We start from the raw sequence: 57,671 nt of genomic DNA, 5'->3' as shown, positions 1-57,671 counted from the left end.
AAAGCAAAAATACAGCGGCGTATTTATACGCCTTCAGTGAAGCAATGGCGTTTGCGTCGCCCGATGAAATCAATGCTTTTTTGAAAGTAACTGCCCACTTAGAAGTACAAAAAACAGACCTACTTCAACGTTTGCCTTGGCCCGACCAAGAAGAACTGTTGTTACATCATTCCCAACTTTCGTTTGCGTTGGTAAAAGCCATCACAACGGAAGGTCCGCCGCAAAATTGGTCATCTCAATTTTCAAAAAAGGCGTTGTCCGCGTTGGTAAAAGAGCTTGATGGTTCAAACTATTACTACGTTTTTTCCGACCGAAATTTTTTAAATCAGTTGGGGCGGAAATTGCACGTCAGTTCCAAAGACCTGCTTTACTCACTTCAAAATGAATTATCCCAAGATTGGCAACGAAACTATTGGAACACCCACGTTGCCGACATTCTCTTTAAACACCTAGAAATAAAAGAAGAAATAGAACAAATAACAGCACTATGAACGTACTAAGACAACATGCCGAACAACAGTTTGCGCTTGAATTGGAAGAAATTGGCAAACAAGATGCCCACAAACGCCCTACCAACTGGAAATTGTCGCCCCAAGCCGTGGTGCAATACTTAATGGGCGGAAAATTGAAAAACGGGTTTGAAATTTCCCCCAAGTATATCGGAAGCCGACGATTGATGGAAATTGCCGTGGCTACCCTTACGACCGACCGCGCGTTGTTGCTTTATGGGCTTCCTGGCACGGCCAAGTCGTGGGTGGCAGAACACTTAGCGGCGGCCGTTTCAGGAAATTCGACCTTACTTATTCAAGGGACGGCAGGAACGAGCGAAGAAGCCATAAGATACGGTTGGAACTATGCTCGCCTATTGGCCGAAGGCCCCACCGAAAACGCCCTCGTAACCACTCCCATGATGTATGCGATGCGGACGGGGCAAATTGCCCGCATCGAGGAGTTGACGCGTATCACCGCCGACGTCCAAGACACGCTCATCACGATTTTGTCCGAGAAAACCTTACCCATTCCTGAACTCAACATGGAAGTGCAGGCTGTTTCGGGTTTCAACGTCATTGCGACGGCCAACAACCGCGACAAAGGAGTAAATGAGCTTTCGGGGGCGTTGAAACGACGTTTTAATACCGTCATTCTTCCCGTACCTGATTCAATGGAAGAAGAAATTTCGATCGTACAGCACCGTGTTTCTAGTTTACAAAAAGCCCTTGAACTTCCCGCAGAAGCACCTTCTTTGAAAGAAATTCAACGCATTGTGACCATTTTCCGCGAATTACGCGCGGGAGTGACAGCCGACGGGAAAACCAAAATCAAAGTACCCACCAGTACCATGAGCACCGCCGAAGCCATATCAGTCGTCAACAATGGACTTGCCCTGGCTGCTCATTTTGGCGACGGTCGCCTAAATGCCCAAGACGTTGCCGCAGGTTTGGTAGGTGCGGTTGTCAAAGACCCTGTTCAGGACAAAGTAGTCTGGAACGAATACCTCGAAACCGTCGTCAAACCTCGCGCCGAATGGAAAGACGTGTATCGGGCTTGTAAGGAAATCACTTTGTAACTACCGACAATCAACTAGTGTTTTGTTAGTCATAGAAATTAACAAAACACTAATATTAAAACACAAAAACCTTAATAAAGACATGGATTCAAGAACAAATATTTTAATTAATGCTGCTCAAGGGCGAATTGAAAATGTAGAAAAACGTGAACCAAATTACGCCCTTAGGTATAGCCAACAAATCAGCTTAGTCCTAGATTTTTTATTACAAAAAAATGACATTTCTATTCTTGAATCGGTCGAATATAGAGGTGTAGATTTTTTAGACTGGGCCATTATTAAAAAAAATGAGCTTTGGACAATAGAGGATATTGTGATTCATCAACTCATCAGACCTGTCTCTGACAATTCTATTTATAAGAGGATTATATGGAATTTTATAAGGTCTAAATTGACAAGTTACAGTGAACTAATTGAAGAAGAGTTCAACAAATATCTCAACTTTTTTAAGAAACAAGGATTTAAAGATACTGATATATGTCAAATTTTATTCTCTAACGGTAATCACTCAGTTTTATTTTATTTTCAAGATAGAATAAAACAACTTTCTTTATACGGAAAATACCTTCTCGAACAATTAAAAACGACAAAAACAGAAGAATCACAACAACTTTTAGAGATTGTCTTTCAAAATGCTTTTGGAGGTTACCGTAATTTAAAATCTCATATTTTAGATTTTTTGTTCACCTATCATCAAGAAGCACTTGAAAATCAATACGTTAAATTTATGTATAGAATGGATAGTGTTTATGACAATTCAATTTCTGCATATCTACCTTGTAAAAAATTAGATATAGAAAATATCTTGTATCTCATTGATAAAAATGCAGTTAATTTTGAGCAAGATGTAGTAGAGGTTATGAAAGATATACACACGGAGCCATATAACCGATTTAGTGTGTATATTAAAATGGACGAATATATACCTAATAAATACAATGATAAAATTGAGCAGTTTATAAATGAATATTATACTCAACAATGCATTGCAGAAGGGCAAGTTTATTCCAGTTATTTAATTGAATCCTATGCAAATGGACAACCTTCCAGTGTGGCTATCGCGAAATGGCTGTTAAAAAAAGACGAAAATACAGCTAAAGAACGGATACGAAATTACCTCGAAGTCAGTGACTTTTTTTACCCAGAATTCCCTCGATTTTTAAGTGAACATTTTGGAAGTGATTCGCTTGAATTTCTTGTTATTGCTTTAACCAAAAATCCAAAATACCTCAAAAAAAACTTCCACGACGTCGTTTTTTCATTAATTGATCAATATAATTTTTCGTCGATTGCCCCTAAAATTTGGGAGTATGCAATTCATAATGCAACCAAAAACACCCGAAACTTAGCGGCGAGTACCCTTGCAAAATTGGGTGACGAATCGTTTGAAACAGCCAAAAACTTTTTACAAGCTAAAACCGCCGATACAAGAATTGTAGCAGCGCTTGTACTGTCAAAATTAAAGACAGAAGATGCTGAGCGAGTTTTAAATGCGGTATTAGAAGTTGAGAAAAATGATGATACTCGTGATGTTATCCTTGAGGCACTAGAAGAAACTCTTTTCGCGAATCCACTTTCTCTAACTCAAGCAAAAACCATTATTCAAAATGCTTCAAAACGGGGCAAACTTTCCAAATTTTCCGAAAAATGGATCGATGAGTCTCAGCTCCCGCCTATTTATTGGAAAAACAATCAGGGGACATTTTCCAAAGAAGAGGTAAGGTTTTTATTCTATCGAATGCCCCGAGGTAAGGGTTTAAATTCTGACATCGAACTTAGACAATTATTACCTTTAATTGACCGAAATCAATCAGGAGGGTTTGCCAAAGCGCTACTCAAAGCGTTTGCTGACTCTGGTTCCAATTCAAAATTCAAGTACTACTTAACAACTGGAGGAATGTTGGGCGGTGATGAAGCCTTGACAACCTTAAAAGGTATTTTCAAATATAACATGGATGAAAAAAGGTATAAAATGGCCGAATACGCCATTGATGCCATGATGCAAGTCGGAACCAACAAGGCTCTTCGGAGTATTGAGGTAATTTCAAGAAAATATGTAAGTAAAAGACCCACAGTTAGTGACCGCGCCATTAAAGCCTTGGACGCTGCTGCTCTTGAATTAAACATAACAACCGACGAACTAGCGGACCGAATCATTCCAAATTTTGAATTTGAAGGGCTCTTTAAATCGTTTGAGGTTGATGGAGATGAATACAGAGCATTTGTCAATTCAGACTTTACACTTTGCTATTTTGATGAAGACAATAAAATGCGAAAATCTCTTCCAAAATCAGCTTCGTCAGACCTCAAAAAGGAATTTAAAGAAATTGAAAAAGAAATTAGAGACGTCATAAAAACCCAAAGTGGCCGTCTTGAAAAATACATGATTGAAGAACGTCAATGGTCTATTGGTCAATGGCAAGCTGCTTTTTTGGAAAGCCCTATCATGTTTGTTTATGCGATGAAGCTACTTTGGGGCATTTTTAACAAAGAGAAAGAATTTAAAGAGGTGTTTTACTGCCAAGAAGACACTTCATTATTGAACCTTGATGACGACGAAATAGAATTTGAAGAGGGTGATTATATTTCTATTTTACACCCTATCTATCTAACTCAAGAACAAATCAAAGCTTGGCAGAGCAAAGTTTACGAGCTCAGTATTCTACCAGTTTTTAGTCAATTAGAAAGAAAAACTTTTACTCCATCTACGGACGAACTCGAACTGAGCTATACGCGTATTTTCCAGAATCAGGATATTCCCAAAGGAGCTGATTATGCAAGCAGTACCATTGAAAAATATGGATGGATTAAAAGTACGGGTGATGGTGGACATCTTGAACTCATTAAAAAACATCAAACCGCTTCAATTCAGGCAAATGCCGAAATAGAAGGTGTCTATGCTTGGTATCAAGGTGGGAATGCCAAAGCCACTGTGAATAATATTTCATTTAGAGGAAAATCGTGGAATGATACGTTATCATTGAAAGATATACCCCCAGTTTTCTTTTCAGAAGTGTTATTTGATATTTACCGATTAATAAATGCCGTTTAGAAATTACCTTTTAACTACTCAAAACGGGAAATTAATAAACTTACGAAATGCCGCTTCATATTTTAGGAATACGTCATCACGGGGTGGGTTCGGCCAAGAATGTCGTTGAGCGATTGGCGCAGATACAGCCTGATATTATTTTGGTGGAAGGCCCGCCCGAACTCGACTCCATCGTTCAGTGGGTGGGAAAAAGTGGTTTAAAACCGCCCGTGGCCGTGCTGGGGTATAATCTCGACGACCTTCAGCAAGCTACGTTTTATCCTTTTGCCGAATTTTCTCCCGAATGGCAAGCTATTTCGTACGCCCATGCCCAACAGCTTCCCGTTCGCATGGCAGACTTGCCTATGGCCATCTCTTTTCAAGAACAAATCAACCTACGAGAGGTCAAAAAAGAGCAACCAGTTGAGGAGCAAGCTGAAGAACAGGAGTTTCTGCTTCCCTTCAAAGACCCCATTTCTTACTTTGCCGACGTGGCAGGTTACGAAAATTCGGAACTTTGGTGGGAACATCACTTTGAGCAAAAATACATCCCTAACAACGCGCAAGAACATTTTGAAGCGGTGTTGTTGATGATGAGCGAACTTCGTGCCGCCCAGGTAAAATCTGCATTAGACCAAGAAAACGTGGCCCGCGAAGCGTACATGCGAGAACTAATTCGTAAAGCACAAAACGAACTCTATACCAACATTGTCGTGGTGTGTGGTGCTTGGCACGCCCCTGCCCTCCTCGATGTCGAAACCACGGCGAAGCAGGACGCCAAACTGTTGAAAGCCTTGCCCAAAACAAAAATTAAAGTGGGCTGTACGTGGATTCCTTGGACCAACGACCGCCTTTCGATGTTTTCGGGCTACGGTGCGGGAATTACCTCGCCAGGCTGGTACGAACACCTTTGGAAATACGGCCAAAACGACGATGGCTCGCGCTGGCTCACCAAAGTAGCTCGGCTGTTTAGGCAGAAAAAAATGGACATTTCTACCGCACACGTCATCGAAGCCTTTCGGTTGGCGGAGACGCTGGCGAGTCTGCGGGCGCTGTCGCGGGTGGGACTTCACGAACTCAACGAAGCCACCCAAACTGTCATGTGCATGGGCGACGGAATCTTACTCGAATTGGTCAAAAAAGAGTTGATTGTTGCCCAACGAATTGGAAAAGTCCCCGACGAACTACCCAAATTACCCCTGCAAGAAAATTTTGAAAAGTTAGCCAAAAGCTACCGATTGCCCATCACGGCTGAAAAGAAAGACTATGAACTTGACCTGCGCAAAGAAACTGACTTAAATCGGAGTAAGCTCATCTACCGACTTGCCATTTTGGACATCAAATGGGGCACGCAGTTGGCCGCTCGCACCAAAGGAACATTCAAGGAGGCTTGGACGCTTCGTTGGCAGCCCGAAATGTTTATCCACCTAATCGAAAAAGGAATATGGGGAAATACGGTGGAAGACGCCTGTACCAAGTTTTTGGTGGACAAAAGTCAAAAGACCAACGATATCAAAGACCTTGCCGACCTGATTCAGCAGGCCATTCCCGCCGAATTGTTTGGAGCCATAGAGCAACTATTGCGTAAAATCAGCGAGGTTGCCACGGTTTCATCCGACATTATTGAACTGATGACGGCGCTTCCTCCTTTGGTCGAAGTGAGTCGCTACGGGAACGTTCGGAAAACGGATTTGTCGGCTATCAATCAATTGGTAGAAGGTCTTCTCACCCGAATTTGTATCGGATTGCCCAATGCTTGCTACGGCCTCGACGACGAAAATTCAAGAAAGGTTTTTGATTACATCAAAAGCGTCAATGAAGCCACACGTCTCATTGAAAATGAAACACTTACCCAACAATGGCGGAGTACATTACACCTTTTACTCGACAAAGAGGGTGTCAATTCGCTCATTTTGGGTTGTACCTGCCGACTCTTGTTTGATGCCAGCGAATTGAACGAAGCACAAACTGCCCAACGGTTTGAACTGGCCTTGTCCAAGGGAAATGACCCTATTTACTCCGCAGGATGGGTTGAAGGTTTTCTCAAAGGAAGTGGCATGATTCTGCTGTACGATAACGTGCTTTGGAACCTGCTCTACCGTTGGGTTTTTGAACTTTCAGAAGACTATTTTATTGAATTACTTCCAATCCTCCGCCGAACCTTTTCCAAATTTGAACACTCGGAGCGCAAACAACTGGGTGAAAAAGCCAAAAAAGGAGCTAATGTAGAACAAACAATAGTTCTTGAACCCACCGATACAGCCGATTTCGATCACCAACGCGCCGAGGAAGTTTTGCCCATGTTGCAGTTATTATTGGGATTAAATTAAAACAAACAGCTATGAATCAAGACGTTCAGCTTCAAAACTACATCAACTCTGTCAAAGAAGGCTATTCCTATAGCTATAACCAAGCGACCTTTGACCAGGTTTTTGCCTACCTAAACGGCGAAACCGACCGAAAACCCCACTTAGGCAGTACCAGTTATTGGTATTTTTCTGAGTTACTTACCCTTCTTCCTTCCAAACTAACCGATTGGAACGAGTTACATGACCGCGTGATGGATATTGCGACCCATCCAACCATCTGGGAGGCTCCAAAATCTATTAAAGACTACCATTATGGTTGTTACTATTATTTTGTACGCTGGATGGTTCGTCAACTTGAAGGCGATAATCAATTATATTTAGTAAAACAACTCGAAACCCACGCCCAAAAATACCAAATCACCTTGCCTTTCTTCATCAATGGACTCGTGTTTGGGTACGCTAAGCTATTAGATACTTCGGCCAAGCCCACTGGTTTAGGTCAATTTATTTTAGAAAATTTAACGGAGAAAAAACAAGTTTACTTTCAAGCTTTTCAACCTGACTTTCTGCCGTTTCTAACATTACTTTTAGCGACCCAACCCGACTTTGTCCACGGGCACGTTAGTACATTTCTACAATTCGAGAACCAAATTCCTGTTTTTGAAAAATTACTTGCATTCAATGCTGAACTCTACGAACCTTTCATCGAAAAACGGGTAGAAACGGTCAAAAAGTCGGAAAATTTAATCGCCATTAATAACCTACTGCTGGCTCATTTTCCCGAAAAATACCAACCTCGCACAACTGAATTGATGTTCAACGTATTGTCTAAAGAGCATCATATCATGCAATCGGCAGGCCTCCATTACAATCCAAGCAGCACCTACCATCAATCACTTGGACGACATGTCACTTTTCTTGAAACGAGCATTGACTACCTTCTCAAAAACAACATTGAGGGTGCCGAAGCGATTATTCACAACGTTCTCAAAAAATGTTATCGGATACCCATTGAAGTCACCAAGGTAATTGCCTTGCATTTAGGCCAAAACGGCCTAGACCTCATCATGGAAGGGTTAAGAATGAATATTCAAAACCTAAATTGGGAAAACACGCATTCTTTTAAAGAATATTTTAAGCTTCTAGGCACCCTCGATTTTAGCAAATACGAAGAGGAAGTATGGGCACTTAGCGCGCATAAAACCAAGAAAATACGCGAATTGGCCGCAGTAACCCTCAGCAAACTAGGTAACAGCTCCATTTCCAAAGCGACGGTTTTACTTCAACACAAAAAAGCCGATGTTCGACAAGTGGGGGCTTTGATTTTATCACTTATTAAAACCGATGAAGCTATCGCCATTCTCAATAATGCGCTCGAAACCGAAAAAAATGACGATGCCCGCGACCTAATGCTCGAAGGCTTAAAAGGGTTATTATCGGCCCCTCCCACTAAAAAGCAGATTCAGGAAAAAATCCAAAAAGCCAAGGAGAGAGGTAAAATCGACAGCCCCTTGGAAACGTGGCTTGATGATGCCCAACTTCCTGCCCTAAGCTACCTCGATGGCACGTTGCTGGAGCAAGACGCGAAGCGGTTTTTGCTTTATCGCATGAGTCGAGCCAAAGAAATTCGTATCGACCTCGAAGCCAAGGCACTTTTGGACTTCCTTGATAAAACCCAAGCCCAGCCTTTTGCCAAAGCAATTCTTCATAACTATTTCTCCCTTGGGGGTGCCGACTCCAAACAAAAGTTTTGCCTAACCATCGGCAGTATCTTAGGCGGCGATCATGAAATAGACCTCCTCAAACGAAAAGTAAACGAATGGGCCGAAGCAGGTCGGGGAAAAATGGCCGAATATGCCGTCAAAGCCCTTGCCCTCAACGGTAGTACCAAAGCCCTCCGAGGCGTGGAGTTTTTCTCCCGAAAGTACAAAAACAAGAACAAAAACATCGGAGCGGCGGCCAACGAATCCTTTGGTCTGGTGGCCGAAGAACTTGGCGTATCGCCTTATGACCTTGCCGATGCCATCATCCCTGATTTTGGCTTTGACGGACTTTTCAAAACGTTTGACGTACAGGGAGATACTTTTCGGGCTTTCATCGGCAACGATTTCAAACTTGCTTTTTTAAACGAAGACAACAAAGTTTTCAAATCACTCCCCAAAGGCACCACTAAAGAAGTGCAAGACGAATTCAAAGAAATTGGGAAAGAGATTCGGGACATTGTCAAATCCCAATCGAGCCGTCTTGAACAGTATTTGGTTATTCAACGAAAATGGGCTTCTGAAAAATGGCAGGCGTTTTTTATGACCAACCCCGTCATGTTTGTCTATGCGATTCGGTTGATTTGGGGAGCGTACGACGAAAACCAGCAATTGCTTTTTACCTTCAAAGTCGATGAAGACCAAACCCTTATCAACGAAGAAGGCGACGAAATTGACCTAGCCGAAGACCTTTTTATTGGCATGGTTCATCCCCTTCAGTTGCGCCCAGACCAACTAGCGTACTGGACGGAAGCCCTCTATGACGCTGACTTATCACCGATTTTCCCTCAACTTCAACGAGCTATCATCCCATTTGACGAAAAAGATATGGGGATTACCCTCTCGCTACAATTTCAGGGCATCCAAATGGGAGGCTACGCTTTTGTAGCAAGACTCGAAAAATCGGGTTGGTTTAGAGGATCCGTTGTGGACGGCGGCGGCATTTCAAGTTATTACAAAGACTTTTCAGAACTTGGAATTACGGCCATTCTGATGCAGGAAGGAAGTATTGGGGTCGGTTATTTAGACGACAATGCCGAAATTGGTGGACTTATGTTTGTGAGCAAAAAAAGCGTACAGTTTGGTAGCTACGTTTACGATGAGCCTTCCAACAAAAACGATACACGACTTATCTCGTTTGAAAAAGTTCCCCCTATCGTTTATTCAGAAGTAATGTCTGATATGCAATTTTTTAAAGAAAATGACGCACGCCAATCCAACGAAAAAGCCAATGTCAAACACTGATTCTCAAAACTTACGCCGTTGGCGGCTTATTTTAGGCGGTGACGAGGCCGACGGAACCGACTGTCAACTCAGCGGGATGGATGCACAAATTGATGCTTCCCTTTCGGCACTCTATGAATTTGAACGAAAGCAACGGTTTGAATACATTGAAAAGGATAATTCAAAAGTAGGGCGTGGACAATCGCAACCCGATATTGCTCGTTGGCTGGGCGACATCCGCAATTATTTCCCGCAGTCGGTGGTCCAAGTAATGCAAGGAGATGCCCTCAAGCAGCCCGTTCTACAACAAAAACTGATGCTCGAACCCGAAATTTTAGAACAAGCTACTCCAAACGTGGCGCTCGTGGCGAGTTTAATGGAATTGGGCAAACTTATTCCCTCAAAAACCAAAGATACCGCCCGTCGGGTAGTTCAGAAAGTCGTAGAGGAGCTTATTCAAAAGTTGGAACAAAAAACGGTTCAGGCCATCACGGGGGCGTTGAATCGCAGCAGCCGTAACAAAAGGCCACGTTATAACGAAATCGACTGGAACACGACCATTCGTAAAAATTTAAAACATTATCTACCCGAGTACCGAACGATTATCCCCGAAACCCGCATTGGGTATGGGCGCAAAAGCAAACGCTCACTCAAAGACGTGGTTCTTTGCCTCGACCAAAGTGGTTCGATGGGAACTTCTGTTGTTTATACAGGGATTTTTGGCGCGGTAATGGCTTCTTTGCCCCAGATAAAAACCCAATTAGTAGCCTACGACACGCAAGTGGTTGATTTAACCGAGGATTTGAAAGATCCCATAGACTTACTTTTTGGAGTCCAATTGGGAGGCGGTAATGACACAAATAAAGCATTAACCTATTGCAAAAAAATAATTACCAAACCCGACGAAACCATCCTCGTTTTGATAAGTGATTTGTACGAAGGGGGTGGAGAGCCCGAAAAGCAAATGCGAATGCGGATGACAGAATTGGTGGCCGATGGCGTTCAGTTAATCGTTTTGCTTGCTTTAGACGACAATGGAACACCTTCCTATGAAAAAGGAAACGCCAAATTTTTAGCTTCGCTGGGTGTTCCCGTATTTGCCTGTACCCCCGACCTTTTTCCAGACATGATGGCCGCCGCCATCAGTAAACAAGACATGGCTCAGTGGGCGGGCGACCACGAAATTGTACTTAAAGGCCATAAAACCTAGGGGCACGCGGAGACAATAAAGTAAAAGCAGGCTGGGGTTCACTTTTAGAATCAACCTTTTATTTACAAACCCTTACCCTCTCTAAAAACATGATTTTCAGGGCTTTTATACTGTTTCTTTTCATCGTCAGTTTTGGTAGTTGGGCACAACAACCCGTCACCACCATGCTGCCTTCGGGTTTTAAGAAGACCACCCTCACCCGCGAATTTATTTCGGAGGGGGCGACCGTCGCCGACTTAAACCGCGACGGTAAAATGGACATTGTGGCGGGGTATTATTGGTTTGAAGCTCCCACTTGGAAAGTCCACCAAATGCACCCCGCCGACGCGAAACAAACTGAGTCGCCCGCCGTGGGCTTCGGGATGTTTTCCAATGTGTTTAACCCCCGAAAAGAATACAGCAATTCGTTTCTGAATTTAGGAATGGACGTTAATCTGGACGGCTGGGATGATGTGGTCATCATTGACTTTCCAGGAAAACCCGCTTTTTGGTTTGAAAACCCTAAGAACAAGGCTGTAAAAGCTTGGACGAAACACATCATCGCCGATTCGATGGGTGTATCCAACGAATCGCCCGCGTTTGTGGACATCGATAAAGACGGACGGCTTGATATTTTGTGCGGCGACCCCGCCAAAAAACAAATTGTTTGGCTTAAAGCCCCCACCAAAAAAGGCGAAACCAAATGGCAACGATTTCCTCTAACGGGCGAAAAAGTAGCTGGAACCGAAAATTTTTCGCACGGAATTGGCTACGGCGACCTCAACAAAGACGGCTTGAACGACATTGTGGTACGGGAAGGATGGTTTGAAGGAACCAAAGACCTTGGTTCGAGCAACTGGAAATTTCACCCTGCCAACCTCGGCGACCCTTGCTCGCACATGCAGATTTTGGACGTGGATGGCGACGGTAAAAATGACGTGGTAAGCGCCTCCGCCCACGCATTGGGGGTATGGTGGCACCAACAAATCACGGATGCCCAAGGCAACCTCAACTTTAAAACCCACCTCATCAGTACTACCACCGCCCAAACGCACTCTTCCATCATGGCCGACATAAACGGCGACGGCAAAAAAGAATACATCACGGGCAAACGCTTTTTGGCCCACCACGGCCGCGACCCAGGCGACGCCGACGCTTCTATTTTATTTTGGCTAGCGTTTACCCCAGGGAAAGCCCCCTACTGGAAAGAACACCTGATTGACAACGATTCGGGGTCGGGACTGAACGTTACGGTAAAGGACATGAACAATGACAAAACCTTAGACATCGTCATTGCCAATAAAAACGGAGTGTATTTGTTTGAGAATTACCTTACGAAAGGCAAAAAATAAAATTTTACAGCTTCGGAGAAGCAGAACCTTTGTTGAATCACAAAACAAAAAAGCGAGCCTAGGCTCGCTTTTTTTATGGAAAATGTTTGTCTTGGCTGCTAAAAGCTAGAAAAATAGCCCTTTGCTAATCATTGGGTACAAGTAGTGAAATACGATGTAACCAAAAATCAAGAGAGTTAAGCCAGCTAGCCAAATCGTTTGGTCCAACACCAACGGGGTTCGTTTCTCTTCCATGATGCGGTAGCTTTTTACTGGTTTCATAATGTGGCAAAGTTTAAGAGTTTTCAGGCTACAAAATAGCGGACTTTTCTTGAAATGATTTAGCGTAAAAATACCTGTTTTATCAAAAAACTTATTTTACGGTCTTCCCTCAAAATATGCCTCGGTAGAATAGTCTTTTCAATACTTTGAAAGTAGTACATTCAAAGTATTGAATCATTATGAATCCTACTACCTCCTACTCACCTACCTTGGTCAAAAGTGGCTTGTTGACTGCTTTATTTTTAGGGCTTTGCCTCACTTTCAACCGTCAACTCTCAGCCACAGAACTTGCCCTAGACAGTCCCTTTTTTGTTGTACTTTTCTTTCTACTTTTTACCGTTGGGCATCCTGCGGTGGTGGCACGCTGGCAACCTCGGCTTACCGCTTCGGGACAACGGGCGCTGCTTTTTCCTGCTTTGCTGATTGGTATTTTGTATGCTTATCTCATCGTCCACGGTCACAGTCCTTTTCAAGGTTCGGCGGGGTTGTTTATCTTTTTTTTGGTATTCCCAACGCTTGGCTTTATTGCCTTACAACGCGTTGATGCCCCCGTAGCTTGGTCGGATGTCATTTTTTTGCTGCTGATTGTGATTCCCGCCACCAGTATTTCGTTTGGCGTCGGGACGTCGTTGCCCTTCAAAGGATCAGGTTTTAGCAACGCCATGCGGTTGGTGATTATGATTTCGGCCGTATATGGCTTTTCGTACGTTCGTCGCTTGCCCAACGTCGGCTTTTACCTCACTTTTCGGTGGAACTACCTCTTCATTGCCCTCGGTGCTTGGTTATCGTTTTTGCTATTGGTGGCCGTGCTTGGCTATTTTGGCAAATTCTTAAACCTAACGGGGCACGATATTCTTTCTTCCACTTTCATGTACGAATACCTCAAGGATTTTGTGCGAATCTTTTGCGGAACGGCGCTTTTTGAAGAATTATTTTTACGGGGAATTTTGCAAAACTTAATCACCCGCAAAGTCACCGACAGCCCCCGCTGGAATGCCTATTTGAAATGGGGTTTTATCTTCTTTTTTGTGCTATCGTTTGTCACAGGCTATTTGGTCGAGCCCAAACTTACTTGGTTTCCCATGCTCACCACCGCCTTGCTGTTTGGCGCGGCGTATTTGATAGAAAGACAGAAGTTTGAAAAATTAGGCACCTATACTGCCCTTGCTATCACCAGTGTGTTTTTCGGACTTGTGCATTTTCACGCGGGTTCTATGCTTTTTGTGGGGCTTGCCAGTGTGGCGGGTTGGGCGTATGGCTATACCTACCTCAAAACCCAAAACGTATTTTACGCAGCCCTTGTCCATACGCTTGTCAATTCGTCGGAGTTTTTGTTTCACATTTAGAAGATGGTTTTTGTCAAAAAATTGCTCAAAATCGTAGGATACAGTACCGTTGTGCTGCTTATTCTTGCCTATTTTTTGTTCGTGCTTCCTTTTTGGGGAATCCCTTTTAATGCCCAACGTCACGGCAACCCTCCCCTTACGCCCGCTTGGGCGTTGGAATGTTGGCTTTGGGAAGACGATAAAAACACTGCCGCCTACGAAGATTCGTTGCTGGCAGGCTACGCGCAGCACGACATTCCCGTACGGACGCTGTTGATTGACAGTCCGTGGAGTTTGAGATACAATGATTTTGAGGTCGATACGCTGCGTTATCCCAAACCCGCCCAATGGTTCAAGGGCTTAGAGGAGAAAGGTTACCGTGTGGTACTTTGGATGACTTCGATGGTGGACAGTTATAGCAAAGACACCCGCCTCTCGACATCGCAAGATTTTTACCAAAACGCAAAACAACGCGGTTATTTGGTCGGAAACGGCAACGAAATCAAATGGTGGAAGGGCAAAGGAGGTTTTATCGACTACGCTAACCCCGACGCTCGGAACTGGTGGCAAGGGTTGCAAAAAAACGTGCTTCAGTACGGAATAGACGGCTGGAAATTGGACGGAACAGCTACTTTGTTTCGGCAACAAATAGGTTTTTTGCCTTTTTTGTACCAAAAAACGCACTCAGGTTGGATGAGTACACGCCAATACATGGACTGGTACTATCGGGAGGAATATGCCAATGGCCTCCGCCACAACCCTGAATTTGTGACGTTGGGCCGCGCCATGGATCGTTGGTTTCACCCCGAAGGCTTCGCCCCCATCGACGCCTCCCCCGTCAACTGGGTAGGCGACCAAAAACACCATTGGAGAAGTCCAGAAGCACTTTCAAGTAACGGCAAAGAAAAAGACATCGCTTTGGACGGAGTACAAGGATTTGAGTCGGCGATTCAAAGCATTTTACGAAGTGCCAAAAGGGGCTATAACGTCATTGGCTCTGACATCGCGGGCTTTTCGGGCGACTCTATCCCTCCGCGACTGTACATTCGATGGGCTCAATTTTCGACTTTTTGCGGCTTGTTTCTCAACGGTGGCCACGGCGAACGAGCCCTTTGGAAACGAAGTGCCCAAGAATTAGAAATCATTCGGCGTTTTTCGTGGCTGCATACCGAATTGGTTCCCTACATGTACAGCTATGTCGTATCGGCCCACCGAGGAGGTACGCGCTTACAACAACCTACAGAAGGCAAGTATCATTATATGTTTGGCGACCATTTGTTGGTAGCGCCCATTTACCAAGACCAACTCGACAACGAAGTAACCTTGCCCGCTGGTAAATGGCGGTATTGGTTTAACGACCATGAACTGTTGGAAGGCAATACAAAGTTTGCCAAACGGTTTCCCCTAGAGGAGTTTCCCGTTTACATCAAAGAAGGCAGCATTATTCCGTTACGAATCGAACGCGCATATACGGGGATTGGTGATTCTACCTCCCGCAATTACCTCACGTGGTTGGTTTATCCCGCAGGAAGTAATGAGTTTAGTATCTATGACCCTCAAAATCAAACCCCTACAACACTTCGAGTAGCACAACATGCCACTTGTCTCACCCTTTCGTTGACAGGAAAACACGTGCCTCACATCCTTGCCATTCATGCTGCCAAAGCCCCAAAAACGGTAACCCTCGACGGAAAAATCATCACTTTTCGCTTTGAGGCACATAAACAAAAGCTTTATCTCAAAACGGATACTTACTCAGTCGGGAACTATCAAATTGACTATTAAGACCGCTTTTAACATCATTACAAAGTTTCTTGTAACTTGCCATCTTGTGTTCCATTTAACCTATTGATGATGAAAATAGCACCCTATCTATTGAAATAAGGATAAAGATAGTCCTTCCAAGTTTTTGAAACTTGGAAGGACTTGCAACAACCTTACTGCTGCGCCAATCCGTTTCCAGTAGAATATAAATCGAGAGTTAAGATATTGATTATTTGAACTTTATAGAATTTTATGTAAATTTACAATCGTATTTTAAATTTACATAAATGATTCCAAGAGCACTGACTGATAAAGCACAATTGCTGCTGACTAAGTTTCCGATGGTATCTATCTCTGGGCCGAGACAATCGGGAAAAACCACGTTTTCTAAATTGTTTGCTTCCGATTATCAGTATGTCAACCTGGAGCTGCTTGACAATAGAGCCTTGGCTCAAAATGACCCGCGTAGTTTCTTGGAGCGGTACCAAAACCGCGTTATCTTGGATGAAGTACAGAATGTCCCCGATTTATTCTCGTACTTACAAGTGTTCACTGATGAGCGTAACCGAACAGGAGAGTATGTTTTGACGGGCTCACAGAACTTTTTGCTCATGCAAAAAATCACGCAGTCGTTGGCGGGAAGAGTTGCCTTATTAACCCTTTTGCCATTTTCATATTTTGAGCTACTTGAAAAACCATCCATTGACGAGTTTATCTTTAAAGGAGGTTATCCAAGGCTCATTCAAAAAGAAATATCTCCTGACGACTTTTTTCCAACCTACATTCAAACGTACATTGAGCGAGATGTACGGCAATTGATTCAGGTTCAAAACCTTTCCCTTTTTCAAAATTTCCTGTATTTGATGGCTGGGCGAGCAGGACAAGTATTTAACGCCTCAAGTATTGCCAATGATTTGGGCGTAAACAGTCAGACCGTAGAAGCATGGACATCGGTTTTGGAAGCATCGTACATTTTATTTCGGTTGCCGCCTTACTACAAGAATTTCAACAAACGCATCACCAAAGCGCCTAAAGTCTATTTTTACGACACAGGGTTACTATGTTATCTGTTGGGAATACGTACCGAAGCCGAAATCCAGTTACATTTTGCCAAAGGCGCTATTTTTGAGAATTTGGTGATTCTGGAGGTGATGAAAATGCACTACAACCAAGGCCGTCGTCCACAATTGTATTACTGGCGCGACAGCAATCAAAACGAAGTAGATTTGCTGATGCAAGATGGGCTAAAACTTCACGCAATTGAAATTAAAGCGGGCAAAACAATTAACGGCGAGTTTTTTAAAGGATTAACCTACTTCAAAAAGATAGCACCCGATGCCCAACTACATTTGGTGTATGGTGGTGACGACTATCAAAAGCGTAGTGAAGCCACAGTACTGGGCGTAAACCATCTGGAGCAATTGTTCATAGGAACATCATCTTAATAACAGACTGGTTAAAGTTTCTTGTAACTTGCAATCTTGTGTTCCATTTAACCTATTGATGATGAAAATAGCACCTTATCTATTACTTGCGCTGTTGGCCGTCCAATGCAAAACAGCCTCAACTCCTCCCCAAAATTTGCAAGAAACCCTGGCCGATGTTGAAAAAATCAAAGGCCGTACCGAATACATTGAGTCACCCTACGTAACAGCGGGCGACCGCGTCTATATGGTGGGTCACCAAGACGGTTCTTTTCCCGATTTGGGGTGGCACATTACGGGCGAAATGGGAGGAATTTGGGACCATCCGATTAAATTGATGGATGGATTTTCGGCCCAATTAACCCTCAACAATTCTACCCTTTGCCTTACCAAAGCCGACACGTTTTACAATTATCCCTTTGCCAATCAACACGTTTACCTTCTCCCCAAAGAAGGAATGCGGGTAGAACGTTTGCAGTTTGTGCCTGATGGGAAAGAAGCCATTGTGGTTCAGTATGCGTTTCATAACTCCGACGCCAAAGAGAAAAAAATCACGTTTCAGTTCAACGGAAAATCGGATTTACGGCCTACTTGGCTTTCGGAACGCACCAACACCCAAGACGGAAACGACCAAGCAACGTTTGATGCGGGCTCTAACGCTTGGGTCGTAAAAGATAGCCTCAATGAATGGTTCGTTACGTTTGGGTCAACGCTTGCGCCCGTCAAACACGCAACGGAAGCCAACGATTGTACCTTAAAATCAGTAGGCAAAGGCACCAATACTTCGCTGATCTATGAGCTCACGCTTCCTGCCAACGGTTCGCTTGTGCTACCGTTCACCGTGGCGGGGTCGTACGAGTCGAAAGCCCAGGCACAGGCTACGTTGGAAGAAGTTCAGGGAAAAACGGCGGAATTGTTCCGTGCCAAAAAGAAACGATATGCCGAATTAGCGTCACAAACGCAGATTTCGATTCCCGACAAAGACGTCCAACAAGCCTTTAACTGGCTCAAATACAGCACCGATTGGCTCGTACGCGACGTACCTGCGGTGGGTCGTGGGCTTGCCGCAGGTCTGCCCGATTATCCCTGGTGGTTTGGGGTGGACAATGAGTATTCATTGCAAGGTGCTTTGCTCATCGGCCGCTTTGATATTGTCTATAAAACCATTGAGTTGCTCGTTAAAGAGTCGAATCGGGTCAATAAAAACAGCGGGCGGATTCTCCACGAAATGTCCACCAACGGGCAGGTTTTTAACGAAGGCAACATCAACGAAACGCCCCAATTTGCGACGCTTATTTGGACCGTTTATCAATGGACAGGCGATAAGGAGTTTTTGGCCAAGTACTACCCTGTGGTGGTGAAAGGCTTGGATTGGTTGATGAAAGAAAACGACAAAGACGGCAATCTCCTCCCCGACGGCTTTGGCATGATGGAAATTCACGGGCTGAACAGCGAAATGATTGACGTGGCGGCCTACAGCCAAAAAGCATTTGCAGACGCGGCACAAATGGCCAAAGAAATGGGGGATGTAACGCTGGTAGCTAAGTACCAAAACATTGCTCAAAAAATCAAAGACAAAATCAATACGGAGTTTTGGGTACCTGAAAGTCAGTCGTATGCCGATTTTATTGGTACAAAAGAGCAAACCCTCCACCTAATTGACGACGCCATCGTAAGGGCCGATACGCTCAAAAAACCTTGGGCCGTCGCCGAAATAAAAGCTTTGAAGGCAAAGGTCAAATCTTTGCCCGCAGGAACGAAAAAAGGCTTTGTCCTCCACCACAATTGGGTCGTAAATACGCCGATGGAAATGGGCATCGCCGATTCGGACAAAGCCTTAAAAGCCCTTGAAACGGGGCACAAGTTTGTCAATCCTTTTGGGATGTTTGTCACGGGCATCGACCGCGACGAATCGGCGGGCAAAGACGTGAGTTCGGCAGCGAAGGGCAAGAAAACATTTACCTATACGGGTGCCGTGATGACCCTCCCAACGGGTGTTCAGGCCATTTCTGAAAACAACTACGGTCGTCCCGACCAAGCCCTCGATTACCTCAAGCGCATGACGCGGGCGTTTAGCTTTGCGCTCCCTGGGTCGATGTACGAGGTTTCTCCCGATTTTGGCATGTTTGCCCAAGCATGGACACTTTATAGTTTTGGCGTACCGATTATTCGCCAATTCTTTGGTGTTCAACCCAATGCCGCCCACAAAATCATTCGGATTCAACCTCAATTTCCTTCCTCGTGGGACAAAGCAAGCCTAGAAAAATTAACCATTGGCGACAATCAGCTCACGGTTCATTTTGAAAAAAGTGACAACAAACAGACCATTCGCCTCACTCAAACCAAACCTGATTGGAAAATTGTTTTTGCCTTGCCAAAAGGAAAGTATAAATCGTGGGAGGTAAACGGCAAAAAAGTAACGGCGACGCAGGAAGGGGCGCTAGATGTGTCGGGAAGCAATGGGGAGAAAGTGGTGCTCGAAGCCTTTTAATGGCATATAACTCCCTTGCACCTTCCCGAAAGTTCAAGACTTTCGGGAAGGCAAAAAAGATACACCAACCCCATGAATATAAAGATTTTAACTCGCCTTTTTTCTATTATCTTCTCATTGGGGCTGTTGGGTTTCTTGTCCAATTCCCAACAAACTTTGAACCTAGAAAATGCCTTCCCTCAGCTCACGTTTGAGCGTCCTGTTGAGTTTACCCACGCGGGCGACGGCAGCAATCGTTTGTATGTGATTGAGCAAGAAGGACGGATACGGGTGTTTGAAAATAGCCCTTCGACAAAGTCAGCCGACGTTTTTTTAGACCTTAAAAACAAAGTTTCCTCGGAAGGTGAAATGGGATTACTGGGGCTTGCTTTTCACCCCAATTTTAAGCAAAACGGCTATTTTTACGTCTATTATACCAAACGTAAACCGTTGGAATCCATCATTGCTCGCTACCAAGTGGTTTCCAACAAAGTGGATGTTTCGACGGAAACTATTTTACTGCGGTTTGACCAGCCATACGACAACCACAACGGCGGCAAAATTGCCTTTGGCCCCGACGGATACCTCTACATTGGAACGGGAGACGGTGGTGCGTGGGGCGACCAGCATAATTATGCCCAAAATCGAAGTTCGTTACTGGGAAAAATCTTACGAATTGACGTCAACCAAACAACCCGAGGCGCTTACGGCATTCCAGCCGACAATCCCTACGTGGGCTCGAAGGAAAGTTTTCGGGAAGAAATTTATGCGTATGGACTGCGAAACCCGTGGAGATTCAGCTTCGATACCGCTACTAAACAACTTTGGGTGGGCGATGTGGGTCAAAATGAATTTGAAGAAATAAATATCGTGACCAAAGGAGGGAATTACGGCTGGCGACTCAAAGAAGCCGTGCGTTGTTACAACCCTCGAAAAGATTGTGACCCTGCCCAACAACTCATCGACCCCATTCACCATTACCCTCGTTCCGACGGCGTTTCGGTAACGGGAGGGTTTGTGTATCGAGGTTCGCGTGCGCCTTCCCTGCGGGGAAAATACCTTTTTGCTGATTATAGCAACGGCAAGGTATGGGCACTTCGTTTTCAAGGAAATCAAAAAATGGAGGTTCAACTTCTTACCAAGGAGGTGGGGCGGTTTCTGCCTTTGGCGAAGATGCCCAAGGAGAGCTTTATCTTTTGGATCATTCTAGCGGCAAAATCAACCGATTTTCTCCATCAAACTAACCCAAAAACACCCAACGTATGACAACTCCCACCGTTCTTTTAAATCATTTTTACCTGACCCTCGACCGCGAAACATTTCAGGCAATAGCCCAATGTGAGTTTTTACGCCATCAGTTTGCCCCAAACGAAATCAGAACCACCCATCGTACCGACCGAAGTTATACTGGGCTCTATTTTTACGGGGAAAGAACGTATTTTGAATTTTTTGACGTCACGACAGAAACACACCGACACATCGGTGATTCGGCCATTGCGTTTGCCCTTGAAAACGAAGGAGATACCACTCTTTTAGAAAGTCATTGGCCTGATTCGCACCGACTCAGCATTACTCGCCCTACGGATACCGAACAAATACCTTGGTTTGAGATGCTTATTCCAAAAGGATTCACGCTTGAACACCCTCTGACCTTCTGGACGATGGAATACCACCCTACTTTTCTTACAAGTTGGTTTCCAACGGTCACTGCGGCCCCTACATTGGCGCGCCAAGAGGTTTTAGAACGTTACAAATCCCGAATTGGTGAAGTTGCTCACCCCTATTTCAAAAATATAAGTGGCCTGACCATTGGATTACCCGCAGAGGTCTATCAGGCCGTTGATCATTTTACCCACCAATTTGGGTATGCCAAAAAAGCCACGTCTAGCGGTTTTTTCTTTACCGATGTTGAAGATGTAACATACCACATTCAGCTCTCAGAGAATGAGCACTATGGAATTTCGGAAGTAGTTTTTGAGGTGATGGGCCAACCGAGTCAGGCAGATTGGAAATTGGGCAACTCTGAACTTCGATTTTTCAACGACCAAAATGCCGTTTGGAAGTTTTGGTAAAACATCTTCCCGAAAGTTCAAAACTTTCGGGAAGATAAAAACTTTCGGGAAGATAAGGTTCCTAAACGCCTTTCGCGATTTTATCCAAACGAACAATCGACTGCACCATCGAGCGAACGTCGTGGTAATTGATTTTCCAAGAGTGACTCATGTGTTTCCAAATTGGCACCCCTTGGCGCGTCATCAGCGGCCACCACTCTCCTAGTTCGTGATTAATCATTTTGTCAAACACAAAACGGTGGATGTTTTCGTACGCCTCCAAATACTTTTCGTCTTTGAGGTAACGATACGCATCCAACATCCCAATCAACATTTCGGCTTGTTGCCAGAACTCTTTCTCGCGGTCGTACACCTCGCCCGCGTGCGAACCTTCAACAAATACACCGCCAAATTCCCAGTCAACGCCGTATTGTAATGAATGGCTGTACGATTTTTTGATTTGCTCGCCGTACGTATCATAAGGTAAACCTAGCACGTCGAGGGCGTGCATCAACAACCACGCAAACTCCGAATTGTGTCCGTAGCTGGTATTGTCTTCTGCGGCTGCTTTCATTCCGTCTTCGGAGAAGCGATCCCAACCCCATACAATATCAAATTTGATTTGTGGTGCTACCGACCAATCTGCCCAAAACTGCGGGATACCCGTGCCGTATTCTGGGTGCATGATTTTAGTCACCAACAACTCAATGATTTCTAACAACTTACGGCGATGCACCTCCAATCCTGTACATTCGTACAAGGTCGTGAAGGCTTCCATTAAGTGCATGTGCGCATCAAGCGTTTTACGATCACCACCTGCTGCACCTGGCCCTTTGAGGGTCCAATCGCGGTGGAACATCTCGAAATACCCCCCAAAATGCGTATCTGCGCCGTATTTTTGGAGGAGGTCAAAACATTTCTCAGCGTACTCCCGACCGCGCGAATCTCCCGTGGCGAGGGTATATTCACTCAATGAATAAATACAAAAACTGAGGCCGTAGATGATTTTTTGGTCGTTGGTAACTTCCCCTTTGCGGTTGGTCATCCAGTAAAATCCACCAAATTCCTCGTCCCACATGTTGTTGATGAGGTAATCAACCCCGTGGCGAGCCATTTCGGCAAATTCACCGTTACCATATCCCGCACGGTGCACCGACGAATAGGTAAATACCGACCGAGATTGAGCAATCAGCGATTTTTCATCTTCGCCCGAATCATTTCCAAACTGGTCAAAATGCGTTAAAAAGCCGCCATTTTCTTTATCGACAGTACGCTTTACCCAAAAAGGCAATAGTCCATTGTTAAGATACGTCTCAATTTCCTGACGCAAGGATGCAATTTTTTCAGAAGTCATAGTGAAGCGTTTTTTTTCATAAAAACACAAACGTGTGTAATAACTACTTAAAGTGTGCCGATTTGGGCTATTTCATGGTATCAGCAACTCTAAAGTACCACAGTCGCTGGTTTTCCCTTTGGAACCGTGAGCGTTTTCGAGTTCTTGCCGTATTTAACAAGGACCGTTCCCCCCATTTTAGAAAATACTTGCGCGTGGGTCAACTTCCCGTCTTTCCATTTCATATCTACGACATAACCGCCTCTGGCACAAAGCCCCTTGACTTCACCTTCTTTCCAAGCCGAGGGGAGCGCTGGTAAAAGTTCGATGCTTCCGTCGTGGCTTTGAAGAAGCATTTCGGCCAAACCTGCCGTTGCGCCAAAATTCCCATCAATTTGAAAAGGTGGGTGAAGATTAAAGAAATTAGGCGCCGATTTTTGTTTCAAAATAATGTTGAAGTTTTTCAGCCCTTCATCACCATTTCTTAGCCTTGCCCAGAAGTTGGTCACCCACGCTGCGCTCCAGCCCGTTTGGCTCGCTCCGCCTCCGTTGGCTAAGCGATATTCCAGCGATTTTTTGGCCGCTTCCACCAACTGCGGGGTTTGGCTGTAGTTAAACGCATTGCCAGGGTAAAGCGCGTACAAATGCGACATGTGGCGGTGCCCTGGCTCCACTTCTTTGTATTCTTTGGCCCACTCCATCACACGCCCGTCCGAACCAATTTTTACGGGTTGTAGCTTTTTGCGGGCTGTTTTTAACTCTTCGATAAAAGCGTCTTTGTCGTTCAAAATCTCGGCGGCACTGATGACATTGCCAAAAAGCTCGTCGATAATTTCTTGGTCGTGCGCAGGCCCCATGCTTATCGAACCTCGGCTGCCATCGGGTGCGACAAAGGCGTTTTCGGGTGAGGACGCAGGCCCCGACACCAGCAGCCCCGATTCGCGGTCAACGACCAACCAAGCTTTGTAAAAACGGGCGGCATTTTTCAACGTGCCATACACCGACTGCAAATAGTTTTTATCTTTTGTAAAAGCATAATGCTCCCACAAATGTTGGCAAATCCAACCACTCGCCCCCGACGTCAAGCCCCACGAAGGGTGTTCACCTGGCGAAGTAAAACCCCACACGTTCACAATCGGATTAACACTCCATCCTGGCAGCCCAAACTGTACGGAAGCCGATTTGGTAGCTGGTTTTTCGATGTCCTTGATAAACTGCGTCATCGACAAGTGCAACTCGCTAAGGTTGGTAACCTCAGCAGGCCAATAATTCATCTGAATATTGATATTGGTATGGTAATCGCCGTTCCAAGGCGTCTGAATTTTGTTTGCCCAAATGCCTTGTAAGTTGGCAGGAAGGGTGTTTTCGCGGGTTGAAGAAATCAACAAATAGCGCCCAAATTGAAAGTACAGCTGCGATAAATGGTTGTCGTTTTCACCCGTTTTAATCGCCGCCAAACGTTCGTCAGTAGGGGTATTATCGGCTGTTTCGCTCAACGTCAACGCCACTCGATTAAAATATTTTTGGTAATCGGCAAAATGTTCTTTTTTGGTTTGGGTAAAAGGCTGCGCAAACGCTTTTTTCAAATTGGCCGCCGTAATCCCTTTGTAATCACGGCCTTTGTAAATGGGATAATTGGGCAAATAATCGGTTGAAGCCGTGAGGTATAAAATCACTTCATTGGCATTTTTAACCACCAATTTATTGTCCAAAAACGACTGCGTTCCTCCGCTCAATTTGGCTTTGAGTCGCGTCATGTACTGCATACCGTCGCTGCCCTGGCCATTGTGAAGCGCGCCAAACATGCGCAATTCGCCCTCAGCGGCTTCGGTCGTAAAACGTTCTGGACGATTGAGCGTGGCCGTAAAGCTGATTGCACCTGCTTTGTTGGCCGTTAGACGCACGACCAACGCGTTCAAAGGCCCACTGACAAAATACTCACGTTTGTAGGTCACGCCGTCTTGGGTATAGCTGACATTGGCAATGGCTTCGTTCAAGTTCAAATCTCGATAATACGACTGATAATCAACCTGTTTACCAAAATCTAACCACAAATCACCCAACGTTTGAAAGCAGCCAAAAGGCACATTGGCTCCATTTCCCTGCCCCGAACCTTTGCCGTTACAAATCTGCGTTTTGTTGGTCAAAGCCGTTGCTTCTTTAAATTTCCCTGCAAAAAGTAAGTTACGTATTTCGTCCAAATACTTGGGTGCATCGGGATTGTCATTATCAAACGGACTACCGCTCCAGAGTGTTTTTTCGTTAAGCTGAATGCGTTCTTTATTGACATCCCCAAACACCATCGCTCCGATGTTTCCGTTCCCAATTGGCAACGCTTTGAGCCATTCTTGGTCGTCTTTCCAACCTTCTTTACTGTCGGGCGTGGTGGCCGAAGCAGGTTGTTTGTACCAAAGTTTCAACGGCTGCTTTTGACCAAAAACAGTTCCAACAATGACGAGGCAAAAGCCGATTTTTACAAGTATTTTATTCATAGAAAGGGGTGTTTAGGGTTCTATTTTTACCGATATTTTGTATTGGGGAATTACCTCTAAGGCGTTAAAGGATGGGCCAGTAGCCTTCATACGTTCTACCACCTCCGACGAAATTCCAGTAATGTTGTCATTCCAAGCCGCCAAACGTACCCTGATTTGCCCGTACGGGAGGTAATTTTTCACCCCCAACAACCAAGGCACCCCATTAAAAAGGTGATCGTTTTTCAGTTTTTCGCCTTGCCATAGTTCTGCTTGTCCGCCGCGATAATCCACCTTCACAAACACATCGTTAATATAAGCAGGAATCGCCTCTGCGCTACCGATTTCTACTTCATTTGTTGCCAGTTTTTTATGCGCAATGCGGGCTTCTTTTGGGAAACATTCACCGTATAATTGTCCCAAATCGACGAAAGTGACTTTTTATGGGGCACTGCCAAAGTGAGTGCATTGGCTGGATACACCTTCAAATCAAACGTATTCTTATTCAATTGACGCATCTCTAACTGACTGTTTTTTAGGAAAATATCAGCCTCTGAAAGCACCAACACCTGCTTCTCGTTTAGATTTACACGCCACGCATTCTCGGCTTCGGTACGTGTCAAAAACACCAACGTCACCCGCTTTCCTTGTTCATTTTTAAGTTCAATGGCAGTTGATTTGGAAGAAGAAACAACATCCAAACCACCTTCGCTACGAAGTGCCCAACCAGCAGATTTCATCTCTTGTATGGTTGTTTTATCAAGTGCCACTTGCGGCTCAACGCCATTGAGTTTTTGAAAAAACACCATCAGATTCCCCTCATTTTCAACCTTAGCAAATGGTTGAGCGAGGGCATATTTAACCAAAATTCCGTTTAAATTCAGATTAAAAGGCAAAATCGGCGAGGTTTCTCCTTTCAGGGTAAACGTCGGAAAGTTAATCGTTTCATTGGGGAGTTTTATTTGCAAAGACACCTGTTTATCAGGCATCGGCACCCGTACTTGGGCATTACACAAAAACACAAATCCGTGGTTGTCTTTGACCCGACCTATGTACCTGAGTTTCTCCGTATTCAACTCATCGCGGAGTGGATTGTGGGCTTCTACAACACGCATTTGTACTAGCTCTTTTCCGAAATCATTGGCAAAATGATGTAAAATTTTGAGGTATTTGTACGAAGGTCGCAAGTAGCCAAATTCACTGATAGGCGCCTGAAAATCATAATTTTCGGGACAGCCAGGCTCTTTGAGTCCAGGTGATTGGGTACCACCGTGAAACATATAATACCCCATCATGTTCATCCCTCGCCCCATTTGATTTTGAAGGTGTGCTTCTACGATGTGAGGTTCCACCACAAAACGGTTGGCGTAGGTCACCTGACTCCCACAGCCCTGTTCGCACATGCCTTTTGGAAAACGATTGGTATCATAAAATACCTTACCAAGAGCATCGGTCATAATCCATTGGTCGTTGCCGTAGAGGAAATCTTTGGTAGCCTTCCCTCCGTCTTTTTCCCAACCACGGTATGGATACCCACCTTGGAGCGGAATCACTTCTTCCTTGGTATCGTCAAAGACTGTATTGGCCGTCACCGACCAAAAAACAGGTTCAATTTTGCTGGAAAGCGCCATTTTTTTAAGCGTTGAGATATGTTCCGCTTGCCCTGACGCATATTCGTTTTCTAACTGCACCCCAATGATTGGCCCGCCATTTTTGAAGTACAAGCCACTTGTTTGTGTACCAATCTGTTGGAAAAACCGAGAAGATTCCGCCAAATATGCCGAATCATTGGAGCGCTTGCCCTTCATTGAATTTATCCAATCGGGGTGTCCGCCGTACAATTGCTCCCCGTGAGACCACGGTCCAATTCGTAGCCAAACGTAAAGTCCATGTTTTCCGCACAGTTCGACAAACCGCCGTAGGTTCCGTCCATTTTCCCAATCCCATGTCCCTTTTGGCGCTTCATGTTCGTTCCAAAATACGTAAGTGGCCACAATACCCAAACCACCACTTTTCATTTTCAGAAGTGCTTCTTCCCAATCTTGGGGATGTACCCGATTGTAATGAATTTCGCCCATCAGGGGGTACCACGGTTCACCATTTTTGATAAAATACTGGTTATTAGCCGCCAACCTATTACCCGATGGATTGCTCCCTTGCATTGGCAACCGCGTTGGAGTTGCATTTTGCACTTTTGTCATATCCAAAACGGCTCGTTCTTGGGCATACGTCGAGGAAAACCCTGCCATAAAGGTCAAGGTCAAACCTATTTTTTTTAGGACGTTCATAAAATGCAGTTTTTCTTTTTAGTCAACAATCAATAAAAACCCCTTCGTTGGGGCGATTTCCAAAGCACCCTCTTTGGAAAAAGGCTGGCCTTGTTGGAAGTTTTTGACGGCAGGAATGGTAAATTTTGCCTTAGAAGGGTCGATACCGATGGCTTTCCAGTCGATATTCAGTTTCACTTTTACGGTTTCGGACGCCCACGATGCCACCGAAATAAGGGCTTTTCCTTGGTGAACATAAGCCGTTGCCAGCACTTTTTCGTTATCTGTTTTGACGGGACAGTTTTCCTCCCAATAACCGCTCATTTTAGCATGGGCAATGTCGAACTCATCCCAAATTTTCCAAATATCACGCGGGTCGCAACTCACCCCTTCCGTAAACCACGGATAGCGAACCGTCATGCCATAAACCATTCCTCGCCACGGATTGCCGCCGCTGTGTAGCATATCGCCCATGTGCCCAAACGGAATACCTGACACTTCGACCATCCAGTTTTCGGGCGGCATTTTGTCGTAGTTAAAACTCTCGCCAAACCACAGTTTATTGAGATACGGAAAATACTCGGTGTATTGGTTGGCGGGGCCTTTGGAAAAGCCTGTGTTGGAATGTAAATCAAGCAAGCAGCCTGGTTTGACGGCGTTCATCACTTTCCGCATTCGTTTCAGCATGGTACGGTCAAAGGCCACGTCGTCGAGGTAAAGCCCGTCGATGTCAACGTTTTTGACCAGCCATTGGAGGCCATTGATGTAATAATTGTACCAACGGGATTTGCCACCCGTCCGAATCGCCGCGTCGCATTCTTCGTAACCGTTGATTTTGTTGAACCATTGCACATCGTAATGCTCCACCAAATGTTCACGTAACCACGGAAAGCCGCCGCCTTTCCCAACGGCAAAAATCTCATCGCCCAAGCTCCGCAACGCCCACAGCTCAGGAACCTGATTTGTCAGTTCGCGAATTGTGTAATAAATTTTGACTTTCAAGCCTTTACTGTGCCAATAGTCCACAAAATTTTTCATGCTATCGACCGCGATAAAGGGGTAATTGATGTATGGATTAATTGGATTTGCGTGGTGTACGTTGGTAATTTTAATGCCCGATGCCAAATCTTTCAGCGACGGAGCAGGCTTATTTCCGTCGTGGTAATAGCGGTTGGTAAACTGGTCGTAGGTATCTTGTTTCTTGACGGGTGTGAGTAATAAACGGAACGAAAAATCAAGGCTTTCCCCTGCGTTCATCGTCCGTTCTCCTGAGTACGTTGTAGCGAGCGTTTGCGCGTCATTGCTCAAAATCCTAAACCCTCCTTTGTTAGTATTGTACCAAGACGACGGTGGAGCAGGATGATAGAGGTTCAATAAGGGTCCTGTGTAATCGGCACCCAGCATCTCGCATTGTAAACCTGCCTTCACAGAGCCAATCCAGTACGAGTCCTGCGGGCCTTTCCATTTCCATTGGTATTCCGTGGGACAAAATCCCCCAGGCAACCCCATGCCCATACAATAGGTTGCATTGGCTTTCTCCACGGGAATCTCCAACCGAGCATCTTTTATGTTCAGGGGTTTTTCCGTTTTTAAGCGAATTTTGTACATCAATGTCCCGTCAAACTCCATGCTTCCGTCGCAACGAAGGCTAAATCCACGGCCTTTTCCCTCGGCTACCCACGCAATTACGCCCGCGCTGTTTTTGGTAAATCGAAGGGAGGAAGGAGTGATTTTTTCCACTCCCGCCTCCGTTTCGACCACAAACACAACGGGGTTACGTAGCAAATTTTGTTGATTGACCTTCATCGACGCTGGAAAGCCCGACTCGTTGAGCGACACTTCTCCCATGAGGTACGAAATCTGTTTCCCATTTCTTTTCAAAGCCGTGTAAGGCGCAACGGGTTGGTCGTCCATGCCCAAGGTCGAGTTTAGCCAACGCAATCGGGAATGTCGCCACGGCTCGCTATCACCTCGGTCGGGAAGCAACTCGTTGAGTACGTCGAGGGTTACTTTTACCGTTTGTGGTGTCTCGTTTTCGGCGGAAATGGTTACGTCAAACGAATTTTTTCCTGGTTTTTCATTGGGAGCAATGTCCACCCCAAACCAAAGCGTTTGTACCTTTCCTTGGGCTACGTCCACTTTTTTTTCAAACGGGCGACCGTCGGCGTCGATGCCTCCTGTGTTAAAGCAGGTTACTTTTTTGTTTCCCAAAAACGTCACTTTGAGGTTTTTTAGCTCCTTTTTGGCCGCAAAAACCGCAATTTGAAACGCATAATATTCATTGCGCAATGCTTTCCCAAGAAACACGTTAGCAGGTTTTTGCTCAATCCATCGATAAGGAATATTTTCCGTCATTCGCACAGGGAACGTTCTATCTTCTGGAAAAAGCAGGAAATTTTTGTTTGTACTTTCGATTAATGTCTTTCTTTCCGCCTGCGTCGCGCCTACTTCCATCGGATAAAAACTATCAAAAGCCGTCCGCGATTCTATTTTCAGCACGGAGGCTTGCGGAAGTAATTTTGCCTCAAAATCGTTGGCCACAAGTCGATGCTTTTCGAGCCAAGCTTGATGGGGTTTGTTTTCAGGAGTCAAGTACTTTCCTTCCCACCAACCGATGTTCTTTTTCCCCGCAAAAGGCATGTAATACACGTAAAAAACGCCTGCGTGCTTCGGTTCAAACACAAACTCTCCAACTTCATTATCAATGTTAATACGATGAATATTTGCCACTTCTACCCCCTTCTCATCGGTAATTAAAAGCCGTTTTTCGTGGGGATTTACGTCACGACGACGCCAATGGATTTTTGTATAAACCGCCTCGGCTGGTTGCGCCACGGTGATGACCGCACGATGATTGCCCTGTTCTTCCACCCAAGGCGTGGTGGCTACGGCATAGGGGGGTATTTGGGCGTGCAGTGTTCCGATAGCGAAACACAAAAAAGCGAAAAAAGGTATGATTGATTTCATGAAGGTGCGGGGTTAACGTATCGGCTAGGGAAGACCTTCCAAATTTTAGAAACTTGGAAGGTCTATGAAAGGTTTAGAACCTTTTCGGCTGCGCATCCCTTCCAAGGTTTAGAACCTTGGAAGGGGTATCACCAATCCATTTTCACTTCCGACTTTTCCATGTGGGACGTAGTCAGCATAGGCTTGTTGTCGGCGGGAAAAGAATTATCGGTGAGGGTTACATTTTTACAGGCTTCGATGTGGAACGTGGTCTTATCGGCTGTAACATTTACGGTTTTTGACGAAATGATTTTGTTTTGGCGAAACACCAGCCCATCCACACTTTTTGCCGTCAGCAAGGGTGCTACCGAGGTTTTGAAGGTATTATTTTCAATGAGAATGTTTCTGTGAACGTAAAAACCATTGACTAAATCGTGGTTTTCGGGCGCAATTGCAATCACATAACTGCCTGGTGTTGAATTATATCCACACTCTTCAAACACATTGTTACGAATCACTACATCTTGCACAGGTCCTGATTCAAACCAACTGGCGGCATCGTCGGCAATGAGAATGGCGTGCATTCCTGTTTTGTAAAAGTGGTTGTTTTCAATCACCACTTTACGGCGCGTTGTCATCAAAATCCCGCGCGTATTTGTCCGTTCAAAGCGACAGTTACGGATGGTCACTTCGGGCGTCCAAGTCAGATTTTCGATACACTGCCCCACGGCTACATTGGCAGCAAAAGGCTTGTCGGTTTCTATTTCCATCTCACGTTTGTTTTTCAAGACGGCATTTTTAAGTTTGGCATAAGCAATGGGTTGCAACGTTTTTGGATTAACAAAAGCAATGCTATCGCCTTTAAAAAATGCCTCGAAACCGTACGTTTGGTGGTGCATAAACCGCACCGTGAGTTTGGTGGAGCCCGTTTTAGCTACGATTTGTAGATGCGTTCCGTGCACATTGATGGGGTCATCGTGCGCACCTGAAGTAGTACAACTGTCAACCAATACTTTGCCCTTACATCCCGAAAAATGAAAACAATCGGCGAAGGCACTGATAATGCGACCTGATTCGGGACGAGGAGCTACGTTGACTTTTCGGATGGTGATATTCTCAGAAAACTGCGAGACTACCCCCAATCCGTGCATAAAGTGCAAATGGAGATTTTGGAGTAACACATTCTGACTCAAGCTAATAAATCCGCCGCAATTGTCGCGGTACGGGTCACGAATCGACAGCTTCTCCCCTGCTTTCAGTTTCGTTTTGGAAAAATCTCCCGTAAATACGACCTCTCCTTTTTGTTTTTCTTCGGCTTTGCTTTCCAAAAACACCTTAAACGAGCTGTATTTTAGGGTTTCGTCGATTTCATTGAAAACAATGGTGTGGTGATTGCTGCTTTTCCAACCTTCTCCGTAAAAACCCAATTTGCCATTTTTGATAAAATAACGCGTGTCGGGATGCAGCTTGGCTTCGACTTTGGTGGGCGATACCGACGTCAACATCAATTCACTCATCGTGGGTCGTTCGTAGTCAAATGAGAGGTTACGAATCGTGATGTTTGAGGACTTAAAAAGGGCAAACGCCACCATTTTACCGTGTAAAAATACCTGCGTTCCGTTGCCTTCAATAGTTAGGTTTTTAAACTCTTTCAACAAAAAAGCGACGTTTTTAACCTTTGGCAAGGTGTCATTTTCGGTACTGTTTGAAATGTAGATTTCTTGTTTATAGGCGCCATCGGGCCACAAATCCAAGCGCCCACCTGGCAATACAAGCGTGGCGTTGGGGAATTTTCGACACTGTTCAATGGCCCTGACGAGTGCGGGGCTTGCGTTTTCGTAACTGTCGGGCTTGGCTCCAAAATTGCTCAAAAGTATGCGTTGTTGGGCAATGGCCATTTTGCAAAAGCACAGCATTAAAAGCAAGCAGCAGCCTATTATTTTATTTTTATTCATGGATTTCAGGAAGGATTTTCGTTTTTCCAATATAGTTTTGAAACATCTTCAAATGTTCAGATGCTTTGGTGACAATGGGCTTTTTACAGCCCCAAAAAACATTGTTTTGAATCGTAACACCCGAGGCACCCGCCACCGAAATACCGCATTCTGCATTTTCACCTTCTATTAGGTTGCCTTCAATGAGGATGTTTTTGTGAATGCCCGCAACCGAAATATCAGGAGCTTTGACGTTGATAGCAATGGCCGATGCCCCGTCGTTGGTTCCGTCGCCGCGCCCGCAACGTAGGATTCGGTTGTTGCGCACAATCACATTTTCGGACCCCGCGCCTTCTCGCCAATCTCCCTCGGCACCAATATGAATGGCCGTACCTGTGCTTTCTTTGAAGGTGCAATTTTCAATCAACACCTGACGGGTTTTGACTAATACCGCCCGCGCCAAATGACTGCCCACGTACGAATTGACAAACTCCAAACGCGGCAGCCGAGTGACGTCGATGAGGTAATAATTTTCTAAGTCGTCGGGCAAAGGTTTGTGAAGCGTAATAGTTGTGTTCCACTCCTTGGGCTTGGGTTCTGATTGGGTAACGGTGTATTTTCCGACCACGGCCAACGTCTTCCGCGAAACAAGTTCGAGCACGTCGCCTTTATCGGGATAATCGAGCACCATGGCGTGCGTACCCCACGCTTTTTCCATTTCGATGACGTACTTTTGCGAAGCTAACTTCTTTTTAATCAACTGATAATAACCATGTACGTTGGTGGCATCGTCACCTTGGCCTTCAAACGTACAGCCATCAAAACGAATCGTACCTTTGCAAGATGTAAAGTGGGTAGCGTCCGTGTTGGTCGATTGGTACAAACCTGGACGCGGGACAATGCGCAGGCCATTCATCAAAATATTTTCGGAACGATGCCCTACAATTCCCATACCAGGCTGGGAATGAATCGTGACTTGATTCAAAACCGTGTTAATGGATTCATTGATAAGAATCGCAGGCCGAAAATGAAACATGTGGTTTATCAACGCTACATGTCCAAGGAGTTTTTGGGAATACGAAGCCCAAATTCGAACCGTTTCGGCATCAATCAGTTCGTTCTTTTTTGGAAAATAAATGCTTTTACCTAAAAGTCGGTTTTTACTCAAATCCCAAAACATCAACCGCAGCATCAGCAGGTTGTTTCTAATCGGAAATTCCTTGGAAAATCGTACGTCAAAATAGCCATCCCCTTCGTTTACCACCACTCCTTCGCTATGAGGCATGGTTTCGTAATCAATGGTCAACCCTTTAATGGTGAGGTTTTTACAATTTTCGATTGATACTGGTTCCATCCACCCGCTGACGGCCAAACTCGCACCGTTGGCATCCACTTCGAGGGAGTTAATTCCCTCAAAATGAATGCCTCGGCTGTACGGGTAATACGGAGTAAATACCACGTCTTGCGGATTGCGCCCCATTTTGCCATCCATCACATCATTCATTAGCTGAATGGCCTTGGGCTCGCTGATTAAGTACTTCCCAGCGGGAAATACCAGTTTTTTCACCCGATTTACCTTACAATAATCCACGGCCTTTTGAATGGCTTCGCGGTCGTTGAGGGTATCGTCGGGTAAGGCTCCAAATTTCGTCACTGAAACTTGGCTAAATGAAAGAAATGTGTGAATAAAGAAAACTGTAATTAGTATAACGCTTCGTCGGAAAGCCATAAGAAATAAAGTTGAACGCATGAAAATAACACCAATCAGGTCTGAAACTGCCCATAAGTACTCAGTCAATCAAAACTGCTTCTCCAGCGCCAAGGGACAACGTAACCGAATTGGCTTCTATCTTTACCATTTGGGATAGTCTTAGCCCTTCCGTCGTTAGAATAGACACCGAAAGTTGATTTTTTCCCCGAAAAGAAGGGGGAAGTTTCCACGCGCGGTTTTGGTAGCCATTTTTACTGTAAGCAATCACTGAAGGCTTTTTTAGCCACAACGCAGGCACAAAAACATCCTCATTTTCGGCCAAAACAACCTCTCCTGCTACCAGCGAATAGGCGTTTTGTTTGAGCGTTGCGGTGGTATTTTGAGAAAAATGAACCGATTTTTGGGAAACATTATTGATGACATACCTTCTTTCGAGGCGGTTCAAATAATACCAAATCAAGGTTTTTGTGCAAAATTGTGGTAAGAATCCCGCCAATTGACGCGAATCTTTTGCCACCACATCTTCCCCGTGCATACTTGTTCCAAACAATTTCCCCCACTCGGAATTATCTTGTCCACCACAGTAATAATTTGCAGGCCACTTGAGGTATTTATCCAAGCCCGTAAACCACCAAGCCATTGGCTGATACCCCTCAAACGACGACTCTCGTAAAAAATCGACGCCCTCGCAGGTAACATCAATGCCTTTGGAAGCCCAGTAAAGAAAAATCTTGCGCTGGGCGGCCGTTTCATCTTGCACCGTATTGCCTAAAAACGGACTAATTGGCCCCTTTTCGAGCGTTATTTTGTATTTTCCATCGACCAGCTGAGGCACTGGCGGCCACGTATGAAAGGCGTCAATGTGAATGGTTTTGGCATTTTGAAGTGGCAACATTTGACACAGTTGATCAATGCGTTTTTGGGCAAAACCCGTTTCCCATTCACGCGCTAAACTAATCGGATACCCCCATTCGCAGGCCCGCAGCGTTCCGTCGGCGTTACGGGCAATAATGTTATTTTTTACGTACGTCTCCCACAAAGGACTGTCTTCGTACGCATCAAACATATTGATGTGGAGGCTCACCACGGTATGGTGCTTAGAAGCCTCCTTCATCAACCATTTTAAACTTTCCAAGGCTGTTTTGTCTTCGGGACGTTTTAGTCGCTCATTGACCTCAAACCATGCGGGGTATTTTGAATCATGACCGTTGTATTGCCAACCCACGAGATAGACAATTTTAGGTATCCCGAGGGTCAACTTATCCATTTTTTTGATAACCTCCAGTGCCTGAGCAAAAGTCAGTGCCACCTCGGAGGCTCCGTTATCTTTCCGTTTAAATTTACCGTCATACAAGGCTTGCGACAAAAACAATTTCATTGTCAAGGTTTGGTCGTAACGATGTTTTGATTGAATTACGGCTTTCAAATTCGTCGGATAGCTGATGTGAATCGTATCCTTTTGCTGGCCATAACCCGCCACAACAGCCAATTGGAGCCCCAAAATGACGGCCAAAACTTTAAAATGAGTAAAAGAGAACGTTGTAATCATTGAAAACCTAAACAAGGGTTAGAAATAAGGGAGAAGGAAATATTCCCCCTTCTCCCACTCAGTGAAATCAAAGTTACTGAATCTATGGAACCTTAATTTGTAAAATTACCAATCTTCACTACCCAAATGCGGCTATCGCCATTGGCTGCCGTGATTTTGTACTTACGGGGTTGTGAAAAATCGCCTGGCAAACCTGGCTGCGGCGCTCCTTCCAACGCCTCCATGGTGGCAGCGGGCGAGATATTGGTCATCAATACCAAGCGATTTTTAGACACTTTGGCTTTTTCTTCGGCCGTAAATGCCCCCGACGCCGCGGGTACCGTAACGTTGAAAATCAACGAATCAAGCGAAGCTCCAGCCGTATTTTCTTTTCGCTTAAATTGCTTCTGGGTAAGCGTCAGCGTAACGTTTCGCACCAAAGGGCTTCCGCCCGAGGTTGCTTTAGAATCCTCGAAGCGGTATTCCATAAAAACCTCCGTGATAAGGGCATCCTTAAATTTTGGCAAATTTTCTTCCAGTCCATATTTGAGGCAGGAAGACAAGCTCAATGCCATTCCAAGAATTAGCAAATACTTCATTTTATGTATTGTTTGCATTGTCTTTCTCATTTATTTGTAAACGTTTACCAGTTAGGATTTTGCGTCATCGCTCCGTGACGTACAATTTGCGAATTTTGAATCGGCAACAAGTAACGTCGCGTTTCGTCAAACAAACGCTGATCATTGAGTTGGAAATTAATCACTTCGATGCGGTAGCCTTTGCGCGTTGCGTTGATTTCCATGTACGTTGGTTTTTCCAAAAATTCGGCGATTTTAGCCCCGGGAGCCGCGCCGCCGTTGGCACTTCCACCGTATTTGCCCCAGCGCAATAGGCTCCAGTAATAGTCTTTTTCCTTGAAAAGCTCCACCCTACGCTCCCGCTTGTAGTCTTTCCAAGCATCTTCGGCGGTTGTAGCTGTCGATGGAGGCAGACCTCCGTGGCCTTGGCGAGTGATGTTAAGCGTGGTGACAGCCTCCGTAATTTTGTTTTGCATCAACAACGCCTCCGCTTTGTTCAAATACACGCGTCCCATTCGGAAAATCACCCAGTGATAATCCACAGGCGTATTGTAGAATGGCCGTGGGGAGACGTTGTAAATCCCCTTGCGGAAGTAGGCATTGGTAATTTGGGTACAACAGCCCGAGTTCAGGCTACCTTTAATCATTCGATTCAGGTTGCCGTTACGGTTGGTTGTCACCAATTCGCCGTACCAAGCCGTTGAATCATACACAATCGACGCCGCCAAACGCTTATCGCGGTTGTTGTAAATAATCGCATTGATGCTTCCCGAACCCGTCACTACGGCACTATCGAGGAATGGCGATTGTTTTTTGGTTACATTTTTCAAAAACTGAGACGACTGATCCCATTTTACCGCCTTAGACGGAGCGGCTTCATCAATGACAAGGTACTCGTCGATGATGTTTTGGGTAGGAGAATATTTTCCCCAATCCTCAAACACTTTGTCCAATTTGAACAATGGCGTAGCATTCCGCAATTTCAAATCGTCGTTGTTCACATTGGGGATAGCTTCTTGCATGTCAGCAATGTTTGACACGACAGTATTTGACTTGTCGCGGTAAGTAGCGAGCAAGATTTCGGGCGAAAATCTCGCTTTTTCGTTAAACATTCCTTCATAATCAGCTTCCAACGGCTTGCCCGTTGCAATGACGGCGTTGGCTGCGTCAATGGCTTTTTGGTAATAGGTGTTATCACCCGTGTAGGCTGCTGCTTGCAAAGCTGCTTCGGATTTTAAGGCATAAGCCGAAGCCTTAGACGCAAGCCCCGCTGGCGACGAAGCAGGCAGGCCAGCAATCGCGTCGTCTATATCTTTCATAATCAAGTTATAGGTTTCGGCGATGTTGGCCGTTTGAGGCAACGCGTAATTCGTTTCGTTTTCGGTCAATACTTTTTCCACCCATATTACCCTTCCAAAACGACGCGCAAGCCAATAGTAGGTCATAGCCCGCAAAAATTTGCCATGCGCTACCAGTTCTGCCTTATCTCCGTCGCCCAAGGCAGTTGAAGCCGCTGCTTTTTCAATGATGAGATTACAACTACGAATTCTGCTAAATTGGTTGAAACCGTAATCGTCGTCTCGCGTAATTGACTCTCTTGTAAAAGCGTTTCCATCGCTTTGAATAATATTGCTAGTTCGTACTTCTTCCTCAACGGTATTGGTATATAAACCTAACACTGATGAATATACGCCGTTGACGAAAAGCATGGCGTTGCCCTTCGAGCTCCACACCGCTGTCTCATCAAATTTGTCGAACGGTCGGGTGTCGTCCAATTGCTTACAAGAGTAAATACCAACACAAAGGACTGTTAGTATCAAAACTATTTTTGTGATATATCGTTTCATTGCTTTCAGTTGCTTTGAGTTAAAAACCTAGATTTACCGATAAGGCATACACGCGTTGAGAGGGATAGTCGTAGTTGTTGTTACTTCCCGTTTCGGGGTCAAGGCCGTATTGCTTTATCTTCGAAAACGTGAGTAAGTTGGTAGCACTCAGCGTCACCCGCAGGTCTGAAATGAATTTTAAGTCTTTAGAAAGATAATTTTTGAAATTGTAACCTACCTGCAAGGCTTTCAAGCGCAAGTAGCCCGCGTTTATCACCCAAAAATCGGAAGTGACGGCATTGTGGCCACCGTTGACCGCAGCCCCCGAAATCAACCGAGGGAATTGCGAATTACCCGCCCCTGGCTCCCAGTGGTTTTTGGTCTGAAACTCATAGCGAATATTGGTTGAATAATTACTCTGGATGACGTCGCCCAAATAAATACTTCGCTTACCGCTGCCTTGCCAAAGCATGTTCATAAACCAACCTCCGTACGTTAAATCGGCCGTAAAACCGTACGTTACCCGTGGAAATGCTGACTTTCCTACCCTTCTAAAGTCATCGCCGTCGATTTTTCCATCCCCATTTACGTCACGGTAAATAATATCACCAGGAGCAACGATTGACGCCATTCGGCGGGGGCTATTCATGATGTCGGTAGCGTTTTGGTACAAGCCCGCCGACAAATAAGCCGTTTGTAAGAAACCAATTTGGTGATACGATGTCGTATTGGGGTTTTTAAGCGTTGTGCTGTCCTCGTTGGGGTTTACTTCCCAGAGTTGGTCAAATTTCACAAAGTTTGAGCCTAACGTATATTTCAACTTCCCGATTTTATCGCTGTATTTGACCGTAAAGTCAAAACCTGCTCTTCTAAATGCCCCGTTTGATTTGCGGGTTGGCAAAGCCGTTCCAAGTGGGTCGGTGTAGCCAACTCCCGAAGGTGATGCCAAGTAGCCCGTGGTACGCAAGTAAAAATAATCTAGGCTTCCGCTGAGTTTATTTCCCAACGTTCCAAAATCAAAACCAGTGTTGAATGATTGTTGGTCGTACCAACTGATGTCGGGGCTTGGAATGCTCGGGGCATTGAGGCTTGGTTGAAGCACACCACCTACCACGTACCCGCCGCCTGTGGAGTACCCTGGTACATAGGCAAAGCTACTCACGCCTGAGTTTTGTCCAACGGAGCCGTACGATATTCTGGCTTTCAAGAGGTTAATGATGTTTTTTTCCATCAAACTTCCCATAAAGTTTTCGTGGGAAATGAGCCAACCCAAGGCAGCACCAGGAAAAAATCCTTTTCTTTTTCCAGCGGGAAACAAGTCGCTTCCGTCGTATCGAAAACTTCCTTCAAACAAATATTTCTCTTTGAAATCGTAACGAACGCGTCCTAACCAACCATTTCTAACGTTTTCAAAACTAGAACCGTTGTTGGTAGCCGTTGACTGTGGCCCCGCAAAAATCTGATCAATCCCAAACACGTATGAGTTACGCCCCGTGCTGAAATTTTCGTTGTAGCCGTAAGCTTCTTCGTAGCCGAACATAGCCGAAACGTTATGGCTGCCAAACTTTCGTTCGTAGTTTCCAAACCCTTGCAATACATAATTATAGCCCGTTGTTGTCGAAACTGCTAAGTTAGGCTGGTTCGAGCTGGCGGGTGTTGAGCTACCAATGGCAAATTGGGGCGCTGTGATGTTCCACGATTTGCCAAAAGCCTGCACCTGACTCAAGTTTCCGTTGGCACGAAACGACAAGCCTTCTACGCCTGGCACTTTCCAGTCAAGGTTCAGCAAGGCATTAAGATTGCGGTCTTGGTTACGAACGTAGCCACTGCGGGGATCTATTTCGACAATGGGGTGATCTCCTTTATTGGCGTATTTTGTACGTTCCAAATCCGCATACGCTTTGTCGGTAGGCGGAGCATTTTGGATGTGGCTCCACACCGCAAAATAGCCACTTCCATAGCCGCTTGCATTGTCGCGGCGGGTTTCGTCCACCCCGTAAATGGTCATGCTGGTTTTCAAGCCAATTTTGGCAAAATCGCCCGTTAAGCTCAGACGATAATTGTATCTTTTCAGCCAGTTGGTGTTAAATTGATACAACGTTCCTTGGTTCAAATAGCCCAATGAAGCATAGTATTTGATTTGTTCATTGCCTCCGTTGAGCGACAAATTGTGGTGTTGCTGCGGGGCAAACTCTTTCAACACGAGCTTTTGCCAATCGTTGTTTGGGAAATTGAGCGGGTCGGTTTGGTCGCGGTACTTTTGAACGTCGCTCTCAGCATAACGCCCCTGATTGCCTTCTTTTACATCCACTTGATTTACCAACGACACCAATTCGTACGAGCTGATTTTACGAGGCAAATACGTAGGTTGCGACAAATCTTGTCCAAAGTTGTAGTTGATGGAAAGTTTTTTGTTGTTTCCTCTTTTGGTCGTCACCAATACCAAGCCATTTCCCGCAGCCACCCCATAAATCGCCGTAGCGGGGCCGTCTTTAAGGAAAGATATGTTTTCAATGTCGTTGACCGCCAGGGTCTGAAACTGAAATTCGGTAGAAATAATGTCGTCGATGACATAAACGGGCGTGCCACCTCCCCTGAGCGAAATTGAAGGTTTCTTCCCTGGCCCACCTCCGCTGTTGGTAACAATAATACCTGGAATGCGCCCTCCCAAGGTTTCTCCTACCGAAGAAGCCCCAAGGTTGGTGATTTTTTCGGCTTCTAGGGTCGAAACAGACGTAATATTTTTTTCCTTTTTAATGGTGCCATACCCCACCACTATCACTTCCTCAAGGGCCTTGGTGTCAGTTGCTAGTGTAACCTTGATAGTTGTACGATTATCAATCAAGACTTCTTGGGGTTTGTAACCGATGTATGAAAACACCAACACGCCTTTGCCATCGGCAACGCTTATTTCGTAATCGCCGTTGGCGTTGGTGGTTGTCCCACGGGTAGTACCTTTGATTGTAATGCTTACTCCTGGCAATTTTTCGCCTTTTTCGTCGGTGACGGTTCCTTTTACGCTCCAATCCACATTCGCAAGAACTTGCGGTTTGGACGACTCTTCATTTTCGTATAAAAAACCCGTTTTCGGGCCGATTTCTTTGCGCAGCACAATTTTCTTGCTCACTACTACATACTTAATACTCAGTGGTTTGAGCATCTTAGTGAGTATTGTAGAAAGCGATTCGTTTTTTTCGATCACACTTACTTTCTGATTGAGATTTAGCGTGCGCGAATTGTACGAAAACTTGACGTGGGCTGCTTTTTCAATTTCAGACAACGCACTTTCGAGGCTCACGTTGTTGAGAACAAGCGTCACTTTTGAGTCAAGCATTTCTTGCCCTTTCGCGGGCGTGGCCATTGCGATTCCCACAAAAACAACAGCAAGTATCATTTGAAACACCGATATTTTCACGATCTGAAAAAGGAGCCGTTGGTGAATAAAACTTTTTTCCATACTTTTGATTGTTAATTTTAATACTATTAGACTGGTATTGACATGACGTTCCTGCCCTTTGCAGAGGGTTAAGGAAAACTAGAAGCGTTGGAATGTTGCAGCATTTCGACGCTTTTTTTTGCTACTTTTTTTAGTGCATAGACAAGGGTTTAGGGGTGGTTAGTTACATCCAGATGAAATAATTGTTACCTGATTTCCATTCATTTCGTAGCGTGTATCACTTCCTAAGCTTTCACAAATAATTTTTAGCTTTTCGGGAAGGGGTTCATCACTGAGGGAGGTCGTCATGTAGCAATCTTTCAATTTCTCTTTTGGGTATTCTATCTTCACCAAATAGGCCTGCTCAATGGTCGTAAATATCTGGTGTACAGGTATATCACGAAACTCAAAGCTCAATTGTTCAATGGTGTTGGTTGAGGCAATAAGCGGTTTGTCTTGGGTAATGTCCAAGATTTTTTCAAACGAAAGGTTGTTTCGTACAAATCTTGCCGCTTGGTTGGGCAAAAGCATGATTCCTTCTTTGGTATCCGTTTGTATTTCTTCGTTGGGCATCACTTTTACTTTTCCCGTACGCACGACCACTTCTACGTTGGGCTGGGAAGGATAAGCTATTACCCGAAAACTCGTCCCATAAACTTTCGTCACGACTTCGTTGGCATATACATAAAAAGGCTTATTGGGGTTCTTGCTGATTTCAAAAAAGCCCTCTCCCGAAAGGTAAACTTTCCGTTCGTTGCCACTAAATTCTTTGGGATAGCTAAGTTTACTTTTGGGCTGTAATAAGACCGAACTGGCGTCGGCAAGGGTAATAAGTTGCGGCTTATTGGAATTATTGGTTTGTTCTATCAACCCTTCGGTATCTTTCTCCACCAAGTCTTTATAGGTAATGACAACCTGTGTTGGATTTTTTTGTACCAAAAAATAAGTCATTGCCGCTGTCCCAACAAGCAACACCGCCGCAGCTACTCGAAACCAACCCATTCTCCAAATTGGCTTCTGAACTTGTTGCGTCTGTATTGCGTCCCAAGTATCCTGCAAGCTTCGCTGGATTTCTTGGGCCGAAAGCTCCGTTTCTTCTATTTTCATTGACAAAACCCATACCCTAGCTTCGGCAACTAATTTGGCCCTTTCAGGACTTTCCAAGGTCCATTCTTCCCAATGTGTATGGTTTTCCTTGAACCTGACCCATCGCTGGAAAGATTCGTCGGAAAGAAAGTCTTCAACTTTGGTGTATAAATCGCGTGGTTGCATCTGAAAATTAATTTCAAATGCAGAGAGGACAGAAGGTTTAAAGAGTACTCACTTGTTTAGATTTTTTTTTGAAAAAATTTCACAAAGCAAGGTAACCACCGATTAGGAGCAGAGAAATCGAGCCTTTCCACTCCTTACGAAGATGTAAAATAGCGCGATGAAGCAGGTTTTTGACTGATTGATGATTGATTTCTAATACCTCCGCAATTTGCTCCAGCGATAAACCTTGGTGGTATCGAAGGTATAAAGTTTCTTTTTGGCGAGGTGGCAACGTATTGAGAAGTTGATTGAGCTGGCGAACTTCCAAATCCAACGTTTCATCGTTAATCATGGAATGTTCAATCGAAAACTTGAGCGAAAATTCAAGGTCTTCCAATGGGGTCGTTTGCCGAAAAATGCGGTCTCGTTCGTACAACCGCGCGATGCGTTTGCGCACACTCGAAAATAAATAGGCTTTTACCACCACCTCATCACTGAGTGAATGCCGATACAGCCAAATATCCACAAACACATCCTGAACACAATCTTTGACTTTCTCGTGCGAAGGCATTAAAGTCTTTCCATAATTTACCAAAGGGTTCAAATACTTCTCAAACAGCGCAGAAAAGGCAGCTTTGTCGTCAGCAATCAACTGATTCCAAAGCTTCAAATCGCTTATGATTTCGGTATTTTTTTGAGGAAGAGGCACCTGCAATTATCCTTTTGGTACTTTTATCAGCAAATGTAGCATCTTTTCAATATCAAAAAACAATCTAGCACGATTTTATTTAATATATTTTATTAAACAAAGGCTATATATTATTATATTTTAATTTCTAGTCAGGTTAAACGCATTAAAATTTGGAGTGGCTATTGATTGCTCCAGCGAGGCTACTTTTTTAATGCGTTTAATCTGATAGTTCCCGTTTCAACCTTGGAATGGTTATTTAGGTCTAAACACCTTTATCACGGCTTCGTTGGCTTCCAAAAATGGCCCGCCAATTAAATCAATGCAATACGGAATAGCAGGAAAAACAGCATCCAAACATTGACGAATCGCCGAAGGTTTTCCTGGCAAATTGACAATCAGCGTTTTACCACGAATCCCTGCCGTTTGGCGGGATAAAATGGCCGTGGGCACGTACTGCAAGCTCACCTGCCGCATCAATTCCCCAAAGCCAGGCATCATTTTATGGCAAACGGCTTCGGTAGCTTCGGGAGTCACATCGCGGGGCGCGGGGCCCGTTCCGCCGCACGTAACAACCAAACAGCAACCTTCTTTGTCGGCCATTTCGACAAGGGCTTGGCTAATCAAATGTTGCTCGTCGGGAATGACCCGATACACGGGTTCCCAAGAACTGGTTAGGTATTCGTTGAGCGTTGACACAATCGCCTTCCCTGGAATGTCTTCATATACACCCGCACTGGCGCGGTCGGAGACGTTAATAATGCCTATTTTAATCATCATGGAACAGTTTGTTTATAGCAACCGTTTAAAAAGAAAGCCCGTTCAGTTCGGTAAATCCGAAGCTAACTTGATAAATTTGGGCAAAAATAACAAGGTCATGAATACTTTCGCCAAAGATACCCTGCGATTACACGAATTACGCCATACAAGCTGCCGTGAAGATATTTTAGAAATTTTACAAAACCGCGCTTCTGCGCTTTCGCACGGAGATTTGGAAAATGGCTTAAAAGACCGCTACGACCGCGTTACCATTTACCGTACCCTAAAAACGTTCGTTGATAAAGGCATTATTCATAAAGTGTTGGACGAAGACGGCCTTCGCTACGCTTTGTGCAAAGATGCTTGCCAAGAGCACAATCATCACCACGACCACGTTCATTTTAAATGCCAAATGTGCGGTAAAACCACTTGTTTGGAAGACATTCACGTACCGTCTCTGGCCTTACCCGCAGGTTTCAAATCAAAAGAAGTAAATTTATTGATTCAAGGTACTTGTTCGATTTGTAATAAGTAACTTTTTACCGTTAACTAAAACAAGTTGATTTTCTGAGCATTAGCAGCAATTTTTGTCGTAAAGAATACCCTCACTTCAAATTTCTATACGACAATGAAACAGTTATCCATGCTAACCGCAGCACTTCTTTTTTTGAATGTGCTTTCTCTGAATGCTCAGTCCATTACCCTGACGCCCAATACAAATGGCAATCCCCAAGAAGGCCGATTGTATTATGATAATTCGGCTAAAGAACTTCGGTTCTGGAACGGGTCGGTGTATGTACCAATTGGTAACTCAGGTAGCCCAACGCCAGGCTGGGTCAATTCGGGAACAAACCTCTTCAATGCCAATACGGGCAACTTGGGCGTAGGCACCGAATCGCCTACCTCAAAGCTTACGATACGTCATAATTTCTCCAATATCCTATCCCTTCAACACCTCAACGCGTTAAGCACGGGTTTAACCAATTCTATTGTATTTGGAGGCAGTAACTACACTACTGGAATTATCTCTACCATCGGCACGTCAAATTCGGCAGCCCGCATGGCTTTTTCAACGGGCTATTCGTTTTCAGGGGGCGTTTTCAACATGCAAGAACGGCTAAGCATTGCCAATGATGGAAAAGTAGGAGTCAATCAGCCCTCGCCCCAAGCAACATTGGATGTGGGTGGAAGCATTCGTTTTTCGGGGAGCAACCCTGCGGCGTTTGTAGTAACAGCAACCTCAGGAGTCAATACCTATTCCGCACTCCCATTTTCGGGTTCACCTTCCTTGATTACGGCCGCTGGGGGTAAATGTTACGCCATCAGAATCGACCACCCGATGTGCAACAATAACGCCAATGCCATCTTGATGGTAACGGCTCAAGTCTCAACCTTCGGTGGGGTTCAATACAATAACGGCTATTGGTACCTGATACCAAGCAGCAACGAACGCTACACGGTAGGTAGGTTCAGCGCCCGACTCGACTGTACCAACACGGCGGCTTGTGTGGATGCCCTTTTTATTGGCGACCGTGAGTCGGAATATTTTTTCAATGGCAATAAATTCAACGTGCTTATTATTCAAAATTAAGTGCTGTCCGTGCTTTCGGTTTCTTAAAACCGAAAGTGAGGTTTCTCAAAACCTCGTTTCAATCGGTCTTTGCTGTTGTGCTGTCGGTTTCTCAAAACCGACAAAGAGGTTTCTCAAAACCTCGTTTCAATCAGTTTTGAGAAACCTCTCGCGACAGATTTGGCCCAATCAAGTCGGTTTTGAGAAACCGACTTCACGTGTTAAAAACCGACTTCACCTGTTAGTGTCGGCCTCCTCGACCGCCGCCACTAAACCCACCTCGGAATCCTCCACCTCCATAGCCATAACTTCTTGGCGCCGAAAACGACTGGTACGACTGACGAGTTTGGGGTCGTGCTTGATACGTCCGCGCTGATTCGTTGCGGTAGTTTTGGCGCCCTATATTTCCAGCCGACATACGAGGACTAGCAGGACGTGGCATGTTCAAAATTCGGTTTTCGGGAGAAAAACCAGAACGATGAGCGTAATAACCAGCAGGGTAACGACGCACGTAAAAAGAGTTGTTTAACCAAGGACGTCGAATGCCTTGATTAAGCATGACGATATAGGCCGAATTAAGGTTTATCCCAGCATACATACTTGGCAAAAAGGCCGATGAAGCCCAAATACCCGCATTGTTGTACCAAAATAGTTGAGACGACAAGTCGTAATACATGCCATAATCGGGCAAATAATAGTACTGAACACCCGCGACCGCAGCGCCTTGAGGAGCCCAAGTGGGAGGTACGTAGCTTTGGTAAGTAGTACCCGAAGCGATTGTATAGGTATTAGGCGAACAAGAATCGAGGGTAAAAAGGGTAACGAAAGCGACTACCCCTATGCCGATAAATCGACGTACCCCTTGAAATGGAGCGTGCTTTAGCGTTTTCATGACACAGTTTGTTTTAATGGATAATACTTGGTAAACATTTTACGGACACTCGAATTGATTTGGTTTTGGATGCGGTTGATTTTACCGCTCAACGTGCCCTGAGCCACCCCTTCCCAAAGTACTTCTTTGGTTTTGGCATCCAGAATGTCAATGACAAGCGTTCCTTCGGTGTATTGGGTTTGGTAAGGATAACCTCCTCCCCCCCAGCCCATCATGCCGTAAGGGTAAAAACCGCCCCAACGCCCCCATCCACCGAAGTAGGGATAAAAACCACCTGAGTAATTGGTGCGGCGTTGTTGCTGGGTGTAAGTATGAAACTGAATGAGTGCATCAGGTGCCTCTTCGTCTTCCTTCATTCCACGGGTGAGCAACTCCGTCCCCACTGACTGCTTGACGGTGGCCGAAAGCAAATCGCTATTATACATCGGATTAGGCCCCGCTTTGACGTCAGGACGTAACCAAGCAAAGGTTTTGTACTTACCCAAATCAGCAGCGGGGTTGATTCCTGCACTTACTTGGGCGAAAGCAGCTGAAACAGTCAGGGCTATCATCCCGAAAACCACTGACCCCATTTTTACGAACTTTTTCATTGTTTTCTAGCTATTAATTGGGTTATTTTCATGACCAAAACAATACCACAATTCTGTAGAAAATCTGTAGAAAACTGCATTTCACCGTATTTTTTTAAGTTTTAATCACTTTTTTATCTCAGTTCATTATTAATTACCCGCAGATGCCGCTGAATAATACAAACGCAGATTTACGCTAAAAAAAGACTTTGTCAACCCATTCTTCTGCGGCATTCTGCGGCTCTACATCTGCGCTTATCTGCGGGTAAAACTTTAAACACGGGCTTACACAACACTTCGTCCTCAAAATGCGTAAATGTGTTTGTAAGAAAATTTGGTAGAGATTATGAAAATCTTAATCATTGAAGACGAAGAATCTTTAGAAAATCTGTAGAAAACTGCATTTCACCGTATTTTTTTAAGTTTTAATCACTTTTTTATCTCAGTTCATTATTAATTACTCGCAGATGCCGCTGAATAGTACAAACGCAGATTTTCGCAGAAAAAAGACTTTTTCAACCCATTCTTCTGCGGTATTCTGCGGCTCTACATCTGCGCTTATCTGCGGGTAAAACTTTAAACACGGGCTTACACAACACTTCCTCCTCAAAATGCGTAAATGTGTTTGTAAGAAAATTTGGTAGAGATTATGAAAATCTTAATCATTGAAGACGAAGAATCATTGGCACATCCATTGCGCGAATACCTAGCCAGCGAAGGCCACGTGTGTGAGTGGGTTTCTACTTATCAGGCTGCCGAAGAAAAAATTGGCGTGTATGACTACGACTGCGTGTTGGTTGACATCATGCTTCCTGGCGGCTCAGGGCTCGATTTGGTCGATTTGCTCAAAAAAACGCAGTCACAGGCGGGAATTATCATCATTTCAGCCAAAAATGCGCTCGACGATAAAATATTGGGGCTCGAACTCGGCGCCGACGATTATTTAACCAAACCTTTTCATTTGTCCGAACTGAACGCCCGAATCAAGTCCATTCAACGGCGGCGGCAGTTTGCAGGCAACCGTGAAATCAAATTTGGCGATATTCGCATGGTGCCTGATTCCAAAGAAGTGTGGGTCAACGATTCGGAAATTGTCCTCACCCGCAAAGAATACGATTTATTAATGTATCTGGTGGCCAATGCCAACCGCGTGCTGAGCAAAGGAGCCATTTCTGAACACCTTTACGGCGATGAAATTGACCAAGCCAATAGCTTTGATTTCTTATATTCGCACATGAAAAATCTCCGAAAAAAACTATCCGAACATGGCTGCCCCGACTACATTCAAACGGTGTATGGGGTAGGTTATAAATTGGCCGCATGACGCTCATCTCCAAAGCCACTCGCTCTTTTTTACTTGCCTGTCTTGTCGCCTTGGCCGTGGGGGGCGTGAGTTGCTTTTGGTTTTTGCACAAAATCATGGACAACGAAGCCTCCGAGCAGTTGCTCCACGAAAAAGAACAAGTGGAAGAGTATGTCAATGAAATTGGGGTTTTGCCCAAACGCTGGTTCTCCATTTCCGACAGCCTTTGGGCCGTTCGCACGCATCCTCCCCTGCCGATGGTGATGGGTGACACCGTTTTGTTTAGTACCGTCCAAAAAGAATACTTAGCGTATCGTCAACTTAGTTTTGGGATTGCGACACTCAACGGCTATTACCAAGTCAACATCCGAAAAGCATTGTACGAAACCCAAGGTCTCAAACAAGCTCTTTTGTTGGCATTTTCTGGGTTGAGTCTCGTCTTGGTGGGGTTGTTGTTTTTTATCAATTACCGTCTTTCAAGAAGCCTGTGGAAACCGTTTTACCGCACCCTTGATACCCTCAAAACGTTCCAATTGGCACAAAAAGAGCCTTTAAAGTTTCGGAGAACGAGCATCACTGAATTTCAAACGCTCCAGTCTAATCTGACGAAATTGACCAATCAACTTCGACAAGATTATCAAAGCCTTAAAACGTTTACCGAAAACGCCTCTCACGAACTCCAAACGCCGTTGGCCGTCATTGCGTCCAATTTAGACTTACTCATTCAAGCCCCCAACCTGACCGAAGAACAACTCGAACGCATCGGCAATCTGATTGAAACGGTGGGAAATTTATCCAAAATGAACCACAGTTTGTTGTTGTTAACCAAAATAGAAAACGGTCAATTTACCGACTCCGTGGAGCTTGATTTGAGTTCGTTGCTTTCCGAAAAAATCGACCTCTGGGAACCGCTCATTCATGACAAAGGCTTGGCCCTTCACCAGCAGATTGCGCCCAATGTTCGCCTCAACATCCATAAATTGTTGGTGGATGTGTTGTTGAACAACCTACTTGGGAATGCCCTCAAACACAACCAGCCCAACGGTAGCATTCGGGTTGAACTTACCCAAAACACCCTTATTTTATCCAATACAGGCCCCCAACCTACCCTTCCCGTTGACCAACTTTGGGAAAGATTCAGCAAAGGTTCTTCCCGAACCGATTCCGTTGGGTTAGGGTTGGCGCTTGTCAAACAGATTGCTGATACCTACCATTTCCCTATTTCTTACCACTTCCAAGACGGTTGGCACCGCGTCCAACTCTCATTTAACATTTCTTAACACTCGGCCCCTCGTTTCTACAGAATCTCTACAAAATCGCGCCGTAATCTTGTTGCATCAATCAGCCACAAAGGCGTTGACAAACGATTCTTACAACCTATAAACAACGAAAAAGCCATGAGTCAACATTGGAAACAGCTCGCCTTGGTAGGGTTAATCTCAGGGGGAGTTTCAGTGGGAGCCTTAGAATTGCTCCACCAAACAAATCAAAATGTCATATTGAAAGAAGCACCGTTAGCTTCGTTGGCCAAGCTCACTTCCGCAGGAAGCCCCGCTGGCGTGCCAGGTGATTTTACCTACGCCGCCGACGTTTCGATGCCTGCCGTCGTACACATTACCTCGACCATCAAAACGAGGGGAGAAAGTGCCCAACAACTTCAGATTCCCGAAGCTTTCCGCGAGTTTTTTGGCGACCGCGCTCCCAATAGCCAGCAAGGCCCTCAAAAGCAGCAGGCGTCTGGTTCGGGCGTCATTATTAGTCCTGACGGCTACATTGTCACCAACAACCACGTGGTTGAAGGCGCCGAGGAACTGGAAGTTGTGTTGAACAACAAACACACGTACAAGGCCAAGGTGATTGGCACCGACCCTTCGACCGACTTGGCGGTGATTCAGATTCCTGCCAAAAACTTGCAGGCATTGACCTTTGGAAACTCCGATGCGGCCAAAATTGGTGAATGGGTCGTGGCCGTTGGGAATCCATTTAACTTGGAATCGACCGTTACGACGGGGATTATTAGCGCCAAAGGTCGTGGATTAGGAATCATTGGTCAAAAGCAACAAAACGAATTTAGCGGCCCTGCGCGTAAGGGCGATTCTCCCCTTGAGTCCTTCATCCAAACGGATGCCGTCGTAAACCCTGGTAATTCGGGAGGGGCGTTGGTCAACCTCAAAGGTGAATTGGTAGGTATCAACACCGCAATTGCCAGTCCAACAGGAAGTTATGCAGGCTATTCATTTGCCGTCCCTTCTAATTTGGTCAAAAAAGTAGCGGGCGACTTGATTAAGTACGGCAACGTACAACGTGGTTATTTGGGCATTATGCTCGACGAATTGGACAGCAAAAAAGCCGACGAATACGGCGTAAAAGAAACCGAAGGGGTGTACGTAAAATCGTTTTCGCCCAACAGTGCCGCCAAAGACGCGGGTCTAAAACCTGGGGATGTGATTGTGAAAGTTGATGGTAACAACGTAAATACTGTACCTCAATTGCAAGAATTGATTGGTCGTAAACAACCTGGGGAATCGGCAAAACTCACCATTAGCCGCGACGGCAGTGTCAAAGACGTAGCCGTAACGCTTCGTAACCGCGACGGTGGTAATCAATTGTTGAAACCCGATGCCGCCGAAGTTGTCTTAAATGACCTTGGGGTTCAGCTCAACGACTTGTCGCCTCGTGAAAAAACAGTTTTAAAAGAAAATGGCATTGAAGGAGGTGCCAAAGTAGGCAACATCGAAGCAGGAAAGCTTTCAAGAGCAGGCGTACAAGAGGGATTCATCATCACGAAGTTGAACGGCAAAGCGATTCACTCGGTGCAAGAATTCAAAAATGCCATTGAAGGTAAAAAAGGAACAAGGGTTCAAATCGAAGGGATTTATTCCGACGAGCCTACCGACAGTTTTACGTTTGGATTTAACGTTTAAACGTAAATTCATGGCTGTGTTAAGAGAAGTAAACGCACTCGGCAGTTTGTCGAGTGCGTTTCTTTTATGACTATCGAGGGCCTTTTTTACCCTCATTGCGTTTGGCATACCAAGGACGTTGTCCACTCTTTGCTTTGGCAGCACTTCCTTGTTCGGGAGCATTGCCCGACGGCTTGGGTCTCGATCTTTGGAAATTGTTTGATTTTTGAGTTGCGGCCTGTGGCTTAGGCTTAGCAACCTCATTTCCAGGCTTCTGACTCTGAGGATACGGATGTTCTTCGACGACAGGAATAACCTTATCAATCAATTTTTGAATATCTTTCAACGACTTACGTTCTTCCGTTTCGCAAAATGAATAAGCCGTTCCCGAAGCTCCCGCGCGTCCTGTCCGACCGATACGGTGGACGTAGGTTTCGGGAATATTCGGTATTTCGTAATTGAATACGTGCGCCAATTCGTCCACGTCGATACCACGCGCGGCAATATCCGTCGCTACCAAGACACGGGTAGTTTTTGCTTTAAAGTTACTCAACGCATTTTGGCGCGCATTTTGGGATTTATTACCGTGGATTGACTCCGCTTTAATGTTATGACGCATCAGCACTTTCATCACCTTATCGGCCCCAAATTTAGTCCGCGTAAAAACCAGTGCGTTCTCAATTTTTGGGTCTTCCAACAAATGAATCAACAAATTTGCTTTGTTTTCTTTGTCCACAAAATACACCCATTGCTGAATCAAATCCACCGTTGACGAAACGGGCGTCACCTCTACTTTTTCGGGTTCGTGCAAAATGGTATCGGCCAATTTGACAATCTCAGGGGGCATCGTGGCCGAGAAAAACAACGATTGACGGCGCGGAGGCAGTACCGCAATCACTTTCCGAACATCGTGGACAAAACCCATGTCTAGCATTCGGTCGGCTTCGTCCAACACAAAAATTTCGAGGTGTTTCAGACTCACAAAGCGTTGGGCCATCAAGTCCAGCAAACGCCCAGGCGTAGCCACTAGAATGTCCACACCATTATGAAGAGCATCCGTCTGACGTGCTTGTTTTACCCCGCCAAAAATAACAGTATGTTTCAAACCCGTATAACGGCCATAAGAGGCCAAACTTTCCCCAATTTGAATCGCTAACTCACGGGTTGGCGTCAGAATGAGGGCTTTAATGGCGCGTTGTTTCGCATTTCGGTGCAATTGCCGCTCCGACAAAAGTTGAAGTATAGGAATGGCAAAGGCGGCGGTTTTTCCCGTTCCCGTTTGGGCGCATCCGAGCAAATCTTTTCCGCTCAAAACAATCGGAATGGCTTCGGCCTGAATCGGGGTTGGAGTTTCGTATCCCTCGGCCGTTAGTGCGCGGCGAATAGGGTCAATTAATTGAAGTGAGTCAAATGTCATGTAATCTTGTATAAATAAAAAGCGTGGAAAGTAGCTACTTCCCACGCGCATCGGGTAACTATACCGCAAAGATAGGTAAATAATTACAACGACTTAATTTTTAAATTCTTCCAGTTCACTTTGATGCCTCCACCGTCGTGAATTTGAAGAGCAATTGACCCGTTTCCAGCGCCAATTTTCTCGTCGTTGATGTCCACCATTTCGTGTCCGTTCAACCACGTACGAACGCGCGGCCCTTCTGCTCTGATTTTAAGGGTATTCCATTCGCCAAATTTCAAAAAGCCTTCTTTCTCATCGGGAATCTGAATCAACCAACCACGGCCGTACGATTCGTAAATTCCGCCCGTATCGTGGTTTGGAGGGGCTACTTCTACCTGCCAGCCGCTAATCTTAGTGCTACCATCAGGAATATTTGAACGAATAAACACGCCACTGTTGCCGTTGGCACCTTGTTTGAAATCGACCGAAAGTTCAAAGTTCTTGTAGGTTTTGGTGGTTGCTAAGTACCCATAACCTTTGTCAGGACCACTTTCACAGATCAATTCGCCGTCTTGAACGTACCATTTTTCGGTACCATATACCTTCCAGCCTGTGAGGTCTTTACCGTTAAATAAATTTTCTTTTTTTTGAGCCATGGCCCCCGTTGTCAACGCCAACGAGCAGGCAGCAATTAGAAATGGATTGCGTAGTTTTGAGAGAAACATTGCTTTAAAGGATAAACGGTTCGTGTAAATAATTGTCATTGCAAAACAAGTCTTTTTTAACGTGAAAACCTCATTTTTTCTTACCTCCGCCCTCATTATTGGTAGCTTTTTTTCAATAAAAGCGCAAGATAATGCCCCCATTAGCCTTCAAGAACTTTGGAAATCGGACACGCTCCTTCGCACGCCCGAGTCGGTTTTGTACGACCCCAAAGGGAAACAATTGTTTGTGGCCAACATCAACAAAATGAACGTTGATAACCCCGACGGTGACGGCTTTATCTCGATTTTGAGCACCGATGGGAAAATTAAAAACCTCAAATTTACGACAGGGCTTAATGACCCCAAGGGCATGGGTATTATAAAAAAATCGTTGTTTGTGGCTGATTTAAAAGACCTTGTCGAAATCGACTTAACCTCAGGAGCTATTCTGAAACGTCATGCGGCCGTTGGTTCGGTGATGCTCAATGACGTTAGCGTAAGTCCCAAAGGAGAAATTTTTGTGAGTGATTCGCGGGGTCATAAACTGTACCGATACGCCGATGGAAAATTAGAATTGTTTCTGGATGACCCTAATTTGCAAGGCCCTAACGGCGTTTTTGCCGAAAAAGAGCACCTGATTGTCGCTTCCGCAGGAACAGGCAATTTGTGGAAATTGGATTATGACACCAAAAAATTCAGTTCATGGGCCATGACCAACAAAACCGCCGATGGGATTCTTCGTCATGGTGATAACTACTTGATTTCGTGTTGGCACGGTGAAGTTTATTGCGTCAAACCAGATGGTAAAGTATGGAAACTCATCGACAGCAAAAATCCGCAAGTGAATACGGCTGATTTTGGGTTTATTCCGAATAAAAAAACGGTTTTAGTCCCTAACTTTTATAAAAATACGGTGACTGCTTACGTGATAAAATAGTATTTTTGAACCATATAAGACATATAAGAGCATAGAAGGTTTTCTTATAATCCCTTATATGTCTTATATGGTTCAACACATCCAAAAATGGAAATTTTCCTCAGTCTCTGCTTGGGCGTCGGCTTAGCGGCTTGTTCAGGTTTTCGGGTGTTTGTGCCCCTGCTCATCAGCAGCTTGGGCATTCATTTTGGCCTCGTCAATGTCGATACAGGCTTTGAATGGATGGGAACGTGGGCGGCCATCGCAGTACTAGCCAGTGCAACCGTGCTCGAAATTGGCGGCTATTACATTCCTTGGGTGGACAACTTGCTAGACACCATCGCGACACCCGCCGCCGTAGCCGCAGGCACGTTATTGACCACTTCTTTCATCGAAATTGACAACCCATTGTTACAGTGGGGCTTAGGAATCATCATGGGCGGAGGAACGGCAGGTTTCATCCAAGCAGGAACGAGCCTGGTCCGACTGGCTTCCACCAAATTCAGCGGGGGGCTGGCCAATCCCGTCGTCTCTACCGTCGAAAATGTCACCGCCATCGGCTTTTCACTTTTTACCTTTTGGTTGCCCGTGGTCGCTTTTGTATTGGTCGTTTTATTTATCGTTTGGTTATTACAAAAGTTACTAGCTCGAAAAAGTAAAACCACTTAAATCTAGGCTTTTAGCCTTATACGCGTCTCTGCCTGCAAAAAAAGAAACATGAAAACCAACCGTCGCGACTTCGTCAAACAACTTGGAATTGTATCGGCTTCTACGGCCGCTGTTCCTCACTTCAATATCATTAAAAGCCTCAACGACAACAAAATCCGAATTGCTACCATCGGAATGGGGATTCAGGGTTTTCAGGACACCAAAGCCGCCTTACGCACCGATATGTGTGAGCTAGTTGCGGCGGCTGACTTGTACGATGGACGGCTCGCCCACGTAAAAGAAACATTTGGTAATCACGTATTTACCACCCGCGACTACCGCGAAGTACTTGAACGAAAAGACGTGGATGCGGTTCTCATCGTGACGCCCGACCACTGGCACGACCGCATTTCGATGGCCGCCCTCAAAAAAGGCAAACACGTTTATTGCGAAAAACCGATGGTGCAAAACATCGAAGAAGGAGCGGCCGTCATTGCCGCCGCAAAAGCCGCAGGAAAGGTCATGCAAGTTGGTAGTCAACGCATTAGCGGGGCCGCTTTTCAAGAAGCAAAACGCTTGGTGGAAGCGGGCGATATTGGAAACATTAACTTTATCGAATCCACCAACGACCGTTTCAACGCCATTGGCGCGTGGCAATATTCCATTCCAACCGATGCCTCTCCCAAAACCATCGACTGGGAAACCTTTCTAGGTGACGCCCCCAAACGTGCATTCGACCCCGTTCGCTTTTTTCGCTGGCGCAACTACCGCGACTACGGCACGGGTGTAGCAGGCGATTTGTTTGTCCACCTCATTACAGGTGTTCACTTCGTGACAGGTTCGCTGGGGCCTAGTCGAATTTATTCCTCAGGACAACTTTCGTACTGGAAAGACGGCCGCGACGTACCCGATGTGATGGTCGCAAGCATGGAATACCCCGCCCAAGGCAAATTTGATGCCTTCCAAATGGTACTAAGGGTTAATTTTGCCAACGCAGGTTCCATCAAAAACGTTACCCGCATCGTTGGTAACGAAGGTGAAATTACGTTTGGCGGTGATTCGCTCACGCTTACAAAACGTAAATTGCCAGCTGCACCAGGCTATGGCAATGGCGAAAGCTTCGGTACGTTTTCGGACGCCCAACAAAAAGAATATTTAGCGGCCTACGACGCCAAATACCCCGCCGATTCGCGCACACCTGAGCCCGTCAAAGAAGTAAAATTTGACGCTCCCCAAGGCGATGACGCCCATAAAAACCACTTTGCTAACTTTTTTGAAGGCATCAAAGACAACAAACCCGTGATCGAAGGGCCGTTGTTTGGTTTCCGAGCGGCGGCACCCGTGTTGGCCTGTAACAAAAGCTATTTTGAGAAAAAAGTGGTAAAATGGGATGCCAAAAATCTCAAACTTTTACCGTAGCGAATGCTCTTACTCATTCTAACTACAACGACTTTGGCGATTGGGATTAGGATTTTGGTAAACCCTTTATCCAACGTTTTCCAAAAATACCTAACCCAGCGCCAAGCCAATCCTTTGTTTATTGTCACTTGTACCTACGGGGTTCTCAGTTTGGGTTGTCTCGGTTACTTATTGGCAGCTCCCCCCTCCAACCTACCCAACTCTTTTTGGAAAAACTCCCTTATTTTTAACATGTTAGCAGTAGGAGGCAATTATTTTTTGGTCAAATCCCTCCAACACGGCGATTTATCAGTTTTGGGCCCAGTCAATGCCTACAAGTCGTTGGTCAGCCTAATTTTTGGATTGTTTTTATTGGGAGAAATTCCCAATCGTTGGGGTGTTGTAGGAATGTTATTGATTGTCGCGGGGAGCTATTTTGTCTTGAGTCAATCGGGTTCTACACATGCACTGAGCTGGAAATTATTCCAACAACCCGAAGTACGTTACCGTTTTTTCGCCCTGTTTCTTTCCGCCACGGATGCCTTATTTTTGAAGAAAATCATCATCGCTACCAACCCCACGTTGGCGTATGTTTCATGGTGTATTGGGGGCTTTTTTTTCTCGTTAATTGGATTGCTTTTTCTACAAAAAAACGAACCACTTTTACCTCAATTTCAAGCGTTTAAAGCTTATAAATGGCATTTCTTAGCCTTAGCTATTTCAACGGGGTTGATGCAACTTTCGACCAACTTTGCTTTTGAAGGCATTCAAGTAAGTTACGCCTTAGCTTTGTTTCAAATTTCAGCCTTGGTAAGTGTGTTTTTTGGCGTTCATTTTTTTCAAGAAACCCAGTTGTGGAAAAAACTAGCAGGGGCGTCGGTCATGGTGCTAGGTGCTGTATTGATTATTTTGTTCAA

The 57,671-nt window shown here is 45.1% G+C and carries 41 protein-coding genes (1 of these 41 only partly in view); 22 read left to right on the top strand and 19 right to left on the bottom strand.

Features of this window, described 5'->3' with window-relative positions:
- The 7 genes from FHS57_RS09280 to FHS57_RS09250 form a co-directional block, all read left to right on the top strand.
- Positions 1-491 carry the end of a DUF5691 domain-containing protein gene (locus FHS57_RS09280; RefSeq protein ID WP_183972800.1) on the top strand. The gene continues 1,081 nt to the left of window position 1, outside the view, so the window shows 491 of its 1,572 coding nt (coding positions 1,082-1,572); its start codon lies beyond the left edge, outside the window; it ends in the stop codon at positions 489-491.
- Positions 488-1,567 carry an ATP-binding protein gene (locus tag FHS57_RS09275; RefSeq protein ID WP_183972798.1) on the top strand — a complete coding sequence of 360 codons (1,080 nt, stop codon included), beginning with the start codon at positions 488-490 and terminating at the stop codon, positions 1,565-1,567. The genes FHS57_RS09280 and FHS57_RS09275 overlap by 4 nt, the downstream gene beginning before the upstream one ends.
- An 82-nt stretch (positions 1,568-1,649) precedes the next feature.
- Positions 1,650-4,619, top strand: coding sequence for a DUF4132 domain-containing protein (locus tag FHS57_RS09270; RefSeq protein WP_183972796.1), 2,970 nt, complete (start codon positions 1,650-1,652; stop codon positions 4,617-4,619).
- A gap of 47 nt (positions 4,620-4,666) precedes the next feature.
- Positions 4,667-6,928 (top strand): DUF5682 family protein, encoded by a 2,262-nt coding sequence (locus FHS57_RS09265; protein WP_183972794.1) that lies wholly within the window; start codon positions 4,667-4,669, stop codon positions 6,926-6,928.
- Positions 6,929-6,939: 11 nt separating this feature from the next.
- Positions 6,940-9,912 carry a DUF4132 domain-containing protein gene (locus FHS57_RS09260; protein ID WP_183972792.1) on the top strand — a complete coding sequence of 991 codons (2,973 nt, stop codon included), beginning with the start codon at positions 6,940-6,942 and terminating at the stop codon, positions 9,910-9,912.
- Positions 9,899-11,101 (top strand): VWA domain-containing protein, encoded by a 1,203-nt coding sequence (locus tag FHS57_RS09255; RefSeq protein WP_183972789.1) that lies wholly within the window; start codon positions 9,899-9,901, stop codon positions 11,099-11,101. The genes FHS57_RS09260 and FHS57_RS09255 overlap by 14 nt, the downstream gene beginning before the upstream one ends.
- Positions 11,102-11,190: 89 nt before the next feature.
- The gene (locus FHS57_RS09250; RefSeq protein ID WP_183972787.1) at positions 11,191-12,432 is read left to right on the top strand and encodes an FG-GAP repeat domain-containing protein; all 1,242 of its coding nucleotides are present in this window, start codon (positions 11,191-11,193) and stop codon (positions 12,430-12,432) included.
- A 105-nt stretch (positions 12,433-12,537) separates the two neighbouring features.
- Here the strand turns inward: FHS57_RS09250 and FHS57_RS09245 are convergent, their stop codons facing one another.
- On the bottom strand, positions 12,538-12,693 hold the full coding sequence (locus FHS57_RS09245; RefSeq protein ID WP_183972785.1) for a hypothetical protein: 156 nt from the start codon (positions 12,691-12,693) through the stop codon (positions 12,538-12,540).
- Positions 12,694-12,872: 179 nt separating this feature from the next.
- Here FHS57_RS09245 and FHS57_RS09240 point away from each other — a divergent pair, with 179 nt between their 5' ends.
- The 6 genes from FHS57_RS09240 to FHS57_RS09215 all read left to right on the top strand — a co-directional run bounded on the left by FHS57_RS09240 (position 12,873) and on the right by FHS57_RS09215 (position 21,748).
- Positions 12,873-14,039, top strand: a complete 1,167-nt coding sequence (locus FHS57_RS09240; RefSeq protein ID WP_183972783.1) for a CPBP family intramembrane glutamic endopeptidase — start codon at positions 12,873-12,875, stop codon at positions 14,037-14,039.
- A gap of 21 nt (positions 14,040-14,060) precedes the next feature.
- Positions 14,061-15,803: a TIM-barrel domain-containing protein gene (locus FHS57_RS09235; protein ID WP_229601294.1), complete on the top strand. Its 1,743-nt coding sequence runs from the start codon at positions 14,061-14,063 to the stop codon at positions 15,801-15,803.
- A 266-nt stretch (positions 15,804-16,069) separates the two neighbouring features.
- Positions 16,070-17,227, top strand: a complete 1,158-nt coding sequence (locus tag FHS57_RS09230; RefSeq protein ID WP_183972779.1) for an ATP-binding protein — start codon at positions 16,070-16,072, stop codon at positions 17,225-17,227.
- Between the two features lie 58 nt (positions 17,228-17,285).
- Positions 17,286-19,697 (top strand): alpha-L-rhamnosidase-related protein, encoded by a 2,412-nt coding sequence (locus tag FHS57_RS09225; RefSeq protein WP_183972777.1) that lies wholly within the window; start codon positions 17,286-17,288, stop codon positions 19,695-19,697.
- Positions 19,698-19,769: 72 nt separating this feature from the next.
- Positions 19,770-20,942, top strand: coding sequence for a PQQ-dependent sugar dehydrogenase (locus FHS57_RS09220; protein ID WP_229601293.1), 1,173 nt, complete (start codon positions 19,770-19,772; stop codon positions 20,940-20,942).
- On the top strand, positions 20,939-21,748 hold the full coding sequence (locus tag FHS57_RS09215) for a DUF5829 family protein (RefSeq protein WP_183972776.1): 810 nt from the start codon (positions 20,939-20,941) through the stop codon (positions 21,746-21,748). The genes FHS57_RS09220 and FHS57_RS09215 overlap by 4 nt, the downstream gene beginning before the upstream one ends.
- Positions 21,749-21,809: 61 nt before the next feature.
- Here the strand turns inward: FHS57_RS09215 and FHS57_RS09210 are convergent, their stop codons facing one another.
- The 14 genes from FHS57_RS09210 to mog form a co-directional block, all read right to left on the bottom strand.
- Positions 21,810-23,081 (bottom strand): beta-1,2-mannosidase, encoded by a 1,272-nt coding sequence (locus FHS57_RS09210; protein ID WP_183972774.1) that lies wholly within the window; start codon positions 23,079-23,081, stop codon positions 21,810-21,812.
- Between the two features lie 89 nt (positions 23,082-23,170).
- Positions 23,171-25,552, bottom strand: coding sequence for a glycoside hydrolase family 95 protein (locus tag FHS57_RS09205; protein WP_183972772.1), 2,382 nt, complete (start codon positions 25,550-25,552; stop codon positions 23,171-23,173).
- 12 nt (positions 25,553-25,564) lie between these two features.
- Positions 25,565-25,954, bottom strand: a complete 390-nt coding sequence (locus FHS57_RS09200) for a hypothetical protein (RefSeq protein ID WP_183972770.1) — start codon at positions 25,952-25,954, stop codon at positions 25,565-25,567.
- The gene (locus FHS57_RS09195; RefSeq protein ID WP_183972768.1) at positions 25,879-27,819 is read right to left on the bottom strand and encodes a beta-galactosidase; all 1,941 of its coding nucleotides are present in this window, start codon (positions 27,817-27,819) and stop codon (positions 25,879-25,881) included. Before FHS57_RS09195 ends, FHS57_RS09200 begins: the two co-directional genes overlap by 76 nt.
- An 18-nt stretch (positions 27,820-27,837) precedes the next feature.
- Positions 27,838-30,765 carry a glycoside hydrolase domain-containing protein gene (locus FHS57_RS09190; RefSeq protein WP_183972766.1) on the bottom strand — a complete coding sequence of 976 codons (2,928 nt, stop codon included), beginning with the start codon at positions 30,763-30,765 and terminating at the stop codon, positions 27,838-27,840.
- Positions 30,766-30,893: 128 nt separating this feature from the next.
- On the bottom strand, positions 30,894-32,699 hold the full coding sequence (locus tag FHS57_RS09185) for a right-handed parallel beta-helix repeat-containing protein (protein ID WP_183972764.1): 1,806 nt from the start codon (positions 32,697-32,699) through the stop codon (positions 30,894-30,896).
- Complete coding sequence (locus FHS57_RS09180; protein WP_183972762.1) at positions 32,692-34,332, bottom strand: right-handed parallel beta-helix repeat-containing protein; 1,641 nt, start codon at positions 34,330-34,332, stop codon at positions 32,692-32,694. Before FHS57_RS09180 ends, FHS57_RS09185 begins: the two co-directional genes overlap by 8 nt.
- Positions 34,333-34,468: 136 nt before the next feature.
- Positions 34,469-35,938 carry an endo-alpha-N-acetylgalactosaminidase family protein gene (locus FHS57_RS09175; RefSeq protein WP_183972760.1) on the bottom strand — a complete coding sequence of 490 codons (1,470 nt, stop codon included), beginning with the start codon at positions 35,936-35,938 and terminating at the stop codon, positions 34,469-34,471.
- A 92-nt stretch (positions 35,939-36,030) separates the two neighbouring features.
- The gene (locus tag FHS57_RS09170; RefSeq protein ID WP_183972758.1) at positions 36,031-36,516 is read right to left on the bottom strand and encodes a DUF5018-related domain-containing protein; all 486 of its coding nucleotides are present in this window, start codon (positions 36,514-36,516) and stop codon (positions 36,031-36,033) included.
- A gap of 44 nt (positions 36,517-36,560) precedes the next feature.
- The gene (locus tag FHS57_RS09165; protein ID WP_183972756.1) at positions 36,561-38,342 is read right to left on the bottom strand and encodes a RagB/SusD family nutrient uptake outer membrane protein; all 1,782 of its coding nucleotides are present in this window, start codon (positions 38,340-38,342) and stop codon (positions 36,561-36,563) included.
- Positions 38,343-38,361: 19 nt separating this feature from the next.
- Positions 38,362-41,778, bottom strand: coding sequence for a TonB-dependent receptor (locus FHS57_RS09160; protein WP_183972754.1), 3,417 nt, complete (start codon positions 41,776-41,778; stop codon positions 38,362-38,364).
- A 159-nt stretch (positions 41,779-41,937) separates the two neighbouring features.
- The gene (locus tag FHS57_RS09155; RefSeq protein WP_183972752.1) at positions 41,938-43,029 is read right to left on the bottom strand and encodes a FecR family protein; all 1,092 of its coding nucleotides are present in this window, start codon (positions 43,027-43,029) and stop codon (positions 41,938-41,940) included.
- A 79-nt stretch (positions 43,030-43,108) separates the two neighbouring features.
- Positions 43,109-43,717, bottom strand: coding sequence for an RNA polymerase sigma factor (locus tag FHS57_RS09150; RefSeq protein WP_183972750.1), 609 nt, complete (start codon positions 43,715-43,717; stop codon positions 43,109-43,111).
- 234 nt (positions 43,718-43,951) lie between these two features.
- The gene (gene mog, locus FHS57_RS09145) at positions 43,952-44,473 is read right to left on the bottom strand and encodes a molybdopterin adenylyltransferase (protein WP_183973168.1); all 522 of its coding nucleotides are present in this window, start codon (positions 44,471-44,473) and stop codon (positions 43,952-43,954) included.
- 100 nt (positions 44,474-44,573) lie between these two features.
- On the opposite strand from mog, the gene FHS57_RS09140 reads away from it, so the two are divergent.
- Both FHS57_RS09140 and FHS57_RS09135 read left to right on the top strand, forming a co-directional pair.
- Positions 44,574-44,990, top strand: a complete 417-nt coding sequence (locus tag FHS57_RS09140) for a Fur family transcriptional regulator (protein WP_028525574.1) — start codon at positions 44,574-44,576, stop codon at positions 44,988-44,990.
- Between the two features lie 93 nt (positions 44,991-45,083).
- Positions 45,084-46,046: a hypothetical protein gene (locus FHS57_RS09135; protein ID WP_183972748.1), complete on the top strand. Its 963-nt coding sequence runs from the start codon at positions 45,084-45,086 to the stop codon at positions 46,044-46,046.
- A gap of 220 nt (positions 46,047-46,266) precedes the next feature.
- On the opposite strand, the gene FHS57_RS09130 is transcribed toward FHS57_RS09135, so the two are convergent.
- Positions 46,267-46,917, bottom strand: a complete 651-nt coding sequence (locus tag FHS57_RS09130; RefSeq protein WP_183972747.1) for a hypothetical protein — start codon at positions 46,915-46,917, stop codon at positions 46,267-46,269.
- Entirely contained in the window at positions 46,914-47,507 is a 594-nt protein-coding gene (locus tag FHS57_RS09125; protein ID WP_183972745.1) for a DUF4136 domain-containing protein, read from the bottom strand. Before FHS57_RS09125 ends, FHS57_RS09130 begins: the two co-directional genes overlap by 4 nt.
- A gap of 628 nt (positions 47,508-48,135) precedes the next feature.
- Between FHS57_RS09125 and FHS57_RS09120 the strand changes: the two genes are divergently transcribed.
- The 3 genes from FHS57_RS09120 to FHS57_RS09110 all read left to right on the top strand — a co-directional run bounded on the left by FHS57_RS09120 (position 48,136) and on the right by FHS57_RS09110 (position 51,713).
- Complete coding sequence (locus FHS57_RS09120; protein ID WP_183972743.1) at positions 48,136-48,810, top strand: response regulator transcription factor; 675 nt, start codon at positions 48,136-48,138, stop codon at positions 48,808-48,810.
- Complete coding sequence (locus FHS57_RS09115; protein WP_183972741.1) at positions 48,807-50,069, top strand: sensor histidine kinase; 1,263 nt, start codon at positions 48,807-48,809, stop codon at positions 50,067-50,069. The genes FHS57_RS09120 and FHS57_RS09115 overlap by 4 nt, the downstream gene beginning before the upstream one ends.
- 117 nt (positions 50,070-50,186) lie before the next feature.
- Positions 50,187-51,713, top strand: coding sequence for a Do family serine endopeptidase (locus tag FHS57_RS09110; protein WP_183972739.1), 1,527 nt, complete (start codon positions 50,187-50,189; stop codon positions 51,711-51,713).
- 70 nt (positions 51,714-51,783) lie between these two features.
- On the opposite strand, the gene FHS57_RS09105 is transcribed toward FHS57_RS09110, so the two are convergent.
- Together FHS57_RS09105 and FHS57_RS09100 are read right to left on the bottom strand one after the other, a co-directional pair.
- Entirely contained in the window at positions 51,784-53,109 is a 1,326-nt protein-coding gene (locus FHS57_RS09105) for a DEAD/DEAH box helicase (protein WP_183972737.1), read from the bottom strand.
- An 83-nt stretch (positions 53,110-53,192) separates the two neighbouring features.
- Positions 53,193-53,813 carry a 3-keto-disaccharide hydrolase gene (locus FHS57_RS09100; RefSeq protein ID WP_183972735.1) on the bottom strand — a complete coding sequence of 207 codons (621 nt, stop codon included), beginning with the start codon at positions 53,811-53,813 and terminating at the stop codon, positions 53,193-53,195.
- 61 nt (positions 53,814-53,874) lie between these two features.
- Here FHS57_RS09100 and FHS57_RS09095 point away from each other — a divergent pair, with 61 nt between their 5' ends.
- The 4 genes from FHS57_RS09095 to FHS57_RS09080 all read left to right on the top strand — a co-directional run.
- The gene (locus tag FHS57_RS09095; RefSeq protein WP_183972733.1) at positions 53,875-54,729 is read left to right on the top strand and encodes an SMP-30/gluconolactonase/LRE family protein; all 855 of its coding nucleotides are present in this window, start codon (positions 53,875-53,877) and stop codon (positions 54,727-54,729) included.
- An 87-nt stretch (positions 54,730-54,816) separates the two neighbouring features.
- A complete protein-coding gene (locus FHS57_RS09090) occupies positions 54,817-55,377 on the top strand; it encodes a DUF4126 domain-containing protein (protein ID WP_183972731.1) in 561 nt (186 codons plus the stop codon).
- 48 nt (positions 55,378-55,425) lie between these two features.
- Positions 55,426-56,775, top strand: coding sequence for a Gfo/Idh/MocA family protein (locus FHS57_RS09085; RefSeq protein ID WP_183972729.1), 1,350 nt, complete (start codon positions 55,426-55,428; stop codon positions 56,773-56,775).
- 3 nt (positions 56,776-56,778) lie between these two features.
- On the top strand, positions 56,779-57,671 hold an 893-nt coding region (locus FHS57_RS09080; protein ID WP_183972727.1), incomplete at its 3' end, for an EamA family transporter.

This window comes from Runella defluvii (genome assembly GCF_014195535.1).
GTDB lineage: Bacteria > Bacteroidota > Bacteroidia > Cytophagales > Spirosomataceae > Runella > Runella defluvii.
This window is presented reverse-complemented; position numbering and strand designations above follow the sequence as displayed.

Excerpts from the sequence above, each read along its gene's own strand:
- FHS57_RS09270 (WP_183972796.1), top strand. The coding sequence starts at position 1,650 with ATGGATTCAAGAACAAATATTTTAATTAATGCTGCTCAAGGGCGAATT.
- FHS57_RS09210 (WP_183972774.1), bottom strand. The coding sequence starts at position 23,081 with ATGACTTCTGAAAAAATTGCATCCTTGCGTCAGGAAATTGAGACGTAT.
- FHS57_RS09240 (WP_183972783.1), top strand. The coding sequence starts at position 12,873 with ATGAATCCTACTACCTCCTACTCACCTACCTTGGTCAAAAGTGGCTTG.
- FHS57_RS09120 (WP_183972743.1), top strand. The coding sequence starts at position 48,136 with ATGAAAATCTTAATCATTGAAGACGAAGAATCATTGGCACATCCATTG.
- FHS57_RS09115 (WP_183972741.1), top strand. The coding sequence starts at position 48,807 with ATGACGCTCATCTCCAAAGCCACTCGCTCTTTTTTACTTGCCTGTCTT.
- FHS57_RS09130 (WP_183972747.1), bottom strand. The coding sequence starts at position 46,917 with ATGAAAACGCTAAAGCACGCTCCATTTCAAGGGGTACGTCGATTTATC.
- FHS57_RS09190 (WP_183972766.1), bottom strand. The coding sequence starts at position 30,765 with ATGAAATCAATCATACCTTTTTTCGCTTTTTTGTGTTTCGCTATCGGA.
- FHS57_RS09225 (WP_183972777.1), top strand. The coding sequence starts at position 17,286 with ATGATGAAAATAGCACCTTATCTATTACTTGCGCTGTTGGCCGTCCAA.
- FHS57_RS09275 (WP_183972798.1), top strand. The coding sequence starts at position 488 with ATGAACGTACTAAGACAACATGCCGAACAACAGTTTGCGCTTGAATTG.
- FHS57_RS09140 (WP_028525574.1), top strand. The coding sequence starts at position 44,574 with ATGAATACTTTCGCCAAAGATACCCTGCGATTACACGAATTACGCCAT.
- FHS57_RS09125 (WP_183972745.1), bottom strand. The coding sequence starts at position 47,507 with ATGAAAAAGTTCGTAAAAATGGGGTCAGTGGTTTTCGGGATGATAGCC.
- FHS57_RS09265 (WP_183972794.1), top strand. The coding sequence starts at position 4,667 with ATGCCGCTTCATATTTTAGGAATACGTCATCACGGGGTGGGTTCGGCC.
- FHS57_RS09250 (WP_183972787.1), top strand. The coding sequence starts at position 11,191 with ATGATTTTCAGGGCTTTTATACTGTTTCTTTTCATCGTCAGTTTTGGT.
- FHS57_RS09165 (WP_183972756.1), bottom strand. The coding sequence starts at position 38,342 with ATGAAACGATATATCACAAAAATAGTTTTGATACTAACAGTCCTTTGT.
- FHS57_RS09220 (WP_229601293.1), top strand. The coding sequence starts at position 19,770 with ATGAATATAAAGATTTTAACTCGCCTTTTTTCTATTATCTTCTCATTG.
- FHS57_RS09100 (WP_183972735.1), bottom strand. The coding sequence starts at position 53,813 with ATGTTTCTCTCAAAACTACGCAATCCATTTCTAATTGCTGCCTGCTCG.
- FHS57_RS09110 (WP_183972739.1), top strand. The coding sequence starts at position 50,187 with ATGAGTCAACATTGGAAACAGCTCGCCTTGGTAGGGTTAATCTCAGGG.
- FHS57_RS09155 (WP_183972752.1), bottom strand. The coding sequence starts at position 43,029 with ATGCAACCACGCGATTTATACACCAAAGTTGAAGACTTTCTTTCCGAC.
- FHS57_RS09090 (WP_183972731.1), top strand. The coding sequence starts at position 54,817 with ATGGAAATTTTCCTCAGTCTCTGCTTGGGCGTCGGCTTAGCGGCTTGT.
- FHS57_RS09260 (WP_183972792.1), top strand. The coding sequence starts at position 6,940 with ATGAATCAAGACGTTCAGCTTCAAAACTACATCAACTCTGTCAAAGAA.
- FHS57_RS09170 (WP_183972758.1), bottom strand. The coding sequence starts at position 36,516 with ATGAAGTATTTGCTAATTCTTGGAATGGCATTGAGCTTGTCTTCCTGC.
- FHS57_RS09195 (WP_183972768.1), bottom strand. The coding sequence starts at position 27,819 with ATGAACGTCCTAAAAAAAATAGGTTTGACCTTGACCTTTATGGCAGGG.
- mog (WP_183973168.1), bottom strand. The coding sequence starts at position 44,473 with ATGATTAAAATAGGCATTATTAACGTCTCCGACCGCGCCAGTGCGGGT.
- FHS57_RS09175 (WP_183972760.1), bottom strand. The coding sequence starts at position 35,938 with ATGATTACAACGTTCTCTTTTACTCATTTTAAAGTTTTGGCCGTCATT.
- FHS57_RS09230 (WP_183972779.1), top strand. The coding sequence starts at position 16,070 with ATGATTCCAAGAGCACTGACTGATAAAGCACAATTGCTGCTGACTAAG.
- FHS57_RS09245 (WP_183972785.1), bottom strand. The coding sequence starts at position 12,693 with ATGAAACCAGTAAAAAGCTACCGCATCATGGAAGAGAAACGAACCCCG.
- FHS57_RS09185 (WP_183972764.1), bottom strand. The coding sequence starts at position 32,699 with ATGAATAAAAATAAAATAATAGGCTGCTGCTTGCTTTTAATGCTGTGC.
- FHS57_RS09215 (WP_183972776.1), top strand. The coding sequence starts at position 20,939 with ATGACAACTCCCACCGTTCTTTTAAATCATTTTTACCTGACCCTCGAC.
- FHS57_RS09160 (WP_183972754.1), bottom strand. The coding sequence starts at position 41,778 with ATGGAAAAAAGTTTTATTCACCAACGGCTCCTTTTTCAGATCGTGAAA.
- FHS57_RS09205 (WP_183972772.1), bottom strand. The coding sequence starts at position 25,552 with ATGAATAAAATACTTGTAAAAATCGGCTTTTGCCTCGTCATTGTTGGA.
- FHS57_RS09135 (WP_183972748.1), top strand. The coding sequence starts at position 45,084 with ATGAAACAGTTATCCATGCTAACCGCAGCACTTCTTTTTTTGAATGTG.
- FHS57_RS09255 (WP_183972789.1), top strand. The coding sequence starts at position 9,899 with ATGTCAAACACTGATTCTCAAAACTTACGCCGTTGGCGGCTTATTTTA.
- FHS57_RS09105 (WP_183972737.1), bottom strand. The coding sequence starts at position 53,109 with ATGACATTTGACTCACTTCAATTAATTGACCCTATTCGCCGCGCACTA.
- FHS57_RS09085 (WP_183972729.1), top strand. The coding sequence starts at position 55,426 with ATGAAAACCAACCGTCGCGACTTCGTCAAACAACTTGGAATTGTATCG.